This window comes from Pseudomonas sp. S32 (assembly GCF_016648095.1).
GTDB classification, from domain to species: Bacteria; Pseudomonadota; Gammaproteobacteria; order Pseudomonadales; family Pseudomonadaceae; genus Aquipseudomonas; species Aquipseudomonas parafulva.
The window spans coordinates 1-55,901 of the sequence record NZ_JACVVF010000019.1 but is presented as its reverse complement, the minus strand read 5'-3'; the positions used below and the strand labels follow the sequence as shown (position 1 = coordinate 55,901).

53 protein-coding genes and 2 pseudogenes (1 of these 55 running past the window's edge) are annotated in these 55,901 nt (G+C 63.6%); 32 read left to right on the top strand and 23 right to left on the bottom strand.

All coding sequences use genetic code 11. The annotated features are described in order from the left end of the window. The 11 genes and pseudogenes from paaK to IAE38_RS12730 all read left to right on the top strand — a co-directional run. Positions 1 to 194, top strand: partial view of a phenylacetate--CoA ligase PaaK gene (paaK, locus tag IAE38_RS12780; RefSeq protein ID WP_028633992.1) — the final stretch only. 1,126 nt of this gene lie to the left of the window's left edge; the window shows 194 of its 1,320 coding nt (coding positions 1,127-1,320); the start codon falls outside the window, past its left edge; the stop codon is at positions 192 to 194. A gap of 189 nt (positions 195 to 383) precedes the next feature. Next, positions 384 to 1,373 carry a 1,2-phenylacetyl-CoA epoxidase subunit PaaA gene (gene paaA, locus IAE38_RS12775; protein ID WP_028633993.1) on the top strand — a complete coding sequence of 330 codons (990 nt, stop codon included), beginning with the start codon at positions 384 to 386 and terminating at the stop codon, positions 1,371 to 1,373. 25 nt (positions 1,374 to 1,398) lie between these two features. Next, positions 1,399 to 1,680, top strand: a complete 282-nt coding sequence (paaB, locus tag IAE38_RS12770) for a 1,2-phenylacetyl-CoA epoxidase subunit PaaB (protein ID WP_028633994.1) — start codon at positions 1,399 to 1,401, stop codon at positions 1,678 to 1,680. An 8-nt stretch (positions 1,681 to 1,688) separates the two neighbouring features. Continuing rightward, on the top strand, positions 1,689 to 2,447 hold the full coding sequence (paaC, locus tag IAE38_RS12765; protein WP_201217843.1) for a 1,2-phenylacetyl-CoA epoxidase subunit PaaC: 759 nt from the start codon (positions 1,689 to 1,691) through the stop codon (positions 2,445 to 2,447). After that, positions 2,434 to 2,967 carry a 1,2-phenylacetyl-CoA epoxidase subunit PaaD gene (paaD, locus tag IAE38_RS12760; RefSeq protein ID WP_028633996.1) on the top strand — a complete coding sequence of 178 codons (534 nt, stop codon included), beginning with the start codon at positions 2,434 to 2,436 and terminating at the stop codon, positions 2,965 to 2,967. The genes paaC and paaD overlap by 14 nt, the downstream gene beginning before the upstream one ends. Before the next feature lie 15 nt (positions 2,968 to 2,982). Next, a complete protein-coding gene (paaE, locus tag IAE38_RS12755) occupies positions 2,983 to 4,059 on the top strand; it encodes a 1,2-phenylacetyl-CoA epoxidase subunit PaaE (RefSeq protein ID WP_201217841.1) in 1,077 nt (358 codons plus the stop codon). 173 nt (positions 4,060 to 4,232) lie between these two features. Beyond that, positions 4,233 to 4,541 carry a DUF485 domain-containing protein gene (locus tag IAE38_RS12750; RefSeq protein ID WP_028633998.1) on the top strand — a complete coding sequence of 103 codons (309 nt, stop codon included), beginning with the start codon at positions 4,233 to 4,235 and terminating at the stop codon, positions 4,539 to 4,541. Then, positions 4,532 to 6,100: pseudogene (locus IAE38_RS12745) on the top strand (cation acetate symporter); the annotation flags it as partial. The gene IAE38_RS12750 and the pseudogene IAE38_RS12745, both read left to right, overlap by 10 nt. A 39-nt stretch (positions 6,101 to 6,139) precedes the next feature. Next, on the top strand, positions 6,140 to 7,372 hold the full coding sequence (locus tag IAE38_RS12740) for an OprD family porin (RefSeq protein ID WP_201217840.1): 1,233 nt from the start codon (positions 6,140 to 6,142) through the stop codon (positions 7,370 to 7,372). A 35-nt stretch (positions 7,373 to 7,407) separates the two neighbouring features. Beyond that, positions 7,408 to 9,462: a phenylacetic acid degradation bifunctional protein PaaZ gene (gene paaZ / locus IAE38_RS12735; protein ID WP_201217839.1), complete on the top strand. Its 2,055-nt coding sequence runs from the start codon at positions 7,408 to 7,410 to the stop codon at positions 9,460 to 9,462. Between the two features lie 159 nt (positions 9,463 to 9,621). Then, the gene (locus tag IAE38_RS12730; RefSeq protein ID WP_201217838.1) at positions 9,622 to 9,921 is read left to right on the top strand and encodes a hypothetical protein; all 300 of its coding nucleotides are present in this window, start codon (positions 9,622 to 9,624) and stop codon (positions 9,919 to 9,921) included. Between the two features lie 19 nt (positions 9,922 to 9,940). On the opposite strand, the gene IAE38_RS12725 is transcribed toward IAE38_RS12730, so the two are convergent. Beyond that, positions 9,941 to 11,563 (bottom strand): ATP-binding response regulator, encoded by a 1,623-nt coding sequence (locus tag IAE38_RS12725; RefSeq protein WP_201163329.1) that lies wholly within the window; start codon positions 11,561 to 11,563, stop codon positions 9,941 to 9,943. Positions 11,564 to 11,676: 113 nt separating this feature from the next. Between IAE38_RS12725 and IAE38_RS12720 the strand changes: the two genes are divergently transcribed. Continuing rightward, entirely contained in the window at positions 11,677 to 12,291 is a 615-nt protein-coding gene (locus tag IAE38_RS12720; protein WP_201163328.1) for a LuxR C-terminal-related transcriptional regulator, read from the top strand. A gap of 148 nt (positions 12,292 to 12,439) precedes the next feature. Continuing rightward, a complete protein-coding gene (locus IAE38_RS12715) occupies positions 12,440 to 12,610 on the top strand; it encodes a hypothetical protein (RefSeq protein WP_201217880.1) in 171 nt (56 codons plus the stop codon). A gap of 22 nt (positions 12,611 to 12,632) precedes the next feature. On the opposite strand, the gene IAE38_RS12710 is transcribed toward IAE38_RS12715, so the two are convergent. Then, positions 12,633 to 12,902, bottom strand: a complete 270-nt coding sequence (locus IAE38_RS12710) for a DUF6555 family protein (protein WP_028634005.1) — start codon at positions 12,900 to 12,902, stop codon at positions 12,633 to 12,635. A 248-nt stretch (positions 12,903 to 13,150) separates the two neighbouring features. Between IAE38_RS12710 and IAE38_RS12705 the strand changes: the two genes are divergently transcribed. Together IAE38_RS12705 and IAE38_RS12700 are read left to right on the top strand one after the other, a co-directional pair. Next, the gene (locus IAE38_RS12705) at positions 13,151 to 17,290 is read left to right on the top strand and encodes a CheR family methyltransferase (RefSeq protein WP_201217835.1); all 4,140 of its coding nucleotides are present in this window, start codon (positions 13,151 to 13,153) and stop codon (positions 17,288 to 17,290) included. A 91-nt stretch (positions 17,291 to 17,381) separates the two neighbouring features. Beyond that, the gene (locus IAE38_RS12700; RefSeq protein ID WP_201217834.1) at positions 17,382 to 17,780 is read left to right on the top strand and encodes an NUDIX hydrolase; all 399 of its coding nucleotides are present in this window, start codon (positions 17,382 to 17,384) and stop codon (positions 17,778 to 17,780) included. A 21-nt stretch (positions 17,781 to 17,801) separates the two neighbouring features. On the opposite strand, the gene IAE38_RS12695 is transcribed toward IAE38_RS12700, so the two are convergent. Continuing rightward, complete coding sequence (locus tag IAE38_RS12695; RefSeq protein ID WP_201217832.1) at positions 17,802 to 18,353, bottom strand: ATP-dependent Clp protease proteolytic subunit; 552 nt, start codon at positions 18,351 to 18,353, stop codon at positions 17,802 to 17,804. A gap of 181 nt (positions 18,354 to 18,534) precedes the next feature. Here IAE38_RS12695 and IAE38_RS12690 point away from each other — a divergent pair, with 181 nt between their 5' ends. Genes IAE38_RS12690 through IAE38_RS12675 form a run of 4 tightly spaced genes read left to right on the top strand, consistent with a single transcriptional unit; the run spans position 18,535 to position 22,386 of the window. Further along, positions 18,535 to 19,452, top strand: a complete 918-nt coding sequence (locus IAE38_RS12690) for a DUF72 domain-containing protein (RefSeq protein WP_201217830.1) — start codon at positions 18,535 to 18,537, stop codon at positions 19,450 to 19,452. Continuing rightward, complete coding sequence (locus IAE38_RS12685) at positions 19,449 to 20,234, top strand: endonuclease/exonuclease/phosphatase family protein (RefSeq protein ID WP_201217827.1); 786 nt, start codon at positions 19,449 to 19,451, stop codon at positions 20,232 to 20,234. Before IAE38_RS12690 ends, IAE38_RS12685 begins: the two co-directional genes overlap by 4 nt. Then, positions 20,231 to 21,433, top strand: a complete 1,203-nt coding sequence (gene clsB, locus IAE38_RS12680) for a cardiolipin synthase ClsB (protein ID WP_201217826.1) — start codon at positions 20,231 to 20,233, stop codon at positions 21,431 to 21,433. Before IAE38_RS12685 ends, clsB begins: the two co-directional genes overlap by 4 nt. Then, entirely contained in the window at positions 21,433 to 22,386 is a 954-nt protein-coding gene (locus IAE38_RS12675; RefSeq protein ID WP_201217823.1) for a lysylphosphatidylglycerol synthase domain-containing protein, read from the top strand. The genes clsB and IAE38_RS12675 overlap by 1 nt, the downstream gene beginning before the upstream one ends. An 81-nt stretch (positions 22,387 to 22,467) precedes the next feature. Here the strand turns inward: IAE38_RS12675 and IAE38_RS12670 are convergent, their stop codons facing one another. Next, positions 22,468 to 22,692: a metallothionein gene (locus IAE38_RS12670; RefSeq protein WP_028634013.1), complete on the bottom strand. Its 225-nt coding sequence runs from the start codon at positions 22,690 to 22,692 to the stop codon at positions 22,468 to 22,470. Next, complete coding sequence (locus IAE38_RS12665) at positions 22,689 to 23,153, bottom strand: hypothetical protein (RefSeq protein ID WP_060483389.1); 465 nt, start codon at positions 23,151 to 23,153, stop codon at positions 22,689 to 22,691. Before IAE38_RS12665 ends, IAE38_RS12670 begins: the two co-directional genes overlap by 4 nt. 145 nt (positions 23,154 to 23,298) lie before the next feature. Between IAE38_RS12665 and ligD the strand changes: the two genes are divergently transcribed. From ligD to IAE38_RS12640, 5 genes are read left to right on the top strand one after another with little or no spacing between them, the layout of a single operon-like run. Further along, on the top strand, positions 23,299 to 25,788 hold the full coding sequence (gene ligD, locus IAE38_RS12660) for a DNA ligase D (RefSeq protein ID WP_201217821.1): 2,490 nt from the start codon (positions 23,299 to 23,301) through the stop codon (positions 25,786 to 25,788). A gap of 31 nt (positions 25,789 to 25,819) precedes the next feature. Continuing rightward, positions 25,820 to 26,863, top strand: a complete 1,044-nt coding sequence (locus IAE38_RS12655) for an acyl-CoA dehydrogenase family protein (RefSeq protein WP_201217819.1) — start codon at positions 25,820 to 25,822, stop codon at positions 26,861 to 26,863. Further along, a complete protein-coding gene (locus IAE38_RS12650) occupies positions 26,860 to 27,615 on the top strand; it encodes a PIG-L deacetylase family protein (RefSeq protein WP_201217818.1) in 756 nt (251 codons plus the stop codon). Before IAE38_RS12655 ends, IAE38_RS12650 begins: the two co-directional genes overlap by 4 nt. 11 nt (positions 27,616 to 27,626) lie before the next feature. Next, the gene (locus IAE38_RS12645; protein WP_028634018.1) at positions 27,627 to 28,226 is read left to right on the top strand and encodes a class I SAM-dependent methyltransferase; all 600 of its coding nucleotides are present in this window, start codon (positions 27,627 to 27,629) and stop codon (positions 28,224 to 28,226) included. After that, a complete protein-coding gene (locus IAE38_RS12640) occupies positions 28,223 to 28,882 on the top strand; it encodes a glycosyltransferase (protein ID WP_201217816.1) in 660 nt (219 codons plus the stop codon). The genes IAE38_RS12645 and IAE38_RS12640 overlap by 4 nt, the downstream gene beginning before the upstream one ends. A 5-nt stretch (positions 28,883 to 28,887) precedes the next feature. On the opposite strand, the gene ku is transcribed toward IAE38_RS12640, so the two are convergent. The 6 genes and pseudogenes from ku to IAE38_RS12610 form a co-directional block, all read right to left on the bottom strand. Beyond that, the gene (gene ku, locus IAE38_RS12635) at positions 28,888 to 29,748 is read right to left on the bottom strand and encodes a non-homologous end joining protein Ku (protein ID WP_201217814.1); all 861 of its coding nucleotides are present in this window, start codon (positions 29,746 to 29,748) and stop codon (positions 28,888 to 28,890) included. 81 nt (positions 29,749 to 29,829) lie between these two features. After that, the gene (locus IAE38_RS12630; RefSeq protein WP_201163315.1) at positions 29,830 to 30,417 is read right to left on the bottom strand and encodes a 5'-methylthioadenosine/S-adenosylhomocysteine nucleosidase family protein; all 588 of its coding nucleotides are present in this window, start codon (positions 30,415 to 30,417) and stop codon (positions 29,830 to 29,832) included. A 125-nt stretch (positions 30,418 to 30,542) separates the two neighbouring features. Beyond that, positions 30,543 to 30,662 (bottom strand): annotated as a pseudogene (locus tag IAE38_RS12625) (general stress protein); the annotation flags it as partial. A gap of 204 nt (positions 30,663 to 30,866) precedes the next feature. Continuing rightward, positions 30,867 to 32,150 carry an NTP/NDP exchange transporter gene (locus tag IAE38_RS12620; RefSeq protein WP_201217812.1) on the bottom strand — a complete coding sequence of 428 codons (1,284 nt, stop codon included), beginning with the start codon at positions 32,148 to 32,150 and terminating at the stop codon, positions 30,867 to 30,869. Between the two features lie 4 nt (positions 32,151 to 32,154). Continuing rightward, positions 32,155 to 33,060, bottom strand: a complete 906-nt coding sequence (locus tag IAE38_RS12615) for an aldo/keto reductase (RefSeq protein ID WP_201217810.1) — start codon at positions 33,058 to 33,060, stop codon at positions 32,155 to 32,157. A gap of 91 nt (positions 33,061 to 33,151) precedes the next feature. After that, positions 33,152 to 34,033 carry a Dyp-type peroxidase gene (locus IAE38_RS12610; RefSeq protein ID WP_201217879.1) on the bottom strand — a complete coding sequence of 294 codons (882 nt, stop codon included), beginning with the start codon at positions 34,031 to 34,033 and terminating at the stop codon, positions 33,152 to 33,154. A 181-nt stretch (positions 34,034 to 34,214) separates the two neighbouring features. On the opposite strand from IAE38_RS12610, the gene IAE38_RS12605 reads away from it, so the two are divergent. Further along, a complete protein-coding gene (locus IAE38_RS12605) occupies positions 34,215 to 35,114 on the top strand; it encodes a bile acid:sodium symporter family protein (protein WP_201212462.1) in 900 nt (299 codons plus the stop codon). 3 nt (positions 35,115 to 35,117) lie between these two features. Here the strand turns inward: IAE38_RS12605 and IAE38_RS12600 are convergent, their stop codons facing one another. Then, positions 35,118 to 35,588 (bottom strand): sterol desaturase family protein, encoded by a 471-nt coding sequence (locus tag IAE38_RS12600; RefSeq protein ID WP_028634027.1) that lies wholly within the window; start codon positions 35,586 to 35,588, stop codon positions 35,118 to 35,120. Between the two features lie 390 nt (positions 35,589 to 35,978). Between IAE38_RS12600 and IAE38_RS12595 the strand changes: the two genes are divergently transcribed. Next, positions 35,979 to 36,698, top strand: a complete 720-nt coding sequence (locus IAE38_RS12595; RefSeq protein WP_201217809.1) for an MgtC/SapB family protein — start codon at positions 35,979 to 35,981, stop codon at positions 36,696 to 36,698. Here the strand turns inward: IAE38_RS12595 and IAE38_RS12590 are convergent. Continuing rightward, a complete protein-coding gene (locus IAE38_RS12590; protein WP_201217807.1) occupies positions 36,695 to 38,251 on the bottom strand; it encodes a sensor domain-containing diguanylate cyclase in 1,557 nt (518 codons plus the stop codon). The genes IAE38_RS12595 and IAE38_RS12590 overlap by 4 nt on opposite strands. Positions 38,252 to 38,509: 258 nt before the next feature. Between IAE38_RS12590 and IAE38_RS12585 the strand changes: the two genes are divergently transcribed. Continuing rightward, positions 38,510 to 38,779 (top strand): hypothetical protein, encoded by a 270-nt coding sequence (locus tag IAE38_RS12585; protein WP_201163308.1) that lies wholly within the window; start codon positions 38,510 to 38,512, stop codon positions 38,777 to 38,779. Between the two features lie 57 nt (positions 38,780 to 38,836). Here IAE38_RS12585 and IAE38_RS23880 read toward each other — a convergent pair whose 3' ends face one another. The 5 genes from IAE38_RS23880 to IAE38_RS12565 form a co-directional block, all read right to left on the bottom strand. After that, positions 38,837 to 39,010 carry a DUF6021 family protein gene (locus IAE38_RS23880; RefSeq protein ID WP_236403970.1) on the bottom strand — a complete coding sequence of 58 codons (174 nt, stop codon included), beginning with the start codon at positions 39,008 to 39,010 and terminating at the stop codon, positions 38,837 to 38,839. A gap of 55 nt (positions 39,011 to 39,065) precedes the next feature. Further along, positions 39,066 to 40,052 carry a DNA-binding protein gene (locus tag IAE38_RS12580; RefSeq protein ID WP_201217806.1) on the bottom strand — a complete coding sequence of 329 codons (987 nt, stop codon included), beginning with the start codon at positions 40,050 to 40,052 and terminating at the stop codon, positions 39,066 to 39,068. Positions 40,053 to 40,425: 373 nt separating this feature from the next. Beyond that, positions 40,426 to 41,667 (bottom strand): cytosine deaminase, encoded by a 1,242-nt coding sequence (codA, locus tag IAE38_RS12575; protein WP_201217804.1) that lies wholly within the window; start codon positions 41,665 to 41,667, stop codon positions 40,426 to 40,428. Positions 41,668 to 41,724: 57 nt separating this feature from the next. Next, a complete protein-coding gene (tenA, locus tag IAE38_RS12570; RefSeq protein WP_201163305.1) occupies positions 41,725 to 42,387 on the bottom strand; it encodes a thiaminase II in 663 nt (220 codons plus the stop codon). Beyond that, a complete protein-coding gene (locus IAE38_RS12565; protein WP_201163304.1) occupies positions 42,384 to 43,031 on the bottom strand; it encodes a TenA family protein in 648 nt (215 codons plus the stop codon). The genes tenA and IAE38_RS12565 overlap by 4 nt, the downstream gene beginning before the upstream one ends. Positions 43,032 to 43,193: 162 nt before the next feature. Here IAE38_RS12565 and IAE38_RS12560 point away from each other — a divergent pair, with 162 nt between their 5' ends. Together IAE38_RS12560 and IAE38_RS12555 are read left to right on the top strand one after the other, a co-directional pair. Beyond that, a complete protein-coding gene (locus IAE38_RS12560; protein ID WP_201217802.1) occupies positions 43,194 to 45,434 on the top strand; it encodes a putative bifunctional diguanylate cyclase/phosphodiesterase in 2,241 nt (746 codons plus the stop codon). 78 nt (positions 45,435 to 45,512) lie between these two features. Further along, positions 45,513 to 46,463, top strand: coding sequence for a site-specific integrase (locus IAE38_RS12555; protein ID WP_201217801.1), 951 nt, complete (start codon positions 45,513 to 45,515; stop codon positions 46,461 to 46,463). Here the strand turns inward: IAE38_RS12555 and IAE38_RS12550 are convergent. After that, the gene (locus IAE38_RS12550; RefSeq protein ID WP_201217799.1) at positions 46,453 to 47,604 is read right to left on the bottom strand and encodes a glycerate kinase; all 1,152 of its coding nucleotides are present in this window, start codon (positions 47,602 to 47,604) and stop codon (positions 46,453 to 46,455) included. The genes IAE38_RS12555 and IAE38_RS12550 overlap by 11 nt on opposite strands. Positions 47,605 to 47,712: 108 nt before the next feature. Continuing rightward, positions 47,713 to 48,810: a sugar diacid recognition domain-containing protein gene (locus tag IAE38_RS12545; protein WP_201163300.1), complete on the bottom strand. Its 1,098-nt coding sequence runs from the start codon at positions 48,808 to 48,810 to the stop codon at positions 47,713 to 47,715. 161 nt (positions 48,811 to 48,971) lie between these two features. Here IAE38_RS12545 and IAE38_RS12540 point away from each other — a divergent pair, with 161 nt between their 5' ends. Together IAE38_RS12540 and IAE38_RS12535 are read left to right on the top strand one after the other, a co-directional pair. After that, on the top strand, positions 48,972 to 50,297 hold the full coding sequence (locus IAE38_RS12540; protein ID WP_201217798.1) for an MFS transporter: 1,326 nt from the start codon (positions 48,972 to 48,974) through the stop codon (positions 50,295 to 50,297). A 155-nt stretch (positions 50,298 to 50,452) separates the two neighbouring features. Further along, positions 50,453 to 51,985, top strand: coding sequence for an FAD-dependent oxidoreductase (locus IAE38_RS12535; RefSeq protein WP_201163298.1), 1,533 nt, complete (start codon positions 50,453 to 50,455; stop codon positions 51,983 to 51,985). A 69-nt stretch (positions 51,986 to 52,054) separates the two neighbouring features. On the opposite strand, the gene IAE38_RS12530 is transcribed toward IAE38_RS12535, so the two are convergent. After that, entirely contained in the window at positions 52,055 to 52,753 is a 699-nt protein-coding gene (locus tag IAE38_RS12530) for a TraX family protein (protein WP_201163297.1), read from the bottom strand. A 3-nt stretch (positions 52,754 to 52,756) separates the two neighbouring features. Continuing rightward, positions 52,757 to 53,833: a metal-dependent hydrolase gene (locus IAE38_RS12525; RefSeq protein ID WP_201163296.1), complete on the bottom strand. Its 1,077-nt coding sequence runs from the start codon at positions 53,831 to 53,833 to the stop codon at positions 52,757 to 52,759. 165 nt (positions 53,834 to 53,998) lie between these two features. Between IAE38_RS12525 and IAE38_RS12520 the strand changes: the two genes are divergently transcribed. Then, positions 53,999 to 54,883 (top strand): alpha/beta hydrolase, encoded by an 885-nt coding sequence (locus IAE38_RS12520; protein WP_201163295.1) that lies wholly within the window; start codon positions 53,999 to 54,001, stop codon positions 54,881 to 54,883. 14 nt (positions 54,884 to 54,897) lie between these two features. Here IAE38_RS12520 and IAE38_RS12515 read toward each other — a convergent pair whose 3' ends face one another. Then, positions 54,898 to 55,629: a hypothetical protein gene (locus IAE38_RS12515; protein ID WP_201163379.1), complete on the bottom strand. Its 732-nt coding sequence runs from the start codon at positions 55,627 to 55,629 to the stop codon at positions 54,898 to 54,900. Positions 55,630 to 55,901: the final 272 nt, after the last annotated feature.

Genomic DNA, 55,901 nt, shown 5'->3' with positions numbered 1-55,901 from the left:
AGGTGCACGTTGAGCTGCGCGCAGAATGCCAGCACCTCGACGACAGCCAGCGCACGTTGCTCACGGCCGAACTGGCGCGGCAGGTCAAGACCTACATCGGCATCAGCACCCAGGTGCGGTTGCAGCCATGCGGCACGCTCAAGCGTTCAGAAGGCAAGGCTTGCCACGTTTTTGACAAGCGGCTTGCCAGCTGACTAATCCAGCTGCCCCCGAGCCCCGGCCTGTTCGGGGCTTTTTTTTGCACGTCGTGCGCCCTGTGGGGCGGGCTTGCCCGCGAAAAGGGCGGAACCGATACAAAAATATCATTCGATACAACATAAACTGTTTGACGATGTATTATGTATCGCTTACAAATGACGCATGCCCCAGCAGGAGTCGCCCCCATGTACGCACAGCTAGTGGAAACCGGCGTCAAGCACGTCAAGGCCCTGGAAGAAATGTCCCCCGAAGAGCGGCATTTCCAGGAAAAGATCGACGCTGAAATCAAGATCGAGGCCAAGAACTGGATGCCCGAGGCCTACCGCCAAACGCTCATCCGACAGATCTCGCAGCACGCCCACTCAGAAATCGTCGGCATGCTCCCCGAAGGCAACTGGGTCACCCGCGCCCCCAGCCTCAAGCGCAAGCTGCAACTGATGGCCAAGATCCAGGATGAAGCCGGCCACGGGCTCTACCTGTACAGCGCCATGGAAACCCTGGGGGCCGACCGCGATGATGAAATCGCCAAGCTGCACAGCGGCAAGGCCAAGTACTCCAGCATCTTCAACTACCCCACCCTCAGCTGGGCCGACATGGGCGCCGTGGGCTGGCTGGTGGACGGCGCTGCCATCGTCAACCAGGTGGTGCTGCAGCGCACCTCCTATGGCCCCTACGCCCGGGCCATGGTGCGCATCTGCAAGGAAGAAAGCTTTCACCAGCGCCAGGGCTACGAAATCCTCCTGACCATGATGCGCCAGGGCACCCAGGCCCAACGGGACATGGTGCAGGACGCCATCAACCGCCTGTGGTGGCCGGCCCTGATGATGTTCGGCCCAAGCGACGAGCATTCGCCCAACAGCGCCCAGTCCATGGCCTGGAAAATCAAACGCCAGACCAACGACGAGCTGCGCCAGCGCTTCATCGACCAGACCGTGCCGCAACTCGAACTGCTGGGCTGCACTGCCCCGGACCCACACCTGAAATGGAACGCCGAGCGCGGCCATTACGACTTTGGCGACATTCAGTGGGACGAGTTCTACGAAGTGATCAAGGGCAATGGCCCCTGCAACCAGGAACGTGTGGCCACCCGGCGCCAGGCCATCGAAGGCGGCGCCTGGGTACGCGAGGCCGCGGTGGCCTATGCGCGCAAGCAGCAGAACAAGAACGCCGCCTGAGCGGCGAATGATGCGGAGATCGAAAATGTCTGTCTGGACCCTCTACGAAGTGTTCGTGCGCAGCAAGCACGGCCTGAACCACAAGCATGTGGGCAGCGTGCACGCCGCCGACGCGGCCATGGCCATGGAAAACGCCCGCGAGCTGTACACCCGTCGCAGTGAAGGCGTGAGCCTGTGGGTGGTGCCTTCGGCCTTGATCACCGCCTCTGCGGCGGATGAGAAGGACCCGCTGTTCGCCCCCGCCGATGACAAGGTGTACCGCCATGCCAGCTTCTATGAGCTGCCCGATGAAGTGGGGCACATGTGAGGTCCGCCATGCATACACAACCCCTGATTCCGTACTTGTTGCTGCTGGGCGACAGTGCCCTGGTGCAGGGCCAACGGCTGTGCGAATGGTGCGGGCGGGCACCGGCCATCGAGGAAGAACTCGCGCTGATGAATGTCGGCCTCGACCTGGTGGGCCAGGCCCGCAACTGGCTGGACTACGCCGCCGAGCTGCTGGGCGACGGTCGCGATGCCGATGACCTGGCCATGCGCCGCGACGAGCGCGCATACCGCAACCTGCTGCTGGTCGAGCAGCCCAATGGTGACTTCGCCGTCACCATGACCCGGCAGTTTTTTTACGACGCCTGGCACCATGCCGTGCTGCAGGGCCTGGCGGGTTCCAGCGACGCACGTATCGCTGGCATTGCGGCGAAGGCACTGAAAGAGGCGACCTACCACCTGCGCCGTTCCAGTGAATGGGTGCAGCGCCTGGGCGGCGGCACCGATGAAAGCCGCCGGCGCATGCTGGCCGCCATCACGCTGCTGTGGCGCTTCACCGTCGAATTGACCGCAGGCAGTGATGACGAAGTGCAGCTTGCCGAAGCGGGCGTGGCCGCAGACCCTGTCGCCGTGGCAAATGCCTGGCGCGAGCAGGTGGCCGCCACCTTCGCCGCCGTGGAGCTGCCCGTGCCCCAGCCTGCCAGCCATTTTTACCTGGATGGGCGCAAGGGCCTGCACACCGAGCACCTGGGCCTGTTGCTGGCCGAGATGCAGTTCCTGCCGAGGGCCTACCCCGATGCAACCTGGTGAGCTGATAGCCGGTGACCGCGGCGCCCGGGCCCTGCGCGAGGGTGACCTGGCCCGTGCCTGGGGCGTACTGGCCCAGGTCATGGACCCGGAGGTACCGGTTGTCAGCGTGGTGGACCTGGGCGTGGTGCGGGATGTGGCCTGGCGTGACGGGCACCTGCACCTGGTCGTGACCCCTACCTACTCCGGCTGCCCGGCCACGGAAGTGATCGAAGGCGATATCCGCCAGGCACTGGAGCAGGCCGGGTTCAGTGCGCCTGCGCTGGAGCGGCGCCTGACCCCGGCCTGGAGCAGCGACTGGATCAGCGAGCTGGGCCGCCAGCGCCTGCACGCCTATGGCATTGCCCCGCCCGAAGGCAGCACCAGCAAGGCCAGTTTGTTGGGCAAGCCGCCCGAGGTGCGCTGCCCGCAATGCGGCAGCGCCCATACCGAGCTGCTCAGCCAGTTCGGTTCCACGGCCTGCAAGGCGCTGTATCGCTGCCGCGCGTGCCTTGAGCCGTTCGACTATTTCAAATGCATTTGAGCCGTGGAGAGCACCATGAGCCAGTTTCACAGCCTGACCGTCAAGCAAGTGCGCACTGAGACCCGCGATGCGGTGTCCATCGTCTTCGACGTGCCCGAGCATCTGCAGGCGCAGTTTCGCTTCACCCAAGGTCAGTACCTGGTCATGCGTACGCAGCTGGATGACCAGGAGGTGCGCCGTTCCTATTCCATCTGCAGCGCTGTGCAGGACGGCGAGTTGCGGGTTGCGGTCAAGCGCGTGCCGGGCGGGCGCTTTTCGGCGTTTGCCAATGAAGTGCTGCAGCCCGGGCAGCAACTGGAGGTGATGCCGCCCGCCGGCAGCTTCTTCGTGTCGCTGGATCCAGCCCGCCACGGGCAGTACCTGGGTGTGGCGGCCGGCAGCGGTATCACGCCGTTGCTGTCCATCATCGCCACCACCCTGGCTACCGAGCCCCACAGCCGCTTTACCTTGCTGTACGGCAACCGCGCCAGCGCCAGTGCACTGTTCCGCGACAAGCTCGAAGACCTGAAAAACCAGTACCTCGACCGCCTCAACCTGATCTTCGTGTTCAGCCGCGAGCAGCAGGACGTGGACCTGTACAACGGCCGGATCGACGCAGACAAGTGCGGCCAGTTGTTTACCCGCTGGCTGGATGTGCCGGCCCTGGACGCCGCGTTCATCTGCGGGCCACAGGCCATGACCGAGACGGTGCGGGCCAGCCTGCAGGCCAATGGCATGGCCAAGGATCGCATCCACTTCGAACTGTTCGCCGCTGAAGGCAGCCACGCCCGCCGCCAGGCGCGGGCAGCGGCCCGCCAGGTGGACGCTGCCGTCAGCCATGTCACCGTGATCAGCGATGGCCGGGCGCTGGCCTTCGACTTGCCGCGCAACACCCAGAGCGTGCTGGATGCAGGCAATGCCATGGGTGCCGAGCTGCCGTATTCGTGCAAGGCCGGGGTGTGTTCCACCTGCAAGTGCCGCGTGGTCGAGGGCGAGGTGGAGATGGACAGCAACCATGCCCTGGAAGATTACGAAGTGGCCGCCGGGTATGTGCTTTCGTGCCAGACGTACCCGGTGAGCGACAAGGTAGTCCTCGATTTCGACCAGCTCTGAAACCGCGCCGCCTGCTTCGCGGGTAAACCCGCTCCCACAGATAAGGCGCTTGTGCAAACCCCTGTAGGAGCGGCGGTGCGGCAATCCGATTTACCCGCGAAGAGGCCCTGAGCAACACCGCAACACCTGCGTGACCTCAACAAAACAATTACAAAACCAAGAGATCGCTTGCCATGACCCCCGAGCACATAGAAAGCATCACCAATCACCCCGATTTCCAGCACCTGGTGCGGCGTAAGCGCCGCCTCAATGGCAGCCTGACCCTGACCATGCTGGTGATCTACTACGGCTTCGTGCTGCTGGTGGCCTTCTCCCCCAGCACCCTGGGCCAGTCCCTCAGTGGTGGTGTAACCACCGTCGGCATGCTGGTTGGGGTGCTCATGGTGCTGTTGTCCTTCGCCCTCACCGGCATTTATGTGCACCGCGCCAACCATGTGCTCGACCCGCTCAACGACAAGGTCCGCCAGGAGTGCGCACAATGAACTGGACAGCCATTTCGATGTTCATGGTGTTCGTCTGCTTCACCCTGCTGGTGACCCGCTGGGCTGCCCTGCGCACCCGCTCGGCCAGCGACTTCTACACTGCTGGCGGCGGCCTGACCGGCATGCAGAACGGCCTGGCCATCGCCGGGGACATGATCAGCGCGGCCTCGTTCCTGGGCATCTCGGCCATGATGTTCATGAACGGCTACGACGGGCTGCTGTACGCCCTGGGTGTGCTGGCAGGCTGGCCGATCATCCTGTTTCTGATCGCCGAACGGCTGCGCAACCTGGGCAAGTACACCTTTGCCGATGTGGTGAGCTACCGCCTGGCACAAACCCCCGTGCGCCTGACCTCCGCTTTCGGCACCCTGGTGGTGGCGCTGATGTACCTGGTCGCGCAGATGGTGGGGGCCGGCAAGCTGATCGAGTTGCTGTTCGGCATCAGCTACCTGTACGCGGTCATGCTGGTAGGTGTGCTTATGGTCGCCTATGTCACGTTTGGTGGCATGCTGGCCACCACCTGGGTGCAGATCATCAAGGCGGTGATGCTGCTGTCGGGCACCAGCTTCATGGCATTCATGGTGCTCAAACACTTTGGTTTCAGCACCGAGGCCATGTTCGCCAGTGCCGTGGCCGTGCACGCCAAGGGCCAGGCGATCATGGCGCCCGGGGGGTTGCTGTCCAACCCGATCGACGCCATTTCTCTGGGGCTGGGCATGATGTTCGGCACGGCCGGGCTGCCGCACATCCTCATGCGCTTCTTCACCGTCAGCGATGCCAAGGAAGCGCGCAAGAGCGTGTTCTACGCCACCGGCTTCATCGGCTACTTCTACCTGTTGCTGATCGTGATCGGCTTCGGCGCCATCGTCATGGTCGGTACAGAGCCTGCCTACCGTGATGCCGCTGGGGCCATCATCGGCGGCGGCAACATGGTGGCCGTCCACCTGGCCCAGGCCGTAGGCGGCAACCTGTTCCTGGGCTTCATCTCCGCCGTGGCCTTTGCCACCATCCTGGCGGTGGTGGCCGGCCTGGCCTTGTCGGGCGCTTCTGCCGTGTCCCACGACCTGTATGCGTGCGTGGTACGCCAAGGCAAGGCCACCGAGCAGGAAGAAATGCGCGTGTCGCGCATCGCCACGCTGATGATCGGCCTGCTCGCCGTCATCTTGGGCCTGCTGTTCGAATCGCAGAACATCGCCTTCCTTTCCGGGCTGGTACTGGCCGTGGCCGCCTCGGTCAACTTCCCGGTGCTGCTGCTTTCGATGTTCTGGAAAGGCCTCACCACCCGCGGTGCGGTGTGCGGCAGCATGGCCGGGCTGGTGTCGGCGGTACTGCTGGTGGTGCTGGGCCCTGCGGTGTGGGTGAACGTACTGCACCACGAGCAGCCGTTGTTCCCCTACAGCAACCCGGCGTTGTTTTCCATGAGCCTGGCGTTTCTGGGGGCCTGGGCATTCTCGGTAACTGACTCCTCCGAGCGTGCACGCGAGGAGCGCGGCCGCTACCTGGCCCAGTTCATCCGCTCCATGACCGGTATCGGCGCTGCCGGCGCCAGCAAGCATTGACAGCCAAGGCCTATCACCATGTCGGATAAAACAACAACAATGAACCGTACCCCCTTCATGCCAGCAGCGTGCCTGGCCGCCCTCGCCCTGCCTTTGCCGGCGTTTGCCGACTTCATCGGCGACAGCCATGCGCGGCTTGAACTGCGCAACCACTACATCAACCGCGACTTCAGGCAGGCCAACGCGCCCCAGGCCAAGGCCGAAGAATGGGCACAGGGTTTCACCGCCCGTGTGGAGTCGGGCTTCACCGAAGGCCCGATCGGGTTTGGCGTCGATGCCATGGGCCAGCTGGGCCTCAAGCTGGACAGCAGCCGCGATCGGCGTAACACCGGCCTGCTGCCCTTTGGCCCGCGCAGCCATGAACCGGTGGATGACTACAGCGAACTGGGCCTGACCGCAAAAGCCCGGGTGTCGAAAAGCACCCTGCGCCTGGGCACGCTGCAGCCGATATTGCCGGTGGTGGTGTTCAACGACACGCGGCTGCTGGCCTCCACCTTCCAGGGCGGCTTGCTCACCAGCCAGGAGCTGGACGGCCTGACCATAAATGCGGGCCGGCTGACCAAGGCCAACCTGCGCGATTCTTCAGGCCGCGATGATATCGGCTACGGCGCCGCCAGCAGCGACCACCTCGACCTGGCGGGCGGCAGCTATGCCATCACCCCGCAGACCAGCGTCAGCTACTACTACGCCAAACTGCAGGACATCTACCGCCAGGAGTTCATCGGTCTGGTCGACACTCGCCCCTTGGGCGAAGGGCTGAGCCTGCGCAGCGACCTGCGCTATTTCGACAGCCGCAGCGATGGCGCACAGCGTGCGGGCGAGATCGACAACCGCAACTTCAACGCCATGTTCACCCTGGGGGTACGTGCCCACAAGTTCACTGCCACCTGGCAACAGATGTCGGGGGGCAGCGCCTTCCCGTTCGTCAATGGCGGCGACCCGTTCACCGTGAACCTGGTCACCTACAACACCTTCACCCGCGCCGGGCTGGACTCCTGGCAACTGCGCTACGACTACGATTTCGTCGCGCTGGGCATCCCCGGTCTGAGTTTCATGACCCGCTACACCGATGGCCGCGGTGCACACACCGCCACCATCAGCAACGGCCGTGAGCGTGAGCGCGACACGGACCTCACCTATGTGATCCAGAGTGGCCCGTTCAAGGACGTGAGCCTGCGCTGGCGCAACGTCACCTTCCGCTCCGGCAACGGGCTGACCAATGCCGTTGACGAGAACCGCCTGATCATCGGCTACACCCTGGCGCTGTGGTAAGCGCGCCCCCTCACTTGACTCGCCTGGAGAAACGCATGTCTGCCGCCCCTACCCTGCAAAGCTTCATCGCCGGCCGCTGGCTGGGCCAACACGGTGCCCAGGCCCTGCGCAGCGCCCTTGACGGGCACACACTCGCCTACAGCCATGAGGAACGCCCCGACTTCGCCGAGGCTGTGGACTTCGCCCGCCAACGCGGGTTGCCCAGCCTGATGGGCATGGACTTCCAGCAGCGCGCTGCACGCCTCAAAGCCATCGCACTGTACCTGGCCGAACGCAAGGAACAGCTGTATGCCCTGTCTCACCACAGCGGCGCCACCCGCGCCGACAGCTGGATCGACATAGAAGGTGGTAATGCCACGCTGTTTTCCTATGCCGGTATCGGCAGCCGGGAGTTGCCGTCCGGCAATGTGCTGCACGAGGGCCCGGCCATGGCACTGGGCAAGCTCGGGCATTTTGCCGGCACCCATATCCTGGTGCCGCGTGCGGGTGTGGCGGTGCACATCAACGCCTTCAACTTCCCTATCTGGGGCATGCTGGAAAAGTTCGCGCCCACCTTCCTGGCTGGCATGCCGTGCATCGTCAAGCCAGCCACCTCGACCAGCTACCTGACCGAAGCGGTGGTCCGCCTGATGCAGGCCTCCGGGCTTCTGCCCGAAGGCAGCCTGCAACTGGTGGTCGGCAGCACCGGCGACCTGCTCGATCGCCTGCAAGGGCAGGACGTGGTGACGTTCACCGGCTCCGCAGACACCGCCGCCAAGCTGCGCGTCACCCCTAACCTGATACGCCACTCGGTACCGTTCACCGCCGAGGCCGATTCGCTCAACTGCGCCATTCTTGGGCCCGACGTCAGCCCGGACAGCGAGGCATTCGAGCTGTACATCAAGGAGGTGGTGCGCGAAATGACCACCAAGGCCGGCCAGAAATGCACCGCTATCCGCCGCGCCATCGTACCGGCCAGGCATATCGACGCCGTTGCCACGCGCCTGCGTGAGCGCCTGGCCAAGGTGGTGGTCGGTGACCCTTCGGTGGAGGGCGTGCGCATGGGCGCCCTGGCGTCTCATGACCAGCAGCGCGATGTGGCCGAGCGTGTGCGCAGCCTGTTGCACAGTTGCGATCAGCTGTTCGGGGCCAGCGACGGGTTCGCCCCCCGCGGCGAAGGCGTTGCCGAAGGCGCATTCTTCGCGCCGACCTTGCTCCAGGCCCGCGACCCCCATGCCGAAGGCGGCGCCCACGACATCGAGGCCTTCGGCCCGGTGAGCACGCTGATGGCCTACCACGACCTGGACGAAGCCCTGGCCCTCGCGGCCCGTGGCAAGGGCAGCCTGGTGGCCACCCTGGTGACCAGCGATCGCGCAGTGGCAGCCAAGGCGGTTCCCGTCGCAGCCGCCTGGCATGGCCGGCTGCTGGTGCTGGACAGCGAAGCGGCCAAGGAATCCACCGGCCACGGCTCGCCACTGCCGCAACTCAAGCATGGCGGGCCTGGGCGCGCCGGTGGCGGTGAAGAACTGGGCGGCCTGCGCGCGGTCAAGCATTACCTGCAACGCGCCGCCGTGCAGGGCTCACCGAGCATGCTCAGCGCAGTCACCGGAGAGTATGTGCGTGGCGGCAAAGTGATCGAAACAGAGGTGCACCCTTTCCGCCGCTATTTCGAACAGCTGCAAATCGGTGAGTCGCTACTGACCCACCGGCGCACGGTCACCGAAGCCGACCTGGTCAACTTCGGTTGCCTGTCGGGCGATCATTTCTACATGCATTTCGACGAGATTGCCGCCAAGGCCTCGCAGTTTGGCAAGCGCATTGCTCATGGCTATTTCGTGTTGTCGGCCGCCGCCGGGCTGTTCGTCTCCCCTGGAGAAGGGCCCGTGCTGGCCAACTATGGCCTGGACACCCTGCGCTTCATCAACCCGGTAGGCATCGGCGATACCATCCAGGCGCGCCTGACCTGCAAGCGCAAGATCGACCAGGGCAAGACCAGCCCGCTGGGCCAACCCCAGGGGGTGGTGGCCTGGGATGTGGAGGTGACCAACCAGCTGGGGGAAGTGGTTGCCAGTTACGACATCCTGACGCTGGTGCTCAAGCAGCCTGTATAAGCGGCGGCGGCCATCGTGGCGCCGAGCCGTGCGCCGCGACGGCTGCACAAGCGATTTAGCAAGGTGGTGGCCTTTGGCTATTTAGTACATCCGTCCTAATCGCCCCGCCTGACTCGTGGGTTTATAGTCCGGGGATAACACCGCCAAGGAAGCTTCTTAATGACCCCCTTCAAACTGCTTATCAGTGCTGCCATCCTGGTCGGCGTGGCCGGCTGCCAGACTGTCAAGCCTTCTGACGATACCCTCAAGCAACGTACCGAACTGGTGCTGAACACCAAGGTTTCCCGGATCGCGGACGTGCGCAACGACAGCACCATTACCTATTACACAGCAGCCACTGGCAAAGGACGATTCGAGTGTCAGATCCCGAGCGGCGCCCTGGTGGCGGTGGCGGGGATGGGTATCTACCAACCTTCACCCAGCTGCGTGAAGGAAGGCGAAACCCCGAGGCTGCAGTAGCAGCTGATACAGCGCTGGTTTAACCGACCGGCGCCGCCGAACCTTCGCGCAACGTGCGCAGGGCGGCCCGCAGCTCGGCTGGGCGCACGGGTTTGGACAATACCGCGATGTCGCGACCCTGCACCACTGCCTGGATTCTGTCCGGGTCATGGCCGGTCATGATCAGCGCTGGCACGGCCCACCCCCGCTGCGCCCGCAACCGTTCAATGCAATCCACACCGGTCGCCTCTTGTCCCAGGTCATAGTCCGCCACGATCACGTCGCAGTCACGGTTGGTGACCTGCGCCGAACTGTGCGCAGCCACCTCGCACCCCCAGCGCTGCAGCAGCCCGGTGGTCGCGCGCAACACGTTATGGTCATCCTCGATCAGGCACACCCGCAAGCCGCTCAGCATGCCGGGCGCTGCCAGTGCCTGTTCGGTAACGGCCTTTTGGGTTTGCGCAGCCAGGCGCGGCAAGCCTTGCAGTGCCATTGTGGTGCCATGCCCCGGCCGCGAGCGCAATTGCACGTGCAAACCCATCAACCGGCCCAGCCTGCGCACAATCGACAGGCCCAGCCCCACGCCTTCGATGTCCTTGTCACGCACCTGCCGTACCCGATAGAACTCTTCGAACACCAGCGCCTGGTGCGCCGGGTCGATACCCCTGCCCTGGTCGCAGATGACAATGGCCAGCCCGTTACCACAGCGCCTTACGGCAATCAGCAGTGGGCGTTGCGCGGCGTACTTGAAGCTGTTGGACAGCACGTTCTGCACCATGGTGGCCAGCATGCCGCGGTCAGCCCGTGTCCAGTGGGTGCAGGGGCGCAGGCGCATGTCCACGCCGGCCCACCGGGCTGCTTCGGCGTTCTGGCGCAACAGCTCGGCCAGAAATTCGCCCAGCGCAAAGGTTTCGTAGCGAGGCTGCACACGGCCGTTGTCCAGGGTGTACAGGTCCAGAATCGAACGGAACAGCTGCGACACGTTCAACAGCGAGCGGTCGATGCTGTCCACCAAGCTGCGCTCTTCTTCCCCCAGCCGTGCCTCGCGCAGGCACGCCGTGAACAGGCTGATGGAGTGAATCGGCTGGCGCAGGTCATGGCTGGCCTGGGCCAGAAAACGCGATTTTTCGCGGTTGGCCGCCGCCGCCTGCTCCGACGCCTTGCGGGTGCGCTCCAGCAGCAAGTGGGCGTAGCCGGGTATCACCGTGCTGGTGACCAGCAGCATCAGCACCATGAACGGGTTGGCCTGCCAGTACGGGGTAATCTGGTACACGGCCAGCAGCGCCACCAGCGCAAGGCCAGTGGCAATCGCCAGGTAGCGCGAGCCAAAGCGCATGCCGTTGCCCAGGTTCACCCACACCATCACTGCATACAGCGGCAATGCGGGCTCGCCGCCTACCACAAGGCCAAAGCAGGTGCCGGTGTAGTCATGCACCATGCCCAGCACCCGCCGCCAGGGGTAGTGGCCGGGCCAGCGGGCGATGGCCTGGCGCAAAGCCACCGACACCAACAGAAAAATGAAAATGTAGCAGCTTACGATGAGATGGACGCCAGGCGTGCTGCCGGGCAGAAACACCAGCAGGCTGACGTACACCAGTGCACAACTGCCCACCACCAGGCGCAGGTTGGCTTGGTCCAGTTCGTTGTTCTTGTCCAGTTCCATGGGCATTGTCCTTTTCGTGCGGCTACTTCGTGCGGGCGCGAGCAGGCCCTTCGGGGAGGGCATGCTAAGTTAACATGGTTGGATCCAACCGCGGCCATAGGGAGTTGCCAGGCGTGAAGTGTCGCATCATTGTGGCGGATGACCATCCGCTGTTCAGGGAAGCCATGGTGCGCACCGTGCAGCGCGTGCTGCCGGGTGCTTGCGTGGAAGAAGCAGGGAGGCTGGACGAGGTGATCGCCCTGGCCGTGGTCGGGGACGTGCCAGACACGCTGATACTGGACCTGCGTTTCCCTGGTTTGGCAGACGTCGCCAGCCTGGCGCAGCTGCGCCGGCAGTGGCAGCGCACTACGTTGATCATCGTGTCCATGGTCGATGACCCGGTGATCATCGAGCAGGTCATGGCCACGGGCGTGGACGGGTTTATTGGCAAGAGCCTGGGCGCTGATGAAATCGGGGCGGCCATCCTGGCCATTCGCCAGGGCGATGTGCTGGTTCGGTACCTGCCTTCAGGGTTCCTGCCCAGCCTCGACGCCGAGCAGGGGGTGGAGCAGCTCACCCAGCGTCAGCAGGAAGTGCTGCAACTCATTGCCCAAGGCAAGACCAACAAGGAAATCGCCAAGGAATTGGACATCTCGCCGTTTACCGTGCGCATCCATGTGTCATCACTGTTGAAAGCGTTGAACGTCAGCTCCCGCACCGCGGCCGCAGTCAAGTACACCGGCAGTTGAACCGTTGGTCCGGGTTGAGCCAACTGACGGGGACCTCTCACACGTTAAGCGCTTCTCACACTATGAGAGGTCATCGGTGGCTTGGCCTCTCACTCCTGTGTTGGCCCGCCCATAGGCGGGCCCTTTTACCCGGACGGAGGGCGCAAACATGAGCACCAGGCACTGGATGGGTGGCGGTAACGTGCAGGATGATTGGCCGGAACTCGAGCCAGACCTGCGTAACGACCGTGTGGATGACCCTGACACAGACCCTGGCATAACGGATGACGAGCAAAACCCGCCAGCCGTGCCTGCCAGTGAGCCCGAGTCAGGGGCCTGACAGGGCGGTATTAAAGGTGGTTTCAGGCAGTGGTCGCCGGGTCTTCAACTGACTGGTTGGGCTTGCTGCCTGAAATACGCCAGCTCACGTCGGTGACGCCGTACCGCTCAGCCATTGGCCGGCTGACCTTGCGGATTTTCTCGCGCCCGAATTTCGGGATGATGCCAATCCCGGCATCACAGCTTGCCCAGTGCCACGCCTCTGCATTGTCCATGCGCTCCAGGCGGATGATGAAACTGCGCAGCTCCCCGTGAAGCTTGTAGTCGATGATGTACAGCTGGGGACTAGGCATCGCTCGACCCTCCTCTTTTCCATGGATGACTCAAGGATGGAGTGCTGGGGCGGGCCAAAAATTCCATCGGATGTGAGGCCTGGGCAGCACAGTAGACTCGGCGCTCCATGGCGCCAAAAACTTGCGGGCCAACCATTGGCGTAAAATCAGAGCGCTCGCGAATCCTAAGGTGCAGTGCCTATAATGGCCGCCTTCCTGCCCGGCGATGCGTCGATGGGCTGTCTGTCAGGTCTGTACAAGGCACCGCCATGAAGTCGACCGCTAACCAGCCCGCCGCGCCCCACCCGTCGAATCTCAGCCCCAGCCACCTGGACTTCCCCGTGGTCGGCATCGGCGCCTCGGCGGGTGGCATGGAGGCCATCTGCACACTGTTCCGGCAAATGCCGGCTGACTCCGGCATGGCCTTTGTCATCGTGCTGCACCTGTCGCCCGACCATCAAAGCGTCGCCGACCGCATCATCCAGGAAACCACCAGCATGCCCGTGCGCCAAGTCACCGAGCCGGTGCCTATCGAGCGCAACCACGTCTACGTCATTTCGCCTGCCAATCGGCTGTCGACCAACGACGGTTACCTGCGTGTAGCACCGGCCAACCGACGCCGCGGCGATCACGTGGCGATCGACCTGTTTTTCCGTGACCTGGCCGATGTGCACAAGGACCATGCGTTCTGCGTGGTGTTGTCCGGTACCGGCGCGGACGGCGCGGTGGGGCTCTCGCGTATCAAGGAGCAAGGCGGCGTGACCCTGGTGCAGAGCCCGGACGATGCGCAATACGACAGCATGCCCCGGGCCGCCATAGAGACCGGCCTGGTGGATGTGGTGCTGCCGGCTGCGGAACTGGCGCAGAAACTCATGGAGCTGTGGCACAACGCCTGCCAGGTGAAGCTGCCCCGCATTGACGACGACACGCTGCCACCTGCCTTGGGTACTCGGGCAGGCGACCCGCAAGCCTCCGAGCCCCTGCTTGAGGAGATACTGCTGCAACTGCGCAGCGTCACCGGCCACGACTTCCAGCATTACAAACGCGCGACCGTGCTGCGCCGTATCGAACGGCGCCTGCACGTGACCGGTCAGCCCGACTTGGCCGCCTACCTGCATTACCTTGAGGAACACCAGGACGAGTCGGCAGCCCTGCTCGCCGACATGCTGATTGGCGTTACCAATTTCTTCCGCGACCGGGAAGCCTTCGAGGCCCTGGAGCGGCACGTGTTGCCACAGCTGGTCAGCGAACCGGACCCCTGCGAAGGTGCAGGCGAGATTCGCATCTGGTCTGCCGGCTGCTCCACCGGCGAAGAAGCGTACAGCCTGGCCATCCTTGCCTGCGAGCAACTTGCCGTGGAACAGCGCGCCAGCCAGGTGCAGGTGTTCGCCACCGACCTGGACGAACGGGCCATCGTCAATGCCCGCCAGGGGTCGTACCCGGAATCGATCGTGACCGACGTGCCGCCTTCCCGGCTACGCCAGTTCTTCGTCAGGGAAGACCAGCACTACCACGTGCGCAAGGAAATCCGCGAGAAGGTACTGTTTGCGCGGCACAACCTGCTGTCTGATCCACCGTTCTCGCAGTTGAACCTGATCGTCTGCCGCAACCTGCTCATCTACCTGGACCGGGAGATTCAGAAGGACATCCTGCGGATGTTCCATTTTGCCCTGCGCCCGGGCGGCTTCCTGTTTCTGGGCACATCCGAGTCCGCCGAGCTCGCCAGTGAGCTGTTTGCCGTGGTCGACAAACGCAACCGTATTTACCGCGCGCGCGAAGTCAACCATGGCAACCCGCGTTCCGGGCGCCAGTTGACGGGGGCCGACCTGCCCAACCTGCAGGTGCGTATTCCAGGCAAGGCAAAAGCAGCACGCAAGCCTGATTTCGCCGAAGTGCACCATCGGGCGTTGGCGCGATGCACCCCACCCAGCCTCATCATCGACGGCGAAGGCACCATCCTGCACCTGAGTGAAGGGGTTGGCCGCTACATGCAGCTAGGTGGCGGCGAGCTGAGCCGTAACCTGCTCAACCTGGTGTTGCCCAGCTTGCGCCTGGCCCTGCGCAGTTCGTTATTCCAGGCACGCCAGGGTAGCGAAGCCGTCACTTCCCGGCCGGTTGACCTGGGCGAAGGTGAACAGCGCTCCCAGGTGGAAATAACGGTTCAGCCCCACAAGGATGAGTTCAGCACCGGCGAGTACCTGCTGGTGGTGTTCGACGAGCGCGCGCCAGACCTGTCGCTACCGCTGCCGGGCGCCATCCGCCAAACCGACAGCATGGTGCTGAACAACCTTGAGCGCGAGCTGCAGCGCACGCGCCTGCAATTGCAGGAAACCATTGAGCAGTCGGAAGTTTCCAGCGAAGAGCTGACCGCTTCCAACGAAGAGATGCAGGCGATCAACGAAGAGCTGCGCTCGGCCAGCGAAGAGCTGGAAACCAGCAAGGAAGAGCTGCAGTCCATCAACGAAGAACTGCTGACGGTCAATTACGAGCTGAAGAACAAGGTCGAGGAAACCGACAAGGTCAACGACTACCTGAGTAACCTGATCGCCAGTACCGATATCGCCACGGTGTTTGTCGACCGCAACCTGCACATCCGCTGGTTCACCCCCCGCGCCACCGACCTGTTCAACATGCTGCCGGTGGACACAGGCCGCTCCCTGCTCGACATCACCCACCGGCTGGACTACCCCGCCTTGGGGGATGATGCCCGGGCCGTGGTCAAAGGCGAGCACATCATCGAGCGGGAAATTGGCGGCAAGGACCAGCACTGGTACCTGGCGCGGTTGCTGCCCTACCGGTCCAGCGAAAAGAAGATCGACGGCGCGGTACTCACCTTCATCGATATCAGCAAGAGCCGCGCCGCCGAAGAGCGCGTACGCCTGGGCGAAGAGCGCATGCGGGTGGTGGCCGAAAGCACCCATGAATTTGCCATCATTCTGTTGGACGAACAGGGCCTGATCACCGACTGGAACACCGGTGCCACGCTGATTTTCGGCCACAGCAAGGCCGAGGTGATGGGCCAGCACTACCAGCTCATCTTCACTGAAGAAGACTGCCAGCACGGTGTGCCCGAGCACGAACTGCACGCCGCCCGGGTGAATGGCCGGGGCCAGGACGAGCGTTGGCATGTGCGCAAGGACGGCAGCCGCTTCTTTTCCAGCGGTGAAATCTCGCGCCTCAAAAGCAGCTCCTTGCGCGGCTTCGTCAAGATCGCCCGCGACCTCACCGGCCTCAAACGCCTGCACGACGAGCAGAGCAAGCAGCTGGCCGAGTCGCAGAGCAACAGCCACCTGAAGGACGAGTTCTTCGCCATCATGTCGCACGAGCTCAAGCACCCGCTCAACCTCATCCAGCTCAACGCCGAGATCCTTCGGCGCTTGCCATCTGTGGTGCACATGGGCGCTGCGAGCAAGGCGGTGGCGACCATCCGTGATGCGGTCACCAGCCAGGCACGTATCATCGATGACCTGCTGGATGTGGCGCGCATTCGCACCGGCAAGCTCAAACTCAAGACCGAGCCCGTGGACGTGTCGGCCATCGTGCAAGGCATCCACGCCGTGGTGGTGAGTGAGCAGCCGGCCTCAGGCGTACTGCTGGAGCTGCCAGCCGACGGTTTGCCGCTGTATATCGACGGCGACAACACCCGCCTGGAACAGGTGATCTGGAACCTGTTGAACAACGCCATCAAGTTCAGCCCGCCCGGCAGCCCGATCCGCCTGGCGCTCAGCCACGACGAGGCGAACGTGTCGCTGCGCGTCATCGACCAGGGCATCGGCCTCACGCCAGATAGCCTGGAACACATCTTCGACCTGTTCAGCCAGGCTGCACCCCAAGGGGGGCATCCGGCCCGCGAGGGCCTGGGCATCGGGCTGTCGCTGGTGCGGCAACTGGTCGAAGCCCACGGCGGCACTGTGCATGCGCAGTCGGCTGGCATCGGCCAGGGGTGCACCTTTACCGTTACCCTGCCCTTGGCGCACGCCGGCCAGGCCACACCGGTGGCACCCAGCGACCCCGACACCGATGGCCGGCTGACCGGCATCCATGTGTTGCTGGTGGACGATTCGCCGGAGGTGCTGGATGTAATGCAGCAGTTGCTGGAAATGGAATGCGCCCGGGTAAGTGCCTTCACTGACCCGCAGCAGGCCCTGGCGGCCGCGCAAACGGGGAATTACGACATGATCCTGTCCGATATCGGTATGCCGGTGATGGATGGCCATGCACTGATTCGGGCACTCCGTGCGCTGGACCATCTCAAGCATGTGCCGGCAATTGCCCTGACGGGCTACGGGGCCAGCGCCGACCAGCACAAGTCCCGGCAATCCGGGTTCGACCGCCACCTGAACAAGCCGGTTGGCTACGACGAATTGGTAGAGGCTATCGAAAACTTGCACGGATCGGTGCCGTACTGACCGTTCGTCGGGATTGACGTGCCCTCAAGACACCAATGTGTGTCTCCTGGTGACTAATTCCTCATAGGAATATGCGTCACCAGGAGCCTGTATGAAATCGACCAAAGCCCGCGCTACCATCATCTGCCGCCATGGCAAGCACGGCCACAAATGGCTGTGGGTGCGCAAGCACAAAGCGCCGTGGACGCTGCCCGGCGGCAAGGTCGAACCCGGTGAGACGCCTGCCCAGGCGGCGCAGCGTGAGCTGCTCGAAGAAACTGGCCTGCAGGCCATGCATCTCACGCTGTTGATGCGCCACGAGTCCGCCGAACGGATGCATTACGTGTTCGAAGCGGAGTTTGACGATGCCCCAAAGCCCTGCGCCATGCACGAGATCGCTGACTTTCGCTTTGCCCATATCGACCATGTCGCGGCATTGAAAGGCGAAATAAAGGACCTTATCCGCTCCCTGCTCGCCTGTGACGCCTCCACCGCCGCCTCTGTCCGTTAGCAGGCTGGCGCAACGCGCTTGTCAGGCGTGAACACTCCATTGGCATACGCCAGCCTCGATCGGCATCTCGTCTATCCCGTGTATCAGACCACTGCCCAACGCTTCCTGCGGGCCGAGTATGCGCGGGGCCGCCATTAGGTAACGGGGCACGTCCAGTACATCACTGCCACCCTGGGTACGTTCCGAGACGATTTCTGCGTACAGCCGCAAGTCATAGTCCAGGCTCATGGCGTATTCGGCCATGCGTGCATGGTCGACCGAGCCGTGCAAGGTCCAGTGAAACGGGTGGAACAGGAACTTGCTGTGGGTACAAGCGGTACGGTGATCGCCCGCCAGAAACAGAATATTGCCCATCGACTCCACGGTACCCAGGTTATGGGTATGCACACTGACAGGCAGGCCCCGCAAGTAGTTGTACAGGGTAAACCCGTAACTGCATTCACCACCCATGGTCGCGATGTTCAGTTGCAGCACGTCTGCACCCTGGTTCAGAGCCTTGGTGCAGGTATTGATGAGGTTGCCGCACGTCGACGAGTTGATGGGGCCGGTGAAGTGGATGATGTGTCTGGCCATGCCTGTCTCCAGAAGGCTCGTTTGAGTGCGTGGTGCATTGCCTTCTTGCTGAACGGTGGAAGCGTGCTGGCCGGCAAAGTTCAATCCACCCGCCATGCGCCGCTGGGCATCAGTGGCTGAACCACCGGGTAGCTGCATCGGTCGCATGGATGTACGGGGCGACAAGCAGTAAGGAGGGACCGTGAGCGACGTGCGCATTGGCATTTCAGGGTGGCGCTATGGACCATGGCGCAAGGATTTCTACCCCCAGGGCTTGCGGCAGGACGATGAACTCGCCTTCGCCTCACGGGCGGTGAACACCATCGAGATAAACGGCTCGTTTTACAGCCTGCAAACACCTGAGCGGTACCTTGGCTGGGCGCAGGCCACGCCCGATGATTTCGTGTTTTCAGTCAAGGCGCCGCGCTATATCACCCATGTGCGCCGGTTGAAGGACATCAAGGAGCCGCTGTCCAACTTCTTTGCGTCTGGGCCGCTCATGCTCGGCGACAAGTTAGGCCCTTTTTTGTGGCAATTCCCGCCCAACATGAAGTTCGATGAAGCCCGGTTCGCCGAGTTCTTCGAGCTTTTGCCCCACGACCGGGCTGCGGCCCGGCGTTGTGCACAGAACTGCAGCGAACGCCTCAAGGGCAACGGCGGTGCTGAGATCACCGGCAATACCCCCTTGCGCCACGCGGTGGAGGTACGCCACGACAGTTTCATGTGCGACGCCTTCATCGACATGCTGCGCGCCCATAACCTCGCCCTGGTGGTGGCCGATAGCGCAGGCAAGTGGCCCTATGCCGAGGACCTTACGGCTGACTTCGTGTACATGCGGCTGCATGGCGATGTGGAGCTGTACAGCAGCGGCTATACGGTTGCCGCCCTGCGCCGCTGGAAGCACCGCATCGAGCAATGGACCCAGGGCGACCAGGCGGACGACGCACGGCTGATCGTACCGGGCCCGCCGCCCCACAGGGCATCGCGTGACGTGTACTGCTACTTCGATAACGATCAAAAGGTCCACGCCCCTTATGACGCAAGGCGCCTGCTGGAAAAACTGCACCTGGACCACGACCTGATGACCGAACCCGGTACTGAACCTGAGGTAGAGCTTTGAATTCGACGCTATCTGCGCCCCACCCCGCCGCCGACAGCCGCACAGCCGTGCATCGGCTGAATGTGCTCACGCTTAACGTGCACAAGGGTTTCACCTTTTTCAACCGGCGTTTCATCCTGCCGGAGCTGCGCGAGGCTGTAAGGGCCACCGGTGCCGACCTTGTTTTTCTCCAGGAGGTGCATGGCAGCCATGCGCAGCACGCGCTGCGCCACCCCGGCTGGCCGGCCTCCCCCCAGTACGAGTTTCTGGCCGACAGTATGTGGCCGCAGTTTGCCTACGGCCGCAATGCCGTGTACCCCCATGGCGATCACGGTAACGCGCTGCTGTCCAAGTTCCCGATCCTGCGCTCGCAGAACCTCGACGTGACCGTGCACGGCACCGAGGAGCGCGGCCTGCTGCACTGCCAATTGCAGGTGCCCGGGCACGATGAGGTGCATGCCATTTGCGTGCACCTGGGCCTGCGTGAAGCCCACCGGCAGAGCCAGGTGAAACTGCTGCTGGCCTTGCTGGAGCGCTTGCCGGCTAAAGCCCCCGTCATCATCGCCGGCGATTTCAATGACTGGCGGCTGAAGGCTGACGCGGTGCTGTCGCAGTCGCTGGTAGAGGCGTTCGGTGAGCGCTTCGGTGCGCCGGCACGCACCTTCCCCGCGCGCCTGCCGCTGCTGCGGCTCGACCGCATCTACGTGCGCAACGGCATGCCGGCCAAGGCCCAGGTGCTGTCCAATTACCCGTGGTCGCACTTGTCCGACCACGCCCCTCTGGCTGCGGAGATCAGTGTGTGAAAAGACCTTGGGTAGAGGGCAACAGCGTCGAACTGTTGATCAATGGCGAGGCGTACTACCCCCGGGTTTTCGAGGCCATGGCCCAGGCGCGGGAGGAGATCCTGCTGGAAACTTTCATCATCTACGACGACAAGGTGGGCCAGCAGCTGCAACGGGTGCTGGCGGATGCTGCCCGTCGGGGTGTGCGGGTGGAGGTGGTGGCTGACGGTTACGGCACGGCGGATTTGCCGGCCGATTTCATTGCCGCCATGACCGATGCCGGCGTGCGCTTCCACCTCTTCGACCCACAACCGCGCCTGGCAGGCATGCGGACCAACCTGTTCAGGCGGCTGCACCGCAAGATCGTGGTGATCGATGGCCAGCGTGCCTTCATTGGCGGGATCAACTACAGCGCCGATCACCTCGGTGATTTCGGGCCCATGGCCAAACAGGATTACGCCGTTGAAGTCACAGGGCCTGTGGTCGCACAGGTGCACGCGGTGAGCCGTCGGCTGATGTCCCCAGTGATGGAACCGCCGAGTGACGTACGCCCTGTTACCGCCCACACTGGCGACATCACTGCCGTGCTGGTGGAACGTGACAACGGGCAACGCAGCACCGCCATAGAAGCGTATTACCTCGAAGCACTGCGCAACGCGCGTGCACGTATCGTGGTGGCCAACGCCTATTTCTTCCCGGGCTACCGGCTGCTGCGCGAACTGCGTAACGCCGCACGGCGGGGTGTAGAAGTCACGCTGATCATGCAGGGCGAGCCGGACATGCGCTGGGTACGTGCACTGTCGCGCTTGCTCTACAACTACCTGCTGCGCGATGGCGTGCGTATACACGAATATTGCCGCCGCCCCCTGCACGGCAAGGTGGCCTTGGTCGATGACCAGTGGGCTACGGTGGGCTCCAGCAACCTCGACCCCCTGAGCCTGTCGTTCAACCTGGAAGCCAACCTGTTCATCCGCGACCACGCCTTCAACCAGCAGCTGTACCAGCACTTGCAGTCCCTGGCCAGTGAGCAGTGCAAGCCTGTGACCCTGGAGCGCATGATCCGGGGCTACTGGTGGCGTGCACCGTTGATTTTCTTGTGCTTCCACGCAGTACGCCACTTCCCGCGCATTGCGGGCTGGTTTCCGGCGCACCGCAAGCGGCTCGAACCGCAGCAACCGGAAGTGGCCACCCAAGGCAACCTGAACGAGGGCAACACCTGATGGAGCGCAAGCGTTGGCAGACCTGGGCCAAGCGCCTGTTTACCGTATTGTTCCTGATTCTGATCCCGGCACTGCTGTTCACGCTGGCACGCAACCTGGACTGGAACGAGGTGCGCCAGTCGCTGATGGCCTACAAACCCGGCACCCTGGCGATCGGGCTGGTCATGGCGTTGTGCAGTTTCCTGATCTTCGCCAGCTACGACTTGCTGGCGCGTGCCTACACCGGCCACCGGTTGCCGGCCAGGCAAGTGCTGCCCATCGCGTTCGTGTGTTATGCGTTCAACCTCAACTTCACCACCTGGGTAGGCGGTGTTGCCCTGCGCTACCGCTTGTACGGGCGCCTGGGGCTGGACACCCCCACCATCACCCGCATCCTGACCCTGGGGCTGTTGACCAACTGGATGGGCTACATGTTGATCGCCGGCAGCGTGTTTGCCCTGCGTCTGGTAGAGCTGCCGTCCCACTGGGCAGTGGGCACGACCGGCCTGCAGATGATCGGCTTCCTGTTGCTGGCGGTGTCGTTAGGCTATGTACTGGCGTGCGGATTTGCGACGAAGCGTACCTGGCGCTGGCGCGAGCATGAACTCACCTTGCCCTCGCTGCGCCTGGCGGTTTGCCAGGTGGTGCTGGGCGCCAGCAACTGGGCAATGATGGCGCTGCTTATCTTCTGGCTGTTGCCAGACCAGGCCTTCTACCCGTCCATTCTGGGCATTCTGTTGATCAGCTGCGTGGCGGGAGTGGTGGCCCACATCCCTGCCGGGTTGGGTGTGCTGGAAACCGTGTTTCTTGGCCTGCTGCAAGGGCAGATGGCCCAGGGCAGCCTGGTGGCAGCCCTGTTGGCCTACCGCACGCTGTACTACCTTATCCCTCTGGTATTGGCAGTGATCACTTACTTGGTGCTGGAGAAGCGTGCAAAGGCCATGCGTCAGCACGAGAAGCCTGCGCAGACATAAGCCATGGGGCAGATGGGAGGGGGGAGTGGCTAGCAGCTAACGACCCCGCTTTGAGCAGCAGGGTCGCGTGGCAGCCTATGCTCAGGGCGAGATGGGGTCGCTGGCGGGGAAGGTTTCATCGAGCGCGTTATCGACGCTGCTCTCTTTCTTCTGGGCTACCTGGCCGCAGGTGCAGCCCGGCATGCGGCATGGGTCGCCACTGCGGTGGCCGGTGGCGCAGGCTTCACAGCAGTAGGCCTTGCCATTCTGCGGCACGGCATTGACCGTGCAGGAACATTCAGTGCAGGCGCATCGTAATTCACTCATTGTGGGCTCCGGTCATCTTCGTCAACTACATCATCGCTCCATGGCTCGCCGTCCAGCGGCGCGGAGCGGGCCAGTTCAGCTTCATCCAGGCCGATACCGCCACCAATTTCGTCGGCATCTACCTCAGTAAGCTCCATATCTGCCGGGCCACCATGGCCGGGTTCGTGCGGGTCGCGCGCGCCGGTTTCATCCAGCAGCGTGTCAGGGCTCAGGTCATCGTAGGTCACGTTGTCTTCGTGCAGGCTGTCGGTCAGGGCCTCGCCCCCGGTCATGCCGCTTTCGGCCACGCGCTCAGCGGGGAACTCCTGCTCGATGTCACCTGCAGGCCGTTCATCACCCACCCGCCCTCGCCGCTCGTCCAGGCGCTCACTGAAGTCCAGTTCGTGAACGCTGCCCATGCGGTCTTCAATGTTGTCGATCTCAGTCGGTGTGTAGGGCTTGGGGTCGTTTGGCTTGGCCATGTGGCGTCTCCTTCAAGTGGCTCACTTGTGGTCGACTCTGCCCGGCGCAGGAAGATTCAGAGTTTTTCCGGGCCATCCGATTTATTGAACTCCCTGTTCCACGGTTGCCTCCCAACACCAAGACACTCATGGTGTGGAGCCAGTGATGGCAAGGTCCCTAGCGGAATATGCACGCAAGCGCGATTTTGATGCCACGCCGGAGCCCAGTGGCCAAGGGGGCGAGCGCAAGCGCGCCCATGCCTTGCAGTTCTGCATCCAGAAACACGATGCCAGCCACCTCCACTACGATTTCCGCCTGGAACTTGACGGCACGCTGAAGAGCTGGGCCATACCCAAAGGCCCTTCCCTGGACCCGAAAGTACGAAGGCTGGCGGTGCACGTAGAAGATCATCCGCTCGAGTACGCCAGCTTTGAGGGGCATATCCCTGAAGGCCACTACGGTGGCGGTGATGTCATTGTGTGGGACAGAGGCGTATGGGAGCCCGAAGGCAACCCGGCCGAGGCTTATGCCAAAGGCAAGCTGCGCTTCCGCTTGCAGGGGGAAAAGCTTGGCGGCGTGTGGAACCTGTTTCGCACACGGATGGCGGGCAAGAAAGAGCAGTGGATGCTGGTCAAATCCAATGACAGCCAGGCCCGCCCCGAAAGCGAGTACGTCGTGGTGGATGAGCAGCCCGACAGTGTGCTCAGTGACCGCACCTTGATACCGAAAGCCAAAGTGGCCAAACAACCGAGGGCCAAGGCGGCTGCACGCAAGCCGGCGGGCGCCGGGCTGCCGAAGGCGCTTGAACCACAATTGGCCACCCTGGTTGAAACCCCGCCTCGTGGTGAATGGCGCTATGAGGTGAAGTTCGACGGCTACCGCATTCTCGCCCGTGTCGATGGGGAGGATATCCGCCTGTTTACCCGTAACGGTCATGACTGGACCGCCAAGATGCCAGGCCAGGTCGCGGCGTTGCGTGCACTGGGGATGGACTCAGCCTGGCTGGACGGCGAGATGGTGGTCAACGATGCCGAGGGGGTCGCCGATTTCCAGGCGCTGCAAAATGCGTTCGACACCGAGCAGGATGATGCCATTGTCTATTACGTCTTTGACCTGCTGTTCCTGGGCGGTGAAGACCTTCGTCCCCTGCCCTTGCAGCAACGTCGTGCAACCCTGCAACAGCTGCTACAACACAGTGCCGATGGGCGGCTGATGTATTCAGCAGATTTCGATCAGCCGGTCGATTCGTTGCTCCAAAGTGCTTGTCGCCTTGGGCTGGAAGGGCTTATCGGCAAACGCGCCGATAGCCCCTACCTGGGTAAGCGCAGCGCTGACTGGGTCAAGCTCAAGTGCGGTCGCCGCCAAGAGTTTGTAGTGGTTGGCTACACCGACCCCAAAGGCAGCCGGAAAGGCTTCGGCGCCTTGCTCCTGGCCCTGCATGACGGTGAAAAGCATCAGCTGCGCTATGCCGGCAAGGTGGGCACCGGGTTCAGCGCAGCAACGCTGGCCAGCCTGCTTGCCCGCCTCGAACCGTTGCAGGTGGCTGAGCCTGCGCTGGCCCACCCACCGACTGGCGCAGAGGCGCGGGGCGTTCACTGGCTGCAGCCAGTGTTGCTGGCAGAGGTCGCCTACGCGCAGATGACCCGTGACGGCATCGTTCGCCATGCGGTGTTCCATGGGCTACGGCACGATAAACCCGCCCGCCAAATAGACCTGGAGCAACCCATGTCCGGCAAAAGCACCGCCAGGCGCAAAGCCACTGAGCTACCGGAAGATCTGGGCAAACTGCGCCTGACCCACCCGGACCGGGTGATCGACGCCAGTACGGGCGTCACCAAGCGCGAAATTGCCCACTATTACGCTGCTGTCAGTGAGTGGATCACTCCGCAACTCAAGCACCGACCCGTGGCGTTGGTGCGTGCCCCCGATGGGCTTGAGGGTGAGCTGTTCTTTCAGAAGAACGCCGAGCAGTTGCACATCCCTCACCTGCGCAGCTACGACAAGGCCGAAGCGGGCCAGGCTGCCATGGTCATCAATCGGCCAGATTCCCTGTTGGGGGCCGTACAGATGAACATGCTTGAGCTGCACACCTGGAATGCAATCGATAGCAACTTCGACAAGCCGGACCGGTTCGTCCTGGACCTGGACCCTGACCCGGCCCTGCCCTGGAAAGCCATGCTCGAGGCTACCCAGCTGACCTTGACCCTGCTCGATGAACTAGGGCTCACCGTGTTCATCAAGACCAGCGGCGGCAAAGGCATTCATCTGGTGGTGCCGCTGACGCGCCGGGCGGGCTGGGAAGATGTGAAAGCGTTCAGCCACGCCATCGTGACCTATCTAGCCCAGTTGTTCCCGGACCGACTAACGGCAGTCTCAGGCCCAAAAAACCGGGTGGGCCGTATCTTCATCGACTACCTGCGCAATGGCAAAGGTGCCACTACTGCCTGCGCCTATTCGCTGCGTGCCCGCGAAGGCCTGCCGGTTTCCGTGCCTATCTGGCGGGAAGAGCTGGCCCAGCTGAAGGCCGCCAATCAGTGGACCATCGTCAACCTCGCGCAGCGTCTAGCCGAGGTGGACGACCCCTGGGCTGGGCTGGGCAGTACCCGGCAGTCCATTACCGCGCGCATGCGCCGACAATTGGGCCTGGGGCAATGATTGCCCAGTACCAAGCCAAGGAGGGACGCCAATGACCACCGCGCAGGACCTCGACCTGACTCACCTGGACCGCGTGCTGCGCCCCTTCGGCGAGCGCCCGCAACCGCTCAGCCTGGATACGAAATTGCCGCCACTGCTCCAGACTCTGCAAGCCGATCATCTGGACCAGTTGCCGCTGCCCGGCCAGGGCGACACGTTGCGGCGCTGGCAAGCCCTTGCCCGAGTGGCCGGGTGCGATCTGGCCTTGGCGAAGCTTTACGAGGGCCATACCGATGCTTTGGCGATCATGGCCGAATGTGGCGCCGCTCATTACGCTGCGAACGGAATCTGGGGCGTGTGGGCGGCCGAGCCCCCTGACGCTCGGGCCGTTATCGCTGCGCGGGATGGCAACCAGGTTCGCCTGGGCGGGCGCAAGGCCTGGTGCTCGGGTGCCTTACAGGTCGACCACGCGCTGATCACGGCGTGGGACGAAGAAATGCGTCCGCAATTGGTCGCCATCGAGCTACCACAGCCCGGCCAGGGCTTGAATAGCAAACGCTGGCAGGCGGTCGGCATGGCCACCACCGCCAGCGTTGAAATCGAGTTCGACGATACCCCGGGCGTGCTGGTCGGCCAGCCCGGCCAATACCTGTCACGGCCTGGCTTCTGGCACGGCGGCGGCGGTATCGCCGCCTGTTGGTACGGCGCCGCCGAGGCCTTGGCTGGCTACCTGCGCGAGCACTGCAGCAAGCCGCACCGTGACCCCCACGCCGATGCGCACCTGGGCGCAGTGGATGCTGCGTTGTACGGCGCCAAGGCAGCCCTGCGTGAATGCGCCGCCTGGATCGACCACCAGCCGCAAGCCGATGCCAGCCTGCAGGTGCGCCGTACCCGCGCGCAGGTCGAACAGGCGGTCGAACAGGTTATCAGCCACGTCGGCCGGGCCCTGGGGGCCACCCCGTTCTGCCGCAGCAGCCACTTCGCCCGGCTCAGCGCGGACCTGCCGGTGTTCATCCGCCAGAGCCACGCAGAGCGCGACCTGGCCGTACTGGGCCAACAACTCACACAGGTACCCGCTGGAGCATGGCAGTTATGAGCGAAAACCTGATCGAAGAAAGCCCTGGCACGCCGTGGTCTGCCTGGCAGCAATCCGCCCATCTGGCCCGCGCCACGTGGCTGGATGCCCACCAGCTGTGTCCACCTGGGCGGCGCCTGGTGCTGATCGCGCCGCACCCGGACGACGAGATTCTCATGGCCGGCGGCCTGCTGGCCGGGTTCAGGGGGCGAGAGGAGGACTTGGTGCTTGTCTCGGCCACCGATGGCGAAGGCAGCCACCCTGGGTCCAGCCACTGGACCGAGCATCGCTTGCGCCGCCAGCGGCCTCAGGAAAGCCGTCTGGCGCTGCAGCAACTTAACCTGGACCCCGGCCGCCTGGACTGGCGACGGCTCAATCTCAAAGATGGCCAGCTGCCCCGCGAAGAAGCGTTTCTGGTCAGCCACCTCACGCAGCTGCTACGGCCTGACGATTTGCTGATGGCCACCTGGCGGGGGGATGGGCACTGCGATCACGAAGCGGTCGGCCGGGCGGCGGCCCAAGCGGCTCTTGCCCGCAAAGTGCAGCTGGCCGAGGTGCCCGTCTGGGCCTGGCATTGGGCCCAGCCCGATGACCCCCGCCTGCCGTGGCCACGGGCCCATCGCTTGCAATTGGATGAAGCTCAGGTGGGGCGCAAGCGCAAGGCAATCGCTGCGCACGCCAGCCAGTTTGAACCGGATGGTTGCAACCCACCGGTGCTGCGCCCGGACTTGCTGGACTGCCTGTTGCAACCCTTCGAACTGGTCTTCCTGTGAATGGAGCTGCCATGAGCATTGACGCCGAGTATTTCGCCGACCTGTATGCCACGAACGAAGACCCCTGGGCTTTTCGAACACGCTGGTACGAGAAGCGCAAGCGGGACCTGCTGATGGCCAGCCTGCCGCGGCAGTGCTACCAGCGCGTCTTCGAGCCGGCGTGCGCCAATGGCGAGCTCAGCGTCATGCTGGCCGAGCGCTGTGGAGCGCTGGTGTGCCAGGACCTCGACCCTACCGCCATCAGGCTCACCCTTGGCCGGCTCGCCGAGGCCCCCCATGTGCACGCAGAGGTGGCGCGTTTGCCAGCGGATTGGCCTGGGGGGCAGTTCGACCTGATCGTACTGAGCGAGGTGGGCTATTACCTGGACCCTGCAGACTGGTTGCAGGTTATCGAGCAGTCGGTCGCCAGCCTTACCTATGACGGCGGGTTGCTGACCTGCCACTGGAAGCACCCCATCGCAGGTTGCCCTCAAGATGGCCGCGAGGTACACCGCATGCTGGAAAAGCACCTTCCCCTCTATCCTCTGTTCTGCCACGAGGAAGCGGACTTCATCATGGCCTACTGGTCCGCCCAGCCAAGCGTGGTCGACCTCGACGAGACTTGCTTATGATCGGCATCGTCATCCCTGCCCACAATGAAGCCCGGCGCCTGGGCCGCTGCCTCAAGGCTGCGCTGCTGGCTGCCCGATACGCTGCCGATGCAGGTCACAGGGTTGAAATCGTTGTGGTGCTTGACCGCTGTACCGACAGCACCGCCGCGGTTGCGCTGCGCCATGGCATCGAAACTGTGGCGATTGAGGCCGGTAACGTGGGCGAAGCCCGGCGTACCGGCGCCGCCTGGATGCTGGACCGCGGCGCCACCTGGTTGGCCTGCACCGATGCCGACAGCCAGGTGCCGTTGCACTGGCTGGTATCGCAGCTGGGCTGCGGCACGGAGGTGGTCTGTGGGACGGTGCATGTGCAGCGGTGGGAGCCATGGCAGAAGGCCGCACTGCGCCGGCTGTATCACAGCCGTTACGACGACAAGGACGGGCACCGCCACATTCATGGTGCCAACCTGGGGGTGAGTGCGCATGCTTACGCACTGGTGGGTGGTTTCAAGGCGCTCGCGGCACATGAGGATGTGCAACTGGTCAGGGGGCTGGAGGCGTTAGGGGTTGCCATCAGCTGGAGCGGGCAGCACAGCGTGGCCACCAGCAGCCGACGCGAGAGCCGCGCCCGAGAAGGGTTTGGCGACTATCTGGCGGGGCTGCAGAAAACCCTCTGACGCGCTCACGACGCTCTGCGCGAACGCTTGGCCGGCTTTTTCTCGGGTGCGGTTTTCTTCTTTGTTGCCGCAGCTGCTTTCCCCCCGAGGCTACGTTTGAGCAGTTCGGTAAGGTCGATGATATCGGCGCTTTTTTCGGTGCCGCCTGCATCGCCCTTCTCGACCGTTTCAATCTTGCCTTTGCTGGCTTTCTCCTCTACCAGCTCCATGATCGTTTCCCTGAACGCATCATGATACTCATCGGGTGCCCAGCTACCCGACATGTCCTTGACCAGACGCTTGGCCATGTCCAGCTCACGCTTGTCTGGCTTCGCTTGCGTAACGGTGGTGTCCAGCTCCAGCGTATCCAAGCCGCGCACTTCTTCAGGCCAGCGCAAGGTAATCATCACCAGGGCGTCTTCTAGCGGCCTGAGCAAGGCCAGATGCTGACGGGTGTGCAACACCACGGTGGCCAGCGCCACCTTGCCGGTGCTTGCCAGTGTTTCGCGCAGTAGCGCATACACTTTGCCGCCCCGGCGGTCGGGGCTCAGGTAGTAAGGCGTGTCGAAGTGCTGCAGGGGTATTTCCCCGGCATCAACGAACGAGAAGATATCGATGGTCTGGGTGGCTTCCGGGCGCGCTTTGCGAATTTCGTCTTCGCTGATAACCACATAGCGGCCCTTTTCATACTCCACACCTTTGACGACGTGTTCTTTGTCGATGTCCTTGCCAGTCACCTTGTTGATGCGCTTGTAGCCCACCGGGTCCATGCTGCGCTTGTCGAGCCAGTCGAAATCGACTCGCTCGGTGCTTACCGCCGTGTTCAGCGCGACCGGTATATGCACCAGCCCGAAACTGATTGCGCCTTTCCAGATTGCCCTGGCCATTGAGCATGCCCCCTGAATGATGGACCGATAACTCAAGTGACTGCATTGGCCAGGGAAGGTTTAGCCTGTTCGCCCGGTGGCTCACCGGGGCTGGAAGAGCACCCGCTTGAAGGCCTCGGCGGCCAGGTGCACCTGCACGGCCCAGTCACTCGCCGCTTCGCTGCCCGCATCGTCGGAAATATATTTGAGGCAGACAAAAGGAATGTTTTCACTGCGGGCGATCAATGCCAGCACATAGGCTTCCATATCTACCACGTCATAGGGTGCGTCGCCGTGGCTCACTTCGAAGTTATCACCGGTGCCGCAGGCTTCGAGGGGTAAGCCCGAGATGGCCATGCCATGCTCAAGCACTGCTGGGGTATCCGAAAAAGGTGTCTCGTAGCGGGCGAAGCCCAAGGGGGTGACATCCATATCCCGTTGCACGAAGCGATTGCAGCACACCACTGTGCCTTTGCCATGGCGTTTGCTTCCGGCAGATCCCAGGTTGACGATCAGCCGAGGCTTATGGCGGGTGATGGCACGGGTGAGCGTGATAGCCGCATTGACCTTGCCAATGCCGGTAAATACGGTATTGAGGTGGCCGAATACTTGGCCGGCTTCGGCTTCGAGCGCAAATACAAACAGGATGTCTTCAGGCGAGACTTGGGGGAACAGCGGGGTCAGCATCATCGGGCGTTGATTCCAGTCGACAGGAACGGGCCCAGCTATTGTCAGTCAACTCAGCAGCATTGCAAGCGGGTGGTGGCCTACCTGTAATGCGCGGTGCCGGGTTACCCGGCACCGCGTAGCCTCACTTACGAACGGCCGCCTTTTGGCCCGGCTTTACCGGTTTGGTCGCTGGAGGAATGCTGGCCGCCTTTGCGCCCGGCTTCGGATGCTTTTTCACGGTCATTGGCAAAGTTGCCTGGGTTCTTGGTACCGCCCTGGCTGCCTTGTTGATTGCCGCTGCGGCTGTTCTCTTTGTTGGCCATGGTCTGAAACCTCATAGGACTTCGGGATGCACGGCAACTGTGCCGTACATGGGTTCAGAGTGCGGCCATCAGCGGTGATTCGCTTTAAACAGCCGCCATCGGACCGGTGGCGTTAAATATGCGGTCGTCGGGTATTTGGCGTGGCGGTCAGTGGGGTGCCGGGGTGTCCAGGCGGGCCTGGCGCCGGCCCAACCATGCCCCGGTCACAGCCCAGCCGGTGGCGATAGCCGCCCCGATCAGCATGGCAGCCTGAGGGTGCTCGCCCATTACATCCAGAGCACGTTTGAGCCAGCCGCTTATGGCGTCGCCGCCTCGGTACACCACAGTGTCGATGAAGTTCTTGGCCTTGTACTTGTCTTCGGCCGGTAGCACTGTGAACAGCATCTCCCGCCCAGGGCGCACTAGTGCGTATTCCCCGGCCCGCCGTATAACCATGACCACTACGAATACTGCGAACACGGGGGCCATCGCCAGCCAAATGAAGCCCACAGCCATTACCATGGGCACTGCCACCAGAAGCACGCCCACGCCAAGCCGCCGAGCCAAGCGCCCTGTGAGGAACAGTTGAGTGAGAATCGCCAGTGCTTGCACCAAGCTGTCTATCAGGCCGAATACCTGTGTCTGCCGGGTACTGTCGGTGAAGGTCTGGCTAACGATGCGAGCTTGCTCGAAATACAGGAACGTGCTGACACTGGCGAGCAAAACGACGAACAGGGCAGTGCCCAGCAGATAAGGTGAACGCAGTACCGCTGTCGCACCTGCGAAGGGGTTCCCGCCCAGTGGCTGCCGGGACGGCATAGGCGCTCGCTTTGTGATCGGCTGTGCAGCACGCCAGCGCTGCAGAAAACGTGTGGCCTGGATGCTTGCAACCAAAAAGCCTGCCGCCAGCACCAGCAACCCGGCATGACCAAGTGGCGCCACCAGCAATGCGCCCAGCAAGGGCCCGGTGAGCCCACCCAAACTGGCGCCAGCCGCAAGCAGGCCGAACAGGCGCTTGCTTTGCTCAGGGGAAAAGAGGTCTGCCAGCACGCTCCACGCCAGCGAGATACACAGCAGGTTGAACACCGACAGCCAGATGTAGAATGCGCGGGCCGTCCACACCGCATCAGGCGACCGGGCCATGAGCAGGGCGAACAACACCAGGTTGCTGGCGAAAAAACCATAGGTCCACGGCAGGATCAGCCTGCGCGGTACTTTAGTGGCCAGCCAGCCGAACAACGGCAGGCATACCAGTGTGACGATGAAAGTCCCGGTGAACAGCCATTGCAGGTTGTCTACACCACCCGCAATGCCCATGGTTTCACGCACGGGCCTAAGCATGAAGTAGCCGGTGAACAGTAGATAGAACAACAGCAGGCCGGCGAGCACTGCGGGTGCTTCACCAGGCTGGATATCGAGCAGCTGTTGCAGACGGCGCCGCAGGTTCGTCATCGCGTCACGCAAATTGCTGAATCAGCGCCTGTTGCTGCGCCGGGGTCAGCAATGGGCCATGACCCGCTTTCAATTGGTCGAGCTGGCGATCTGGCCGGCCGGTTGCAGGGATTACGGCGGTAACCGCTGGGTGGCTGATCGCAAACTTGAGGAATAGCTGCGCCCAACTGCCAATACCAGCCTGCTGGGCCCACCCTGGCAGCGGCTGGTCCTTGACCTGGGCGAACAGCCGGCCATCGTCGAAGGCCCGGTTGATCAGCACCGCTACGCCTTTGTCGCGGCACAGTGGCAAGAGGGTCTTCGCTGCCTGAGGGGCATTGACTGCATAGTTGATCTGGATGAAATCCAGTGGCTCGCTGCGGACGATGGCCGCAACCTCCTCATGCCCGCTGTTCAGGTAATGGGTGATGCCCACATAGCGGGTTTTGCCCTGTTGCTTGAGTTCGCGGGCATAGGGCAACTGGGTTTTCCAGTCGCGCAAATTATGTACCTGCAATAGGTCGACCTTTTCCGTGCGCAGGCTACGCAGGGTTTGTGCCCACTGGGTCTGGGCTGCGGCGAGGCTGTCGGCTGCAATCTTGGTGGCGATGAAGCACTGGCGGTGCCAACCGCCCTCTTCCAGAAGTTGCCCCAGGATAACGTCGGCGCCGCCGTAGTTCGGCGACGTGTCGATGACCCGGCCGCCGCCTTGGAAGAACGCCGAGAGCACCTGTTCAAGCTGGCGATAGGCCGTAGAACCCGGCTCTACTTCAAAGCTACCAGACGTGCCGGCCCCGATAGCGGGCAGTGCTTCACCGGTGGCGGGTATCTTGCGTGTGAGCAGGCCTGGGGGCGCGGCGGCCAGCCACGGTGCGGCCGCCATAAGGCTAATAGCCGCCCCGGCGCGCAGAACATCGCGGCGTGCGTACATGGTCAGGCCCTCTTGAGGAAGCGGTGTCCCCCACAGGCTAGCCCCTGATACCTTCGGATGCGCCTAGATGTGTGTCTGAATGTTTGACGTATCAGCCTTGCAACAGCAGGCGCAGGTCCACACCCGCCTCGCCCATGGGTGGGCACCAGTAGTAGCCGCCGGTCAGCGGCCGGGTGAAGCGGTACAGGCCGTCGATAATGCCGTCCTCCAACCCGCTCATGCGCCGCAGTTGCACCTCAAAAGCCGCAAAGGACTTGCCCAGTGCCACGAACGCCAGGCCCGCACCCCGGGTATCGGCCCAGGATATCGAACGGCGCACCATGAACGCCTCGGGTGCAAAGCTTTCCTGTGCCGTGCGTTTCACGTGGGCTGACGCTGGGGCATCATCCAGCTCTTCGTTGTCGCTGAGCCGGCGGCCAATGATGTTGTCCTGCACCTCCTGGGGCAGCGCCTTGAAATACTGCAGGTCGTGCTTCCACAGCTGGAAGGCGGCGAAGCTGGAGCCGTTCAGGCCCGGCACACCCTCGGCAAGGATCGCGGCGTGCACGGCAGCGTCATCGCTGGGGTTTTCAGTGCCATCTTCGTACCCGGTCAGGTCACGCCCACCCTGGTGCAGGAAGCCCTCCACATGGTCAACCAGGCTGAACGCCGGGCTCAGCAATTGCTCCAGCGCCTGGGCCCGCAGGTACAGGTCGCCCCGCTCTTCGCCGCGCAGCCACAGCCACAGGGCATGCTGGGTGCTCGGGTTCTCCACGGCAGCGTCCAGCACGGGGAATGGCTCAAGCCCTTCGATGCGGGCGTTCAGCACCTTGGCCAACGGTGCGCCGACCCCCAGCGTCAAACGCAAGCCATCCACTTCGTTGAGCAGTGCATCGAGCGCCGCAGGTATGGCGCCTGGGGAGTTGATCGAAAAGAACAGGTGACGAGCATGCACGGGGACGGGGGTGGCGAGCAGACCTTGCTGGAACGGCATGAAGGGCGAGTCCTGGGTAAAAGCGCGCATGCTACTGCGCACCCTGGGTTACTGCAATGCGCGTTAAGCGCGCGGGTGAAGGGACCGCGGTAACAAATGGTTACCAAAGCTGGCCATATGCAATTAGCTATCAGGTCGGCGCCACCTAAACTGCTCGGCATCCCCGGCCCGAGACTGTGCCATGACCGCCTCCCCTCTGCTGACCACCTTTCTGCCCCTGGCCCTGGGCATCATCATGCTTGGCCTCGGCCTGTCATTGACCTTGGCCGATTTTGCCCGTGTGGTGAAATACCCCAAGCCTGTGCTGATCGGCCTGGCCTGCCAGATCGTGCTGTTGCCGACAGCGTGTTTCCTGATCGCCAACGGCCTGGGCCTGGAGGCCGCCCTGGCGGTCGGTTTGATGCTGCTGGCGGCGTCACCGGGTGGCACCACCGCCAACCTCTTCAGCCACTTGGCGCACGGTGACGTGGCGTTGAACATTACCCTGACAGCGGTCAATTCACTGATCGCGATCCTGACCATGCCGCTGCTGGTCAACCTGTCGCTGAGCTGGTTCATGGCCTCGGACCAGGCGATCCCGCTGCAATTTGCCAAGGTGTTGCAGGTGTTTGCGATCGTGTTGCTGCCCGTGGCCTTGGGTATGCTGATCCGCCATGTAGCGCCGGCATTCGCTGCGCGCATGGAAAAACCGATGAAGATCGTGGCGGCGTTGTTCCTGGCGTTCACCATCGTGCTTGCCTTGGCCAAGGACTGGCAGACCGTGGTGGAGTACGCACCCGTGGTGGGCCTGGCGGCGCTGCTGTTCAATGTGCTCAGCCTGGCGGTGGGCTACTGGGTGCCTCGCTGGCTGCATGTTCCCAAGCGCCAGGCTATCGCCATTGGCATGGAAATCGGCATTCACAACGGCACCCTGGCCATTGCCCTGGCCCTCAGCCCTTCGTTGCTGAACAACGCGACAATGGCCGTGCCGGCAGCCTTGTACAGCCTGATCATGTTCTTTACCGCGGCCGCATTCGGCTGGTGGGTGAGCCGTGGGCACGTCAGCCCAGAAGCAGCTGCGGGCACGGGTGAGCGCGTCTAGCGTTCAGTTGCGCGGGCGCCTGTTACGTCGCAGCTGGCGCACCAGCACCTGCAAGGGCGGTGCGTAGAAGAACCCGAACGAGACACTGCCCTCGCGCCCCTTTACCGCATGGTGCAGGCGGTGCGCGCGGTGCAGACGCCTGAGGTAACGGCCCACCGGTCGCAGTTTGCGCGGCCAGTGCCGGTGGAACAGGCCATCGTGGGCGGCAACATAGAGCACCCCATAGGCCGCCACGCCGCCGCCCACCCAGTGTAACGGCCAGTACCCGGCCTTGCCGATCGCCACCAGCGCAGCGGCCACCAGCCCCAGGGCCAGCAGGTACAGGTCGTTGGTTTCCAGCATGCCCAGGTGGGGCTCATGGTGGGAGCGGTGCAGCCACCAGCCCCAGCCATGCATGATGTACTTGTGGGCCAGCGTGCCGACGCCTTCCATGGCCACCAGGGTGCCGAGCAGGATGGCGATGTTGAGCAACATGGAGCGTTCCGCGACTTGTGTGAGAGACGTGAAGGTTACCGATTGGTGCGCTGTTTTTCCACGTAGTCGCTGCATGCTGTAGGGGTTTTCCCGATGAAGCCATTGTCATGTTTTTACCCTTGACCTGCCCTGCCCTCGGGCGTAACGTCCCCGCCGCAATTTTGCATCCCTGAACAGGAGTCCTGCATTGGACAGTAGCCCCAGTCGCTTGCGACAGGCCCACGCGGCACGCTAGTCCGGCAGCGCTTCAACTGCCTGGCGGCTTTGCCAAGGCGGTGACGGTTTCAACACTCCTCCTCTCCCTTCGTGGTCCTGCGCATTTCTGGTTTTCTTAACCGCGTCGAACGTATCGACGCCAACACGGGCACCTGCCCGTGGATGAGGTTTGCTATGGATTGGAAAGTCTTTCTGCTGCGCGTCAGCATTGCCCTGCTGCTGGGCGCCCTGATCGGGGCCGAGCGGCAACTGCGTCAGCGCCTCACTGGCCTGCGTACCAATGCACTGGTCAGCACCGGTGCCTGTCTGTTCGTGTTGATGACCCAGGCGGTGCCGGGCATGCAGCCTACCGATGCCTCACGCATCGCTGCCTACGTGGTGTCGGGCATCGGGTTTCTCGGTGGCGGGGTGATCATGCGCGACGGCTTCAACGTGCGTGGGCTGAACACTGCGGCGACCCTATGGTGCACCGCCGCCATCGGCGTGCTGTGCAGCCTCGGCCTTTTGCTGGAAGCTGCCTTGGGCAGCCTGGTGGTGCTGTGCGCCAATATTCTGCTGCGTGACATTGCCCAGCGGCTGGACCGCCAGGAAGTGGTACCTGCCAGTGAGGTGGAGCAACATTTCGAGGTGCGTATCGTCTGCCGGGCCCAGGATGAGATCCAGGTGCGCAGCCTGATGCTGCACAGCCTCAGCGACCCTGGGCTGCGTTTGCAGTCCTTGCACAGCGAAGACCTGGCAGACCCTTCCCGGCTGGAAGTGCGCGCCGAACTGCTGGGTACTTCCGAGGCGGCCTCGCAATTGGAGCGGCTGGTAAGCCGTGTAAGCCTGGAAAAAGGCGTCAGCTCGGTGCGCTGGCAGTTGCAGGCGCAACAGCATGCGCTGGCAGCAGATTAACCCGCCACCCGCTCCATCACTTCGTAACGGTCGCGGCCCTGGTGCTTGGCCTCGTACAACGCCAGGTCCGCAGCCCCCAGCAGTTGCTGCGGGGTGAGTGCTTGCTGGGAAAGGTCCGCCACGGCAATACCGGCACTGAATGAAACCCTGCCCAGCGGGCTGCCGGCATGTTCCAGCATCTGCCCACGCAATATTTGCTGCAGCTCACGCACCAGCGCCTGGGCGCCCTGGCTGTCGGTATCGGGCAGCAACAAGGTGAATTCCTCGCCGCCGTAGCGCACAGCCAGGTCGGCCGGGCGGCGCATGGCTTGGCGCAATAGCGCGGCGAACCGCTGCAGGCACGCATCACCTGCCGGGTGCCCGTAGCGGTCGTTGTAGGCCTTGAAGTAGTCCAGGTCGAGCATCACCACCACCAGTGGGTAGCCCTGGCGACGGGCCCTGCGCAGTTCTGCATCGAACACCGCATCGAGCCGGCGACGGTTGCCCAGGCCCGTGAGGCTGTCGGTCAGCGCCAGCGCCTTCAATGTCTGATGGGCCTGGTGCAAGGCACGCTCCATGGCAATGCGCTCACGTAACTGGCGCAACACTACCCAGCCAAAGACTGCGAAGCCCAGCACCAACAGCAACAGCACAGCCAGCGATTTCAGGGCATCCTGCCGCCAGGGCGCCACGATGGACTCCCGGGACAGCCCTGCCTCCACCACCAGCGGGTAACTGGTCAACGCGCGGTAGGCATACAGGCGCGGCGTGCCATCGACCACCGCAACGGCTTCCACCAGGCCCTGTGGCGCGTAGGGCAGGTGATTGCGGAAAATCTCGCTGTTGGCCAGGCTGCGCCCCACCACCCGCTCGACGAAGGGGCGCCGCACCAGAATGGTACCGTCGCGCTTGGCCAATACCAGAGCGCCACGTTCATCGATCTTGAATTCACCGTAGTAGCGCACGAACCAGTCCACCTTGATGGTGCCCAGCAATACCCCGGCAAAGCTCCCATCGGCATGCTGCAGGCGCCGGGATATGGGAATGATCAGGCTACCGGTAGAGCGGCTGCGCACTACTGAGCCGATGCGCACCGCCCGGCTTGGGTGGTCGCGGTGGTAGATGAAGTAATCGCGGTCGGCGTTGTTCGCTGCAGCTGGGGTGGCGGTTTTGTCCGTGACGATCCAGCGCCCATCGGCCCCGTACACGAACAGCCCGTGCAACTGCGGGATGATGCTCTTCTGCTGTGCAAGCAGGGCATGCAACCGGGGGCGGTCGATGTGATCGAAGCCATCCCCTTCAAGACGTTCGGCCAGTGCGGCGGTGATCGCATCCACTTGGCGAATGGCGTCTTCGGCGTGCTGTGCGGTGGCCTGTGCCAGGTTGGTGACCATGTTTTCAGCGTTGATGAAGGCATCGCGATAATCGCGCCAGATGCGCCAGCCTTCGACCGTCGCAAATGTCACCAGCACCAGCAACATGAACGCCAACACCAGGCGAAACAGCGACACCGGTGTGCCCTCGCCCGTCAGAGCGAGGGGGCCTTGGTCATCCTGATCCCCGGCTGCACGCATTCAAGTCCCTAAGTCGTCTTCTGCTGAACGCTGTTGACTATAGCCCAGCCACGCACGCGCCAACGGGTGGCAAAAAAGATTAAACCTTTGTGCCTGGCTTGGCCTCAACAGTACGCGGCGTTGGCAAGACGTGTGCAATCACGCAGACGCGCACGGCACCATCGTCAGGCAGTAGAGGAAAACCGCAGCGCCCGCTGGATATGCCTCCAGGGCTATTTCCACCGGCGCTGCAGAGCCAATACGACAAGTGAGGTAACCATGAGCAACGACGCACTCAAATCCGAAGTCCTTACCCGTTTGCACCATGCCCACCCGCATGGGCTCGGCAAGGAACTGCTGGATAACTACCGGGGCGAGAAGGAAGTGGCCAACATGCTCATGTCGCTGCAGCAAGAAGGCCTGATCCACGACGGCAGCGTGCTGAAGGACGGCGATGAAAATGTGAGCCTCAGCTACCCGATCAAACTGTCGGCGGCTGGGGTAGATGCAGCGAAAAAGGCCGAGGCAGCCAAAAAAGCCGAGTCCTGACGGGCGTGCGAGGCCGTTTGGCAGTGTTTTGAAGGGGCGGCCTGATGGCCGCCCTTTTTATTGAGTGTCTTTCTCTACGTCACGCGGCGGTTTGGCGGGGCCCTGAGGGTCCACTTGAGAGTCGTCGACGCTGGGTGAATCCGGATCAAACCCGAGGTCGTCCGGCTTGTCAGCGTGATCAGTAGAATGAGGCCCCTGCTGGGGGTTCGGTGCTTTGTCGTTACCGGTCATGGTTATTCTCCAATGGCTGCCCTATTGAAGAAACCACCCGCCCACGAAAGTTTGATTAATCTTGCACAGCACTGCGCGCAGCCTCGCACCGCGCCAACGCCTCATCCCTACCCTGCAATTGCACGCGCAACTGCTCAAGCTGATTGGCCTGCTCGGTACAGATGCCTCGCTTGTCCTCCAGGCTTTGCACCTGTACGGCAAGCTGACGGCGCAGTTCATCACTGCTGCCCTGTGCCTGGGCCAGCATGGTGCGCAGGCCCTGGATTTGCGCATCGCGCTGCTCCAATAGTTCTTTCTGTGCGCGGCTCTCGCCCGAGGCCTGGCGGTGCTCGCCCAGCAACCGTTCGTTATCCCGGTGCAGGCGGGTGAGCTCGTCCTGTTTCACCACCATGCCCTGCTGTAATTGGCGTACCTCCACCTGCATCTGCTGCAGCTGCGCTTCATGCCGGCGTTGCTCCTGCTCACGCTGGTCCCGGCTAGCATTGCGGTAATGCTCAAGCGCATCGCGGGCATGGCGGTGTTTGTCTTCCAGCGAACTGACCTGTGTTTCCTTGTCTGCCAGGCGGACCTGCAACTCGCCCAGCGACTGGCTCAGGCTGGCGTTGCGCAATTGCTCCGTTTGTAGCGTGCTGTGCGCGGTTTGCAGCTTCTCGGACTCCGCTGCCAATGCAGCGACATCAATCTGATGCTGTTGCTGGGCCTCGGCCAGTGCCTGGCGAACGGTGGCGAGTTCCTGTTCCAGGTGTTCCCGCTGCTCGGTGAACACCCGCTCAGCCTGTTCGATAGAGAGGTCGGCTTCGTCCTGCAGTTGGGTCGCCAGTTGCCCGACCATGCGGCTGAGCACCTCGCTGATCGGTGCGCCGCCTTCCGAGGGCACGGGCTGCTGGCCAGTGAGCTCTTTGAGATAGCGGTGGATGGTGGTTTTTGAGCCGGTATTGCCCAGTTCGATGCGGATGGCATCGATGCTGGGGTTCTCGCCTTTGGCAATCAGCGCCTGCCGGGCCTGCTGCACCACAACCTTGTTTATGCCACCGCGGGCCATGGGATCTCCTACTATTTTGTACTGTTGTACGTAGCATGTAGTTACATACCAATTTTGAGCCAGTGGCGTGCATATTTCAAGCCTAAGCTAAGGTGGAATAATCACGGCTTATCGAATTTGAGGGGTATTTTGCGTGGTAGGGACCAGGCTCTAGGCTTAAAGGGGCCGAAAGCTGTCATCGGTATCTGGCGCGCACGCGAATGCGCCGACGTGCGCGGGCATCGATTAGATGGTGGTGAATGGAAGCAATCAGCCGCCGTAGGCGGCATCAGGAGCCGCGAATGCAGGCTCAGCGAATAGCGGGCTGTGCAGCGGGCGGATCTGGCTCAGCGCCTTAGCCAGGCCATCTATAGGTGCCCCGCTAGGCTTGGCTTCAGCCCCGCCTGTGCACCTGGGCCGGCGTGCGGCGCATCAGCACCTCTCCGTGGCGTATCGACACCAGCGCATGGCCCTGGCTACGGACCATTTCGTAGTCATCGGGCGCCGACAGCAGCAACAGGTTGGCCGGCCTGCCCACTTCGATGCCGTAGCGCTCGCCCAGGTTGAGGGTGCGGGCACTGTTGTCGGTGATCAGGTCCAGACAGCGCTGCAGGTCCTCGTACCCCAGCATGTGGCAGATGTGCAGCCCGGCTTCCAGAATGCGCAGGATGTTGCCGTTGCCCAGCGGGTACCAAGGGTCGACGATCGAGTCCTGGCCGAAGCACACGTTCATGCCGGCCCGGTCGATTTCCGCGACACGGGTCACGCCCCGCCGCTTAGGGTAGTTGTCGAAGCGGCCTTGCAGGTGGATGCTCTCGGTGGGGCATGAGACGAAGTTGATGCCCGAGCGTTTCAGCAGGCGGAACAGTTTGGAGCAGTAGGCGTTGTCGTAGGAGCCCATCGCCACGGTATGGCTGGCCGTAACCCGGGGGCCCATTTGCCGTACCCGTGCTTCCTCGGCCAACACCTCGAGAAAGCGCGACTGCGGGTCGTCGGTTTCGTCGCAATGCACATCCACCAGGCAGCCGCTGCGCTCAGCCAGGTCCATGAGGAACTTCACCGAGGCCACGCCTTGCTCGCGGGTGTTCTCGAAATGCGGGATGCCGCCCACCACGTCGGCACCGATGGCAATCGCCTCGGTCATCAGCGCCCGGCCATTGGGGTAGGACTCGATGCCCTCCTGGGGGAAGGCAACGATCTGCAGGTCTACCAGGTGGCGCACGTCCTCGCGGACCTCGACCATGGTCTTGAGTGCGACCAGGCCGGGTTCGGTGACATCCACGTGGGTACGCACGTGCTGGATGCCGTGGTCCACCAGCATGTTAATGGTTTTCTTGGCCCGGGCCTTGATGTCGTCGTGGGTAGTGGTTTCTTTGCGCTGTGCCCAGCGCTCGATCCCCTCGAACAAGGTGCCGCTCATGTTCCACTCCGGCTCCCCCGCCGTCAGCGTCGCGTCCAGGTGGATGTGCGGCTCGACGAAGGGCGGCACTACCAGGTTCTGCGCCGCGTCCAGGTCACCGGCAGCCCCAGGCGCGACTACGTCGGGCTGGGGCACGATGGCGGCGATGGCGGCACCGTTCAATTCGATGCGAAACAGGCCAGGCCGGCCACGCAGGCGGGCGTTGATGACGTTCATGCCGTTGCTCCTCGTTCACTACCTGGGGTTGCGTGCCGGGCAGGTTGCCCTCTGGGCTCAGGCTGCGTCCAGTCCCATTTGCCAGAAATCCGCCTCCAGGCTCGACGCCTGGGCGAAAGTGCCCACCAGCTCGGCGAAGCGTTGTTCGGTCATGCTGCGGGTGGCCAGTTCGTCCAGATGCGTACGCGCCGCCGCGGCCACCGCCTGATATGCCGGCCCGGCGTACTCGCCTATCCACTCGCGATACGGGTGTTGGCTGAGGTCACCGACCTGCTCGGCCAGCGCCTGGCCGATTTCGGCGTAGCCGATCACGCACGGCGCCAGTGCCACGTGCAGCTCCAGCAGGTCGCCGGCCGCCCCGCAGTCCAGCACGTAGCGGGTGTAAGCCACGGTGGCCGGGTGTTCTGCTGCCGCTTCGATATCCGCCTGGCTCAGGCCCCACCGGGCGCACAAGCGCAGGTGCAGGTCGGTTTCGTCCAGAATCGCTGCCAACCCGGCCTGGGCTGCGCGGATATCCGCCGGGCGCCGGCTCTTGTAGGCGGCCAGCGCCCAGGCCCGGGCGAACTGGATCAGAAAGAGGTAGTCCTGAACCAGGTAATGACGAAACGCCGCCTCGCTCAAAGTGCCCTCGCCCATCTGGCGCACGAAGTCGTGGTCCACGTAACGCTGCCACTGCGGTGTGGCGGCCGCTTTCAAGCGCGCGAAGATATCCATGCTCATTGGCCCTCCGGGTAAACGGCGTCGAAGAATGCCAATTCCAGCGCTACGGTGCGCTGGTAGAAGTCCGTAGCCAGGGCAGCTTCGGCCGGGCCAACGCGGTCAAGTTCCGCCTGGAGAAAGGCAACGAAGGCCTGAAAAGCGGGGTTGTCGTGCAACGTGATCCACTCGGCGTGCACAAAGTGCTGCGGCAGCGGCTTCGGTGCCTTCAGCGCCCAATCCAGGTACAGGCCTTCGGCCACATTGAGCACTGCCAGCGCTGCAGCATACGACCGGGTGGCGGCCGCCTCGCGCATGATCGCCTTGAACCCTGCAGTGGGCACCGTATCCGCCGGCTCGCTGCGTTGGGCCGGGCTTACAGCCAGTGCGTCGAAGGCCCGCAGGAAGTAGGTGTTCTCGTCGCTGGAAATCATCCCGGCGAAACGCCCGAGGCGCAGGCGCGCCTCGAAGGTGTCTGCGGTGGCGATGGCCGCGCCCAGCAGGGTCAGGAAGCTGTCGAGAAAACGGTGGTCCTGTACCAGGTAGTCGATCATCACGCGGTCTGGCAGGGTGCCGTCGCACAGTTGAGTCACGAAACGGTGGCCGGTGGCCGCGCACCAGGTTGGCCCGCACTGGCGGCGCAAGGCCTGGTTGAAACGTTCGGTCATGAGAGTGCCTTCGATCAAGGGATGGCAGACCTATACCGCAATGCTTGTGCCCCTGTCACGCCGCGCCAGGCAAAAGAATAAAGGCTAATTGCCACCAGTCACCGTGCTGTCATCTTCCTGTCGTATTGTTGTGGCCTCACCCAGGGTCGGGAACTATCAGAAGTGATTCGTCGTTCGCTTTCTTCCGCCAGCCTGCTACGGCTGCTGATCCTGTTGCTGTGTGCTGCCACGCTGGCGTTCCTCTGGGGGCTGCATGTCTCGCAGAAAGCGTCGGCCGGGCAAGACGCGCTGGCGGCCAAAGCCGCCGAACACCTGAACCTGGCCAGCATCATCGGCCAGAACCTGCGCCAGGCACTCGACCGTGGCCAGGCAGCCACCGGCAGCGAGGCCAACGACCCCGCATTCAAGCGCCTTGGCCTTTATGACCGGCACGGCCGCCTGCTATCGGCTACCCTGCCCGACGCCCCCGCCCAGCTGCCCAAGCCCTGGCTCGCGCAGTTGGAAAGGCAACTGGCGGTATACGGTGCCAAGCCGTTTCTGGCTCAAGTACTGCCTGATGAACGCGCAGCCCTGAGGGCCCTGGTCCCCCTTGGCGGCGACAATGGCAAGGTCGTGCTGCTTCAGTTGCAGCCCCTCTACCTGGCAGAACTGCTGCACCCTGTCGACCTGGGAAGCGGCGGCAGGGTCAGCCTCGTGCAGGATGACGGGTGGGAGCGCCTGCGCATCGATGGCCGCGGTGTGACGGCTATCGAAAGCCCGCTGCAGCCGGTCTTGAGTAGCCGCGGTGCAGACGCCGGGTTGCTCACCCAGTACGGCGTAGGCGAGGCCTATCAAAGCCTGTACAGGCGGGTACCCGAACGCGGGTTCAGCGTGGTGGTGAGCCAACCCCAGGCGGAAATCGTCACCCCTTCGCAGCTGGCCTACGCCAGGCAGTTCTGGCTGAACCTGGGCATGACCCTGATGATTCTTGCCAGCCTGGCCTGGACCTTGCGCCTGCTACGTAAACGCCAGGAAGCGTTCAGCGCGCTGGAGCATGCCCAGCAGGTCAACCAGCAGTTGATCGGCCGCCTGGAGGACGAACACCGGCGTAGCAGCCATGCCGCTGCCACCGACCACCTCAGCGGCCTGCACAACCGTCGCCAGTTCGTTGAGGTGGCCGGGCTGGCCCTGACCCGCCAGCGTGGGCGGCGGCAGTTGATGGCGATCCTGTTCATCGACATGGACCGCTTCAAATCGATCAACGACTCGTTGGGGCACAAGATTGGCGACCTGCTGCTGCAGGCCGTTGCCGGACGTATTCAGCGCTTGCTGGAGCCCGGGGACGAGGCGTCGCGCTTCGGCGGCGATGAGTTTGTGGTGTTGCTGGCCGGCGAGCGCAGCGAAGACCAGATCAACGCCTGGGTCGGTGAGCTGGTGCGCAGGCTCTCGGCCACCTATGCCCTGGACGGCCAGGAGGTCAACACCAGCCCCAGCGTTGGCGTCAGCATCTGCCCGCGCGATGGCCAGGACATCGACAGCCTGATCCGCAGCGCCGACGCAGCCATGTATTCGGCCAAGCAGGCCGGGCGTGCGCAGTACCGGTTCTTCGACCCGTCGCTGAACCTGGCGGATATTCAGGCGTTTACCCTGGAACAGGCGTTCGGCAGCGGGCTGGCGGCGCGTCAGTTCGTGCTGCACTACCAGCCACAGATCCATCTGGATACTCACCAGGTGGTGGGTTACGAAGCGCTGGTACGCTGGGACCACCCCGAATTCGGCCTGCTCTACCCAGACCGCTTCATCGGCCTGGCCGAGCGCAGCGGTTTTATTGTCGAGCTGGGCTGGGAAGTGCTGCGCCTGGCCTGCGAGGCGCTGGCGGGCTGGGCCGCCGAAGGGCGGGAGGCACGCCTGGCGGTGAATGTGTCCGCCCTGCAGTTGCGCCAGGCGGACTTCGCCAGCCGCCTGCTCGATGGGTTGCACAGCCATGGCATTGCACCGGGGCAACTGGAGCTGGAAATCACCGAAACCACCATCCTGGACCCCGAAGGCCCGGGCGTTGAGCACCTGCATCGGCTGCGTCTGGCGGGCCTAGGCATCAGCCTGGACGATTTTGGCCGCGGCTACGCAGGCTTTGCCCACCTGCACTCGCTGCCGTTGAGCAAGTTGAAGATCGACCGGTCGTTGATCGCCTCACTGTCCAACAGCCCTGACGACAGCCCGATCGTTTCGTCCACGATTATTCTGGCTAAGCGGTTGGGCTTGGAAGTGGTGGCCGAGGGGGTCGAAACCCGTGAACAGGTAGTGTGTTTGAAGCTGGCCGGGTGCGATATCGCCCAGGGCTATCACTTCAGCCGCCCGCTGTCCGATGCGCAGTTGCGCGAGTATGCGCCGTTCAAAGAGGCGGAAGAAAAAGTCGCTTACTGATACCGGCAGCCCCAATTACCGCACCCGCGCATTTTGTAGGTATCGTATAAGCCTCGCACACCCCGCCGGCCCCGGACCATGACCGATATAGACCTCTACCTGCGCGCTGCCACCCGTGACAACACCCGGCGCAGCTACCAGGCGGCCATCGACCACTTTGAAACCCACTGGGGCGGCTTCCTGCCGGCCACGGCCGACAGCATTGCCCGCTACCTGGCCGATCACGCCAGCCAGCACGCGGTGAGCACGTTGCGCCAGCGCCTGGCAGCGCTTAGCCAGTGGCACATCAGCCAAGGCTTTCCCGACCCTACCAAAGCGCCGCTGGTGCGCCAGGTGCTGCGCGGTATCCGCACCCTCCACCCCGCGCCGCCACGGCAGGCGGCGCCGTTGCTGTTGCAGCACCTGCAAACCGCAGTGGGCTGCTTTGAGCAGGAGGCACGCCTGGCCCGCGGACAGCATGACCTGCACACATTGCGGCGGGCGAGGCGTGACAGCGCCCTGTTGCTGCTGGGCTTCTGGCGCGGTTTTCGCGGGGATGAACTGGCGCGGCTGCGGGTGGAGCACATTCAGGCCGAACCCGGTGTCGGCATCACCCTGTTTCTGCCACGCAGCAAAGGTGACAGAGAGGCGCTGGGGGTGCAGCACCGCACCCCTGCCCTCAAGGCCCTGTGCCCGGTAACGGCGTACCTGCAATGGCTGGAAGTGGCGGGCATTGCCCACGGCCCGGTGTTCCGCAAGCTCGACCGCTGGGGCAACCTGGGCGATGCCCCGCTCAACAGCAACAGCCTGGTCGGCGTGTTGCGGCGCATGCTCGAGCGCGCCGGGGTGCCGGCGGCGTTGTACACGGGGCATTCCCTGCGCCGCGGTTTCGCCACTTGGGCCACGGCCAACGGCTGGGAGCTCAAGGCGCTGATGAGCTATGTGGGCTGGAAAGATGCCAAGTCTGCGTTGCGCTACATCGACGCCACGCAGCGTTTCGGTGAACTCGCCCTGCTGCCGGCCAGCCCACTGCCGGCCCTTACGCCCTGACGGACCACTGGCGAGCACACTGCCACAGGCGGCCGATATCGCAGGCGCGGGCCTGTAACAGCCGGGCCGCATCGGCACAGGCCTGATCCAGGCTGATCGGCCCGTCAGCCAACGCAAACGCAGCGTCTACCCCGTGGGCGTAGAGTTGCTGGTAGCCCTCCCCCAACGTACCTGCCAGCACCACTACCGGCACGCCATGGCGCTGGGCGACCCGCGCCACGCCCATGGGCGTTTTGCCGCGCAGGGTCTGGGCGTCGAAACGGCCTTCGCCCGTCACGACCAGGTCCGCGCCCTGAACCAAGGCATCCAGCCCCGTCAGTTCGGCCACAACCTCTACCCCCGGGCGGAATTGCGCGCCCATGAACGCCCTGGCGGCAAAGCCCATGCCGCCTGCGGCGCCACATCCCGGGAAGTCGCGCACGTCCTCGCCCAGCAGGCGCGCACAATGGTCGGCAAAATGGCCGAGTGCCTTGTCCAGCGCCTGCACCTGCTCGGGGCTGGCACCTTTTTGCGGCCCGAAGACTGCCGATGCACCGTGCGCGCCGCACAGTGGGTTGTCGACGTCTGCGGCGACTTCGAACTGCACCTCGGCCAAGCGTGGGTCGAGGTCGCTGGCGTCGACCCTGGCCAGGCCTGCCAAGCCCAGACCACCCTCAACCAGCGGTTGCCCGTGGGCGTCCAGCAAGCGCAGGCCCAGTGCCCGCAACATGCCGCTGCCAGCATCGTTGGTGGCACTGCCCCCAATCGCCAACACCACACGCCTGGCCCCAGCCGCCAGCGCTGCAGCAATCAACTCACCGGTGCCCCATGTGCTGCTGCGGCAGGCATCCCGCTGACCGGTAGGCACCAACTGCAGGCCGCTGGCCTGGGCCATTTCAATGATTGCGGTGCGGCTCTGCGGCAGCCAGCCCCACCCTGCCTCCACCTTGTGCCCCAATGGCCCACGCACGGTCTGCCGGCGCAACTCGCCGTCGCTTGCCGCCAGGATGGCCTCCATGGTGCCCTCACCTCCGTCGGCCATCGGGCACTCGATCAATTCGGCCTTGGGCAGCGCCTCGCGCAGGCCGTTGGCAATGGCACGGGCTACCCCAGCCGCGTCGAGGCTGTCCTTGAACGAGTCGGGCGCGATGACGATTTTCATGGTGATACTCCTGTCCTGATAGCGGCATGCTGACACCTGGCAACGCCAGCGGCCTCAGTCAAATGCACAACGCTGCGCGGAGCTAGTTTGGGCAACTGCCTGTGCTGGTCAGCCAGCGGGCAGCAACTGCAAACCCAGGTACAGGCTGAGCATGCCCTCCATGCGCAGCGGGTCCACCTCGCCCAGCTCGGCGATGCGCTCCAGGCGATAGCGCAAGCTGTTGCGGTGGATGCCCAGCGCGTCGGCACAGGCCTGGCTCTGCCCGTCATGGGCACACCAGGCACGCAAGGTAGCAAGCAACTGGCCGTTGCCATCCTTGGCGCGGATGCGTTGCAGCGGCTCCAGTAGCTCGTCCAGGGCGTCATCGCTGCGGTGGCGCCACAGCATTGCCGGCAGCCTGTAGCGGTGCAGGCTCAATAACTGTTCGCCGGGCAGCACTTCCCTGCCGTAGGCGAGCAGGTCGCGGACCCGGCGATAGCCCCGGCGCAGTTGCTCCAACCCCTGGGCCACGCTGCCAAGCGCCAGGCGCTCGACAACCCAGCCATGGCGTTGCAGGCGTTCGAGCAGGCGTGCTTCATCCAGCGCCGCGCCTGCCGGGCGGCACCACAGCAGCGATTGGCGCGCAGGGCTCACGCACCAGCTGTCGGGGTAGCGGCTTATCAGCCAGGCGGCCAGCGCCTCGGCGTCAGGGCCCGAGGCCAGTTCAAACAGGCACGGCACCCGCGGCAGCTGAGGCTTGAGGCCCAGTTGCCGCGCTTCATCCAATAGCCGTGGCGAATCGCCCGCGCCACCCAGCAGCAACGCCAGCAGGTCATCGCAGCGCTGACGGCGCCATTGCTGATCGGCCTGCAGGTGACGCTGGGCCAGCAGCATTTCGGCAGTCATGCGCACCAGTTCGGCGTAGGTCCGCACCTGGTGCGGGTCTCCGGTAAGGCCCAGTACGCCCATCAGCCGGCCATCGAGCATCAGCGGCAGGTTCACGCCCGGTTGCACGCCCTTCAGGCAGCGTGCAGCATCGGTATCCAGCTCGACGATGCGCCCGTTGGCCAACACCAGTTGCGCACCTTCGTGGCGGGTGTTCACCCGCTCAGGCTCGCCACTCCCCAGAATCAGCCCCTGGCTGTCCATGACATTGACGTTGCACGGCAGAATGGCCATCGCCCGGTCGACAATATCCTGCGCCAGGTCGTGGTCGAGTTCGAACATTCAAGGGTCCTTGCAAGCGAGCGATTGGGCCAGGGCACAGCAGTGGCTGGCCGGTGCTGTGCAAAAGCACAAAGACAGGCATGCCGCCGTCCCCGAGACTCGGTGGGGCGAGCGCCGGCACAGGCGACGCGGCGACAACCATAACAACAGAGAACCCGATCATGGCACACAGCCCCGCCCCTGACCACGGCATGGACACCGAGCGTAACGCACTGTACCGGCGCATTACCCTGCGGTTGATTCCGTTCATTTTCATCTGCTACCTGTTCAACTACCTGGACCGCGTCAACGTCGGCTTTGCCAAGCTGCAGATGCTCGACGCGCTCAACTTCAGCGAAACCATCTACGGCCTCGGCGCCGGCATCTTCTTCATCGGCTACGTGCTGTGCGGCTTGCCCAGCAACCTGGCGCTCAACCGCTTCGGCCCGCGGCGCTGGATTGCCCTGATGATGATCGCCTGGGGCAGCTTGTCCACCTGCCTGCTGTTCGTCACCACCCCCACCGAGTTCTATGCCCTGCGCCTGCTCACCGGCGCTGCCGAAGCAGGTTTCTTCCCCGGTGTGGTGCTGTACCTTTCGCGATGGTTCCCGGCGGCGCGTCGGGGCCGCATCATGGCCCTGTTCATGTCGGCGATCCCGGTTTCGGGGTTGCTGGGTGGGCCGTTCTCCGGCTGGATCCTCGAGCATTTCGCCGCCGGCCAGCACGGCCTGGCCGGCTGGCAGTGGATGTTCCTGATTCAGGGCCTGCCGACCGTGGCGCTGGGTGCGCTGGCGGTGTTCCTGCTCAGTGACGGCCACCAGAAGGCCCACTGGTTGAATGCCCGCGAACGCCAGCTGATCGCCGCCGACCTGCAGGCCGACGCCGACGCCAAGCCCCGCACCTCTGGCGACACCGTGCGGGCGGTGCTGACCAACCCGCTGATCTGGACGTTTGGTTTCGTGTACTTCTGCATCCAGAGTGGCGTTTACGCCATCAACTTCTGGCTGCCGTCGATCATCAAGAACATGGGCTTCGACAACCCGCTGCTGATCGGCTGGCTCAGTGCCATTCCGTACCTGCTGGCCGGTGTGTTCATGATTCTGTGTGGCCGGTCGGCCGACCTGCGCAACGAGCGGCGCTGGCACCTTGTCGTCCCGATGCTGATGGGCGCAGCAGGGCTGCTGATCGCGGTGAACTTCGCCGGCACGCCGACCATCGCCATTCTGGGCCTGTCCATTGCCACCATGGGCGCACTGACCGGCCTGCCGATGTTCTGGCCGATGCCCACTGCCCTGCTGAGCGCAGGCGCCGCCGTCGCAGGCTTGGCCATCATCAACTCGGTGGGCCAGATGGCCGGGTTCCTCAGCCCGTATCTGGTGGGCTTCATCAAGGACCAGACCGGTTCGACCGACGCTGCGCTGTATTCCCTGGCGGCACTGATCGTGCTGGGTAGCCTGGTGGCCCTGCGGGTTACCCGGACGGGTGTGGTAGGCGGCGTTCACCGGTAGAGTTGCAGCGCCTGGGTGATCGAGTGCCGAGCATGCGGCGCCCGATCTTCCAGGCGCTACCTCCACCACGCCTACCCTGCCGGTCGTCAGCCCAACGCATCACCCTCCCCCGACCGGCGTCATAACCTCCAGAGCCCCTCCCTGGAGAAACGCCCATGACCCACCACGCCGTAGCCCATCTGAGCGACCTCGATGATCAGCGCCCCCTGCGTGTGCAGGCTGGCAGTGAAGAGCTCATCCTGCTGCGCCAAGGTGACCAGGTACACGCCTTCCAAGGCACCTGCCCCCATGCCGGCGCCCCGCTCGACGAAGGCCGTGTCTGTGACGGCATGCTGATTTGCCCGTGGCACAAGGCCGCGTTTGCCCTTGGCGATGGCGCAGTCTGCGAGCCGCCGGCACTCACGGGCTTGCAACGCTACAAGGCCTGGGTCCAGGACGCACGGGTATGGGTGGATGATCGCCCGATGCCCAAGCCCCAGCCAGCCCGGCGCAGCGATGCCCGCTGCTTCGTGGTGGTTGGTGCCGGCGCGGCAGGTACTGCGGCGGTCGCCACACTGTTGGATCAAGGCTTCGCCGGCCGCCTGGTGTGGATTGACCAGGAGCGCCACCCCGCTTATGACCGCACGGCACTCAGCAAATTTGTACTTGCCGGTAAAATGCCGCCTGACGAAGTACCCGCGTTGCTGGAGCCCGATGACCTGCGCAAGGGTCAGCTGGAACGCAAGCACGCCAAGGTGCGCTCGCTGAACAGCCAGAAACGCCAGCTGCTGCTGGCTGACGGGCAGAGCATCGACTATGACGCCTGCCTGGTGGCGACGGGCGCCAAGCCGAAGCGCGTGGACGTGCCAGGTAGCACGCTTGCCGGCGTGTATACCTTGCGTACCCGCGATGACGCCGAGCAATTGCTCGACGCAGCCACCCCGGGGGAGCCCGTGGTTATCGTCGGCGATGGTTTCATCGGCCTGGAGGCTGCCTCGGCGCTCTGCGAGTACGGCGCCCAGGTGCATGTGGTGAGCCGCCACGAAGTGCCCCTGGCCAAACAACTGGGCGAGCGAATTGGTAAAAGCATCCGTGCGCTGCACCAAAGCAAGGGCGTCACCTTTCACGGCCCGGCAGATGTCGTTGCAATTGAAGGCGATGAACAGGCGCAAGCCGTGTTGCTGAGCACAGGTGAACGGTTGGCCACCGCGATGGTACTGCTGGGTACCGGGGTCGAGCCCGTCACAAGCTTCATCCAGGGCGTGGCGCTGGCGGATGACAAGTCGCTGCAGGCCAATGGTGAAATGCGCGTGGCCGACGGCCTGTGGGCTGCAGGCGATATTGCCACCTTTCCGCTCTCAGGCCACGCGGTACGTATCGAGCACTGGCGCCTGGCCCAGCAGCACGGGGTGATCGCGGCAGCGAACATGCTCGGTGAGAAGCGGCACTACGCAGATGTGCCCTACTTCTGGACCTTCCATCATGGCCAGCGCTACGAAAGGCTGGGGCATGCGCAGACGTGGGACCAGATGGAGTACGTGGGGGCACCGGAATCGGGTGACTTCATTGCCCTGCAGTGTACGGCTGGGCAAGTGCAGGCCGTGATCGCCAAGGGTTATGCCGATGCGATGATGGTGCTGTCGCAGCGTATGAGGCGGCCGCTGGACCTGGCCGAAGCCCTTGAGTTGATCGTGGTGCCCGTCAGTTGAAGCCGATGACCGCTGGCGTTCCGGCTCCCAAGCCGGCTTGCCAGCGTCGGCCCACCCACCACGGTGAGCCTAACCCCCACCCATCAGCTTGATCAGCACGAGGTGCCCTGGGTAAAACGCATACCCCCACCGCCCCACGGCCGGTATTTCGGGCCTGGTACAGCGCAGTAAGCCAACCCCTAATGGGATTGAAAACAGTGCCGTGGTGAGCACAAGCCACGTAAACGGCGCCAGCAAATGCTCACGCAACCAGCCATTGGTCAAGTTCCCCGCCATGGCCAGCAGGCATGGCACTAACCACCCAGCGCCACCGTGCCGACGTGCCAGCAGCCAGCCGGCGGGTAGCAGCACCCCCGGCAAGCCATACATCAACCGATCGTTTGCCAGCCAGCCGCTTATCAGTGCTGCAAGCCCCAGCAGGCGTGCCAAGCCCTGTTGATAGTGCACACCCCAGGCAACCAGCAGCCCCAACACCAGCGTTGGCATGATGCTGAACGTCAATGACCCGCTGTCCAGCCAGCGATACACCGGTTCCGACAGCACGGTAAACACCAGCATCAAACCCAGGTACCGCAGGTTGCTGCGGGTACAGAGCGGCCCCGCCTCATTCCTGGCCACATTTACCGCAATGGCCAGGCAAAACAAAGGAAAGGCCATGCGCCCGACCACGAACAGCCCGTCGGCCTGCGGCCAGACAAAGCGCAGGTGATCGGCGACCATGGTCAGCATCGCCAGCCATTTCACCAGGTCCAGGCCGGGTGCGCGCATGGGTCAATGCCCGGTTTCAGGAGGCTGCACGCCCAGGTAGCGAGAGGTCCAGCTGGCCAGGGGGACCGGTGGTTGCTGGGCGACTATGCGCCGCCAGATCAGGGCCAGGTCGTGCCCGTTGAACATGGACCCGGGGCCGCCTGCCTGGTGCGCGGTAGGCACCTGGATCACCCACTGCCCCTGGTCATCCAGGTGGGCAAAGTCGAAGCGGAAACTGTAGTTGCCCGGCGTCCCCATGCGCAGGTCGGTCACCACCAGCGTGCGGCCCACCTGGTCATAGCGCAGCCAGTCGTCAGTGAACCAACGTAACCGTTGGTGCAACGGGTCGTTCGCCAATACCTCGGCCAACGGCAGGTGGCGGGTGAGGCGCTGCATTTCTGGCGGGCCGCGGTCGAACAGGCTGCTGACGCCTTCGTAGTAGATGCCACCGGGCGCCTTGGCCAGCACGCGCCACACCAGGCTGTTGAAGGCCATCGGGACCGCGCGCACTTCACTGGCCTGTATGCCCTGAGCATTCAGTGCGGCCTGGAAGCGGTGCTCAGCCACCATGCGGCTGCCAAGGCCAAAACCCAAGTAGGCGGTGCTGAATGCCAGTGCCAGGGCCATCAGGCGGGTGGCTTTCAACGTCACCCCCTTGCTGGCTGCGTACAGCACCGCCCCCAGCAGTGGCAGCGTGTAGACCGGGTCGATGATGAACACCGCCGCCCAGCTTTGTGGGGTTAGTTGCAATGGCCAGAACAACTGGGTGCCATACACGGTGAAGGCATCGAGCACAGGGTGGGTTACCAGTACCAGCCAGAACGCCAGGAACAGCCTGGGCAATGTATAGCCCTTGCCAGGCCAGCGTTTGTTGACCAGCCATGCCAACAACAGCGCAAGGCCGGTGAGCACGAACAGGGAGTGGGAAAAGCCACGGTGGTAGGTCATCCGTGACACCGGGTCAGCATAGCGGATGACCACGTCCAGGTCGGGCACCGTTGCCAGCGCTGCCCCGTAGAGCAGCGAACGGCGGCCCTGGAGGCGGCCCAGTACGGTACCTTGCAGCGCCGCACCTAGAACGGCTTGGGTGATGGAGTCCAAGGGAAGGCCTTTGTCAGGGGGTATTAGCGCACGCTACCTGCATACGGGCGCCCAGTGCAATTGCGGGGTCGCTCAGGCACGTGCCGAAACAGCTTGCAAACAAGCGGTGCGGCCGTTCGGTAACTTTTCTCACATTCGGGGCAGTGCATTTGATAAAAAGCCCGCATGCCTACTTTTATGTTTGCCCACCTGCGCCGCCGCTGGTTCAGCTGGCTGTGCGCCGCCCTGTTGCTGCTCGGGCTGCCGGCCGGCTGCTCCGTGTTGCAACACAAGGAACGGGAACTGGTGTTCCGTATCGAGCCGGGCCAGGCCAGTTGGTTCCATGGCCTGCCCAGCGGCATCCAGGAACTGGACCTGCGCCCGCGTACCTTCACCGACAACCAGAGCCTGCACGCCTGGTGGTGGCCCGCACAGCGCGCCAACGCCCCGGCCATCCTGTACCTGCACGGCGTGCGCTGGAACCTCACCGGCCAGCTGTTTCGCATCGAGCAGTTACATGCCATGGGCTTTTCGGTGCTCGCCGTGGATTACCGCGGGTTTGGCCGTAGCCGCGGCGACCTGCCCTCGGAGGCCACCGTGTACGAGGATGCGCGCATTGCCTGGGAGCGGTTCGCCCAGCTGCAGCCGGACCCTGCCAAGCGGCTGATCTTCGGCCATTCACTGGGTGGCGCGGTGGCGGTGGAACTGGCCAGCGAGCTGGCCCGTGATGCACGCCACAAGGCGGCCGTCGCCCCGGCACGGGGGCTGATTCTGGAGTCCACCTTCACCTCGCTCGGCGATGTGGCCGCCGTGGTGGCCAACACTTCACTGCCCGTGCGCTGGCTGATGTCGCAGAAATTCGACTCGCTGAACAAGATTCACGAAGTGGGGGTGCCGGTGCTGCTGGTGCATGGGCTGGACGACCGTTACGTGCCATCACGCTTCAGCCAGCAACTGTTCGAAGCAGCGCAAGAGCCCAAGACCTTGCTGCTGGTACCTGGCGCCACCCACAACAACAGCATGAGCCTGGCGGGCCAGCGCTACCGCAAGGCCATCCAGGCGTTGCTGTAGGCCCCAGGCCACAGTCATTGCACCGGCAGGAAGTTCATCAGCAACAAACTCTGCGCATAGTTCAGGCCAATACGGCGGTAGCGCTCATCCAGCAGCTCGGCCAGCAGGTCAAGGCGGGCCACCACCTTGCCAAACTCCACGGCAAAGCTCAGGTTGCTGCCCTCTTCTGACAGTTCGTTGGAGAACAACAGCAGTACGCCATTGGCATCCTGGCGCTGGCTGAGCATCCAGGTGGCCTTCTCGATGTTGCGCGCGGCGTTGTTGACGAACAGCGGGTCGATGGTGTCGGTGATGTAGAACTCGGTGCGCCCACCGTGCGCTGTGATCAGCATGCTGCCAATGGCATAGATGAAGGCGCCCACACGGTCACCGCGAAATTCGGGGCTCAGGGCGTAGCTCAGGGCCGCCAGGTCGCGGCGGTTACCCAGCTGCGGCAGGGGCTGGCGTTGCTCGATGGCAATACGGATCTGCCGCTCGGCGGTGGCGGCATCCAGGTAGCCGGACAGCTTCCACTGGCTGGGGTTGCGCAGGTACAGCTTGTTCATCAGCAGGTACAGGCTTTGCAGGTTGTCGCGCATCGCCAAGGTGGCCAGCCGGTCTACGCTGGTCTGGAACAGCTCGCTGGGTTTGCCGTCACTGAACTGGGTGACGATATCACGCCCCTGCTGATGGCTGCAGGCGCACAGGCATGTGAGGGCACCTGCCAGCAGCAGGCGGAGTAACAGGTGGGGCTTGCACGCAACCATCGGCACCGGGTCGAAATCGGCGGCCACGCGGGGATCGCAGCGGCCTGGGCCTAGGATAGAGCGCCGAAAATGGAAAAAGTGCGGGTGGCTGTGGGGCGCGGCCCTTAAAGGCGGGGTGAACAGCCCTAGCACCGTGGCTGCTAGGCAGACAACTTGCTTCGCAGGCAACCCACGCCCATTGTGAGAGCAACTGTCTTCCACAAGATCTCAAAATTGGTGCAATCCCTGTGGGAGCGGGTTTACCCGCGAAGCAGGCAGCGCGATGTATGGCA

Bases quoted from the DNA above. Each gene is read 5' to 3' on its own strand.
- paaA (WP_028633993.1), top strand. From the start codon at position 384: ATGTACGCACAGCTAGTGGAAACCGGCGTCAAGCACGTCAAGGCCCTG.
- paaB (WP_028633994.1), top strand. From the start codon at position 1,399: ATGTCTGTCTGGACCCTCTACGAAGTGTTCGTGCGCAGCAAGCACGGC.
- paaC (WP_201217843.1), top strand. From the start codon at position 1,689: ATGCATACACAACCCCTGATTCCGTACTTGTTGCTGCTGGGCGACAGT.
- paaD (WP_028633996.1), top strand. From the start codon at position 2,434: ATGCAACCTGGTGAGCTGATAGCCGGTGACCGCGGCGCCCGGGCCCTG.
- paaE (WP_201217841.1), top strand. From the start codon at position 2,983: ATGAGCCAGTTTCACAGCCTGACCGTCAAGCAAGTGCGCACTGAGACC.
- IAE38_RS12750 (WP_028633998.1), top strand. From the start codon at position 4,233: ATGACCCCCGAGCACATAGAAAGCATCACCAATCACCCCGATTTCCAG.
- IAE38_RS12740 (WP_201217840.1), top strand. From the start codon at position 6,140: ATGAACCGTACCCCCTTCATGCCAGCAGCGTGCCTGGCCGCCCTCGCC.
- paaZ (WP_201217839.1), top strand. From the start codon at position 7,408: ATGTCTGCCGCCCCTACCCTGCAAAGCTTCATCGCCGGCCGCTGGCTG.
- IAE38_RS12730 (WP_201217838.1), top strand. From the start codon at position 9,622: ATGACCCCCTTCAAACTGCTTATCAGTGCTGCCATCCTGGTCGGCGTG.
- IAE38_RS12725 (WP_201163329.1), bottom strand. From the start codon at position 11,563: ATGGAACTGGACAAGAACAACGAACTGGACCAAGCCAACCTGCGCCTG.
- IAE38_RS12715 (WP_201217880.1), top strand. From the start codon at position 12,440: ATGAGCACCAGGCACTGGATGGGTGGCGGTAACGTGCAGGATGATTGG.
- IAE38_RS12710 (WP_028634005.1), bottom strand. From the start codon at position 12,902: ATGCCTAGTCCCCAGCTGTACATCATCGACTACAAGCTTCACGGGGAG.
- IAE38_RS12705 (WP_201217835.1), top strand. From the start codon at position 13,151: ATGAAGTCGACCGCTAACCAGCCCGCCGCGCCCCACCCGTCGAATCTC.
- IAE38_RS12700 (WP_201217834.1), top strand. From the start codon at position 17,382: ATGAAATCGACCAAAGCCCGCGCTACCATCATCTGCCGCCATGGCAAG.
- IAE38_RS12695 (WP_201217832.1), bottom strand. From the start codon at position 18,353: ATGGCCAGACACATCATCCACTTCACCGGCCCCATCAACTCGTCGACG.
- IAE38_RS12675 (WP_201217823.1), top strand. From the start codon at position 21,433: ATGGAGCGCAAGCGTTGGCAGACCTGGGCCAAGCGCCTGTTTACCGTA.
- IAE38_RS12670 (WP_028634013.1), bottom strand. From the start codon at position 22,692: ATGAGTGAATTACGATGCGCCTGCACTGAATGTTCCTGCACGGTCAAT.
- IAE38_RS12665 (WP_060483389.1), bottom strand. From the start codon at position 23,153: ATGGCCAAGCCAAACGACCCCAAGCCCTACACACCGACTGAGATCGAC.
- ligD (WP_201217821.1), top strand. From the start codon at position 23,299: ATGGCAAGGTCCCTAGCGGAATATGCACGCAAGCGCGATTTTGATGCC.
- IAE38_RS12655 (WP_201217819.1), top strand. From the start codon at position 25,820: ATGACCACCGCGCAGGACCTCGACCTGACTCACCTGGACCGCGTGCTG.
- IAE38_RS12650 (WP_201217818.1), top strand. From the start codon at position 26,860: ATGAGCGAAAACCTGATCGAAGAAAGCCCTGGCACGCCGTGGTCTGCC.
- IAE38_RS12645 (WP_028634018.1), top strand. From the start codon at position 27,627: ATGAGCATTGACGCCGAGTATTTCGCCGACCTGTATGCCACGAACGAA.
- IAE38_RS12640 (WP_201217816.1), top strand. From the start codon at position 28,223: ATGATCGGCATCGTCATCCCTGCCCACAATGAAGCCCGGCGCCTGGGC.
- ku (WP_201217814.1), bottom strand. From the start codon at position 29,748: ATGGCCAGGGCAATCTGGAAAGGCGCAATCAGTTTCGGGCTGGTGCAT.
- IAE38_RS12630 (WP_201163315.1), bottom strand. From the start codon at position 30,417: ATGATGCTGACCCCGCTGTTCCCCCAAGTCTCGCCTGAAGACATCCTG.
- IAE38_RS12620 (WP_201217812.1), bottom strand. From the start codon at position 32,150: ATGACGAACCTGCGGCGCCGTCTGCAACAGCTGCTCGATATCCAGCCT.
- IAE38_RS12615 (WP_201217810.1), bottom strand. From the start codon at position 33,060: ATGTACGCACGCCGCGATGTTCTGCGCGCCGGGGCGGCTATTAGCCTT.
- IAE38_RS12610 (WP_201217879.1), bottom strand. From the start codon at position 34,033: ATGCCGTTCCAGCAAGGTCTGCTCGCCACCCCCGTCCCCGTGCATGCT.
- IAE38_RS12605 (WP_201212462.1), top strand. From the start codon at position 34,215: ATGACCGCCTCCCCTCTGCTGACCACCTTTCTGCCCCTGGCCCTGGGC.
- IAE38_RS12600 (WP_028634027.1), bottom strand. From the start codon at position 35,588: ATGTTGCTCAACATCGCCATCCTGCTCGGCACCCTGGTGGCCATGGAA.
- IAE38_RS12595 (WP_201217809.1), top strand. From the start codon at position 35,979: ATGGATTGGAAAGTCTTTCTGCTGCGCGTCAGCATTGCCCTGCTGCTG.
- IAE38_RS12590 (WP_201217807.1), bottom strand. From the start codon at position 38,251: ATGCGTGCAGCCGGGGATCAGGATGACCAAGGCCCCCTCGCTCTGACG.
- IAE38_RS12585 (WP_201163308.1), top strand. From the start codon at position 38,510: ATGAGCAACGACGCACTCAAATCCGAAGTCCTTACCCGTTTGCACCAT.
- IAE38_RS23880 (WP_236403970.1), bottom strand. From the start codon at position 39,010: ATGACCGGTAACGACAAAGCACCGAACCCCCAGCAGGGGCCTCATTCT.
- IAE38_RS12580 (WP_201217806.1), bottom strand. From the start codon at position 40,052: ATGGCCCGCGGTGGCATAAACAAGGTTGTGGTGCAGCAGGCCCGGCAG.
- codA (WP_201217804.1), bottom strand. From the start codon at position 41,667: ATGAACGTCATCAACGCCCGCCTGCGTGGCCGGCCTGGCCTGTTTCGC.
- tenA (WP_201163305.1), bottom strand. From the start codon at position 42,387: ATGAGCATGGATATCTTCGCGCGCTTGAAAGCGGCCGCCACACCGCAG.
- IAE38_RS12565 (WP_201163304.1), bottom strand. From the start codon at position 43,031: ATGACCGAACGTTTCAACCAGGCCTTGCGCCGCCAGTGCGGGCCAACC.
- IAE38_RS12555 (WP_201217801.1), top strand. From the start codon at position 45,513: ATGACCGATATAGACCTCTACCTGCGCGCTGCCACCCGTGACAACACC.
- IAE38_RS12550 (WP_201217799.1), bottom strand. From the start codon at position 47,604: ATGAAAATCGTCATCGCGCCCGACTCGTTCAAGGACAGCCTCGACGCG.
- IAE38_RS12545 (WP_201163300.1), bottom strand. From the start codon at position 48,810: ATGTTCGAACTCGACCACGACCTGGCGCAGGATATTGTCGACCGGGCG.
- IAE38_RS12540 (WP_201217798.1), top strand. From the start codon at position 48,972: ATGGCACACAGCCCCGCCCCTGACCACGGCATGGACACCGAGCGTAAC.
- IAE38_RS12535 (WP_201163298.1), top strand. From the start codon at position 50,453: ATGACCCACCACGCCGTAGCCCATCTGAGCGACCTCGATGATCAGCGC.
- IAE38_RS12530 (WP_201163297.1), bottom strand. From the start codon at position 52,753: ATGCGCGCACCCGGCCTGGACCTGGTGAAATGGCTGGCGATGCTGACC.
- IAE38_RS12520 (WP_201163295.1), top strand. From the start codon at position 53,999: ATGCCTACTTTTATGTTTGCCCACCTGCGCCGCCGCTGGTTCAGCTGG.
- IAE38_RS12515 (WP_201163379.1), bottom strand. From the start codon at position 55,629: ATGGTTGCGTGCAAGCCCCACCTGTTACTCCGCCTGCTGCTGGCAGGT.